The sequence below is a fragment of the Cloacibacterium sp. DMC96 genome, assembly GCF_056313765.1.
Map to the genome: position 1 here is coordinate 1,630,560 of NZ_JBQUZQ010000001.1, position 57,671 is coordinate 1,688,230.

Sequence of the window (57,671 nt, forward strand, 5' to 3'; positions counted from 1 at the left end):
AATAAAATCAATCCTAAAGGTTTAGAAGAACTTTTTTCGATTTTAAAGGAAAAGGAAGGCCTAGAAATTCCTAAAATCCTTTCTACACATCCTATTACGAATGACAGAATCAATTTTGCCAAAAAATTAGTTCATCAAAACGAATACACTTCTATTCCGCATCAAGAATTAGAACAACTTTTTACTGAACTCAAAAAATGATCACAAAAGCCACCATAAAAGACATTCCTTTAATTCAAGATTTAGCGCAAAAATCTTGGCGAAGTCACTATCCGGGAATTATTTCTCATGAACAAATAGATTTTATGCTGGATTTAATGTATTCGGAAGAAGAAATCACCCGTCAATTTAATAATCCCAATTATCATTATTATCTTTTGGGTGATGCAGAAAATTTCTATGGAATTATGGGCTTCGAAAATCATTATGAACTCAACACTACTAAACTGCATAGAATCTACATTACCGAAGAAGGAAAAGGAAAAGGTCTCGGAAAAGAAGCCATTCAATTTCTAAAAAATCAAATTCAAGAAGTTGGCGACCAAAGAATTATCCTTGCCGTAAATAAGCAAAATCCATCTTATCATTTTTATCTTTCTCAAGGCTTCAAAGTCTATGAAGAAGGCGTTTTTGACATTGGAAATGGCTTCGTAATGGATGATTACTTGATGGAATGGAATGCATAAATTATTATATCTTTAACATGTCATAGACATTCTCTATTAATTTTTTCACTAACTTTGTGAAATATTTAGATGAAAAGACATTTTTCAATATTTCTCTTAACAATTTACCTCTTTAGTTTTACAGAGGTAAAAGAAGTATTGAAAATCCCTGCATTAATCGAACATTATCAGGAACATAAATCTGAAAATAAAAACATCAGTATTATTGGGTTTATCGCGCTTCATTATTTAAGTGGTAGCCAAAAAGACAGTGACTATGAAAAAGACATGAAACTGCCTTTTAAAGCCCATGAAATTTCTTCCGTTAGCTTTGCAATCCAAGATTTACCAAAATCTTTTGAGCTGAATTTAACTCAAACTAAAAAGTTTTTTGAAGAAAAAAACCAGAACTTTCATTACACTGAAAGTTTTATCAATCCACATTTACTTTCATTTTTTCAACCGCCAGAGCTGATTTAATTTATTGGTATAGAAAACTCATTACTATTTGGTTTTGAGACGTTTCACTCTATAAATTAAATTAAAATGCTTAACAAAATCATAGAATTTTCCATCAAGAATAAACTGATTATTGCTTTATTCACGCTTGGATTAATCATTTATGGAATATTTGAGGTAAGAAAATTACCTATCGATGCGGTACCCGATATTACAGACAATCAGGTACAGATTATTACCGTTTCCCCAAGTTTGGGAGCACCAGATGTAGAAAGATTCATCACTTTTCCACTAGAACAAGCCAATAATAACATTGCAGGAATTAAACAAATGCGTAGTTTTTCGCGTTTCGGGCTTTCTGTAATCACTATTGTTTTTAAAGATGAAGTAGATTTACATTGGGCACGTCAACAAGTTGCAGAAAGGCTTCAGCAAGTTTCTAAAGACATTCCTACCAGTTTGGGAACGCCTTCTATGGCTCCAATTTCTACAGGTTTAGGAGAAATTTATCAATATGTTGTTCGCCCGAAAAAAGGTTATGAACACCGTTACAATGCGATGCAACTCAGAACCATTCAAGATTGGATTGTTCGTAGACAATTATTGGGAACAGAAGGAGTTGCAGATGTAGCGAGTTTTGGTGGAGATTTAAAGCAATATGAAGTTGCCGTAAATCCATCTCAACTGAAATCTATGGGTGTAACCATGACCGAAGTTTTTGATGCATTACAAAAAAACAATCAAAATACTGGTGGCGCTTATATAGAAAAAGGTCCGAGTGTTCTTTTCATCAGAACAGAAGGATTAATGGGAAAAATTACAGATATTGAGAATACTGTAGTAAAAAATTTAGAAGACGGAACTCCAATTTTGATTAAAAATATTGGAACCGTACAATACGGAAAAGCCATCAGATACGGCGCAATGACTTACAACGGAGAAGAAGAAGTTGCAGGAGCTGTGGTGATGATGATGAAAGGAGAAAACTCAAACGAAGTCATTAAAAAAGTAAAAACAAGAATAGAAGAAATCCAAAAAACATTACCAGAAGGCGTAAAAATCGATGCATTCTTAGACCGAACCAAAATGGTAAATAATGCGATCGGAACAGTTGAGAAAAACCTTTTAGAAGGTGCACTAATTGTAGTTTTCGTATTGGTATTATTCCTCGGAAATCTGCGTGCTGGATTTTTGGTCGCTTCTGTCATTCCGCTCTCCATGCTTTTTGCCATCATTATGATGAATATTTTTGGAGTTTCAGGGAATTTAATGAGTCTAGGCGCATTAGATTTCGGATTAATTGTAGATGGTGCCGTCATTATTGTAGAAGCAGTTTTGCATAGATTACAACACTTGAAAATCTATCAAAATCAAAGCATTTCTCAAACCATGATGGATGACGAAGTCTATACTTCTTCCAGCAAAATGATGAATTCGGCGGTGTTTGGACAAATCATTATCCTTATCGTTTACTTACCAATTCTCACTTTAGAAGGCGTAGAAGGCAAAATGTTTATTCCGATGGCGCAAACCGTAATTTTTGCATTATTGGGAGCATTTATTCTTTCTTTGACCTATATCCCAATGATGAGCTCTCTTGTTTTGTCTAAAAAAATTGACAATAAGAAGACCATTTCGGATAAAATGATTGAAAAAATTGAGAAAAACTACGATAAATCATTAGAAAGAGTTTTAAAAATTCCTAATTTAATATTCTTCGGAATTGTTGGTGTATTTTTCTTTGCAGTCTTTATAATGACCAGATTAGGCGGAGAATTTATTCCTAGTCTTCCTGAAGGAGATTTTGCAGTAGACACCAGAGTTTTACCAGGCAGTAATCTGAAAACTTCTACAGATGCTGTTCAAAAGTCATCACAGATTTTAATGAAAAAATTCCCGGAAATTGAAAAAATTGTAGGGAAAACAGGAAGCTCCGAAATCCCAACCGATCCTATGCCAATTGACGCGAGTGACATGATGATTATCTTAAAACCTCGTGCTGAATGGACTTCTGCAAAAACTTATGATGAACTTTCAGAAAAAATGTCCGCCGAATTGAAGAAAAATATGATTGGCGTGACTTACTCTTTCCAATATCCTGTTGCAATGAGATTTAACGAATTAATGACAGGAGCAAGACAAGACGTAGTTTGTAAAATTTTTGGAGAAAATCTTGACACCTTAAAAGTTTATGCTGAAAAATTAGGTCAGATTTCTAAAAAAATTGAAGGCGCACAAAACATTTATGTAGAGCCCGTTTCAGGAATGCCACAGATTGTAATTACTTACAAACGTGAAGCCATGTCACAGTTTGGGCTAAACGTAAGTGATGTAAATAATATCGTGAATACTGCTTTTGCAGGACAAGCTACAGGCTCTGTATTCGAAGGAGAAAAGAAATTTGATTTGGTGGTTCGTTTAGACGGAACCCAAAGAAAAAATGTAGATGATGTAAACAACTTACTCATTTCTACTCCTTCTGGAATTGAAATTCCACTCAGTACAGTTGCCAATGTAGAATTAAAAGAAAGTATTAACCAAATTCAGCGTGAAAATGCTCAGCGAAGAATCATCGTTGGCTTCAATGTTAGAAACCGAGATATACAGTCTACGGTAGAAGATTTACAACAAAATGTAGAAAAACAATTGAAACTTCCTGCTGGTTATTCCATAAAATATGGTGGTACTTTTGAAAATCTTCAACAAGCAAAATCACGTTTAGCAATAGCCGTTCCGGTGAGTTTGTTATTAATTTTATTGATGCTGTATTTTGCGTTTAATTCCGTAAAATACGGATTGCTCATCTTCTCTGCCATTCCGCTTTCTGCGATTGGAGGAATCCTCTCACTCTGGTTAAGAGATATGAATTTTAGTATTTCTGCTGGAGTAGGTTTCATCGCATTATTTGGGGTTGCGGTTTTAAATGGTATCGTTCTTATTTCGGAATTTAACCGCCAAAAAACAATACAACCAGATTTAAAAACTGCAGTAATCATAGGTGGTAGAACGAGATTAAGACCCGTTTTAATGACTGCATTTGTTGCATCTTTAGGATTTTTGCCAATGGCAATTTCTACAGGTGAAGGTGCAGAAGTGCAGAGACCTCTCGCTACAGTTGTAATTGGTGGTTTATTATTAGCCACTTACCTTACTCTTTATCTATTACCTGTAATGTACATTTGGTTCGAAAAACACTTCCAAGATACACGTAGAAATTTACATGAAATGAGTGATGACGAAGATGGTTATCAGTTATAATGAAAGATGAAAGATGAAGGATGAAAATTAATAAATTTAGATGATCCTTTGCGTTCTTAAACTATTCTATAACATATTAAAAAAAATCTTCGCGCTCTTTGCGTTAAAATTAATTTAAAATGAAAGATAAATTTTTAAAAATATTCACTTTTCTAATTTTTGGAATGGGATTTTCACAAACTCCTATTTCACTAGAAAGTGCTATCAATAAAGCCCTGAACAATAACTTAGCCATCAAAGACGGAACATTAAAGGTACAATACCAAGAAAAAATGCAACGTTCTGCTACCGTTATTGACCCATTGATGATTTCAGGAGAAATCGGGCAAATGAATTCAGCTTATGTTGACAATAAATTTTCGGTTTCTCAAACGATTAGATTGCCAAAATTTTACAACAGTCAGAAGAAAGTTTTAGCAGAAGAATATAAAAATTCTACGCTACAATTGGATGTTCATAAGTGGCTAATAAAAAAAGAAATTTCTTTGATTTACAACGAGTTAAAATATCTAGACGAGAAGAAAAAACTGCTCAAAAAAGCAGACAGCATCTTTTCTCAGTACTACAAAAGAGCAGAACTCAGACTGAAAAAAGGAGAAAGCAATCTTCTAGAAAAAGCGACTGCCGAAAACTTGAGAAGTCAAGCAGAATTACAACTCAATGCACTCGAAAAAGACAGAGAAATTGCTTTGCAGAAATTTAATTTCCTCATCAATGATGGAACTTTTTATCAAAATGATAAAGAAAAATACACTGTTTTAGATATTAACAATCTTGGCGAAAATTTCTCAGGAAATCCACTTATTTTAAAACAGTTAGAGCAAGAAAAAAACATTCAAAACGCTAAACTTTTGGCTGAAAAATCTAAGCTTACTCCTAGTTTTAACATTGGATACAACAATATGTCAATGTACGGAACTGGTGCAGATGATAAATTCTATGAGCGTTCGGCAAGATTTCACTCTGGAATGGTCGGAATAGGTTTACCTGTTTTTAATTCAGCTCAGAAATCAGTGATTGAAGCTCAGAAAATCAACCAACAAATCGCTGAAAATAATTATCAGCTGGGTTCATTAAAACTGAAAAATCAATACACACAGAACTTTAATCTTTATCAAAAACTAACGAACGAGATTTCTTACTATCAAAAAACAGGTTTGGCAAACAGCGAAAGCATCTTAAAAACCGCCAATAACCAATATTATAACGGAGAAATCAATTATTTAGAATGGACTCTTTTAGTGAATCAAGCATTTGAAATTGAAAACAAATACACGGATCGATTAAAAGAACTCAATGACATTATTATAGAAATAAACGCGCTGAAAAGCGAAAATTAATTAAAAGATGAAAAAATTTACCGCAACACATAGAATTATACATTGGGTTATCGCAATTTCAATGTTAGTATTATTAGCCACTGGATTTTTAAGAATGTATTGGATGGGCAGAAAAACCATTTCTGCTGCTATCAATAACGAACTTACCGCTAAAGGTTTAGCATTACCAGAAGAAAGCGTTCGTGCTATTGCAAAATCCATTATCAATCCAATGTTTGAGTGGCACGTTAACTTTGCTTATGTACTCGTTTTTGCTTTTGTTTTAAGGATAATTTATATGCTGGTAAAAGGCATTAAATTCCCTAATCCTTTTTCTAAAACGGCTTCTGGAAAAGAAAAATTCCAAGGAACTATTTATTTTATTTTCTACTTTTTAGTGGCGGTAGAAGCTGCAACAGGTATGATGCTAAAATTTGAATTAGCAGGAGAAGATATTTTAGAAAAAGCCGAAGAAATTCACAAACTAGCCATTTATTGGATGCCAGGATTCATCGTCCTTCATTTTGTAGGAATTACCATTGCCGAATTGACCAACAAAAAAAGAATTGTTTCTAAAATGATTGGAGGAGAATAATCCTTAATCAAATGAAAATTTTAATTTTTTTAAGCAAAAAATGAATCAAAAATGAAAAAAATAATTTCAATTATAACGATAACGCTTCTACTCTTTTCTTGTGGCAAAAAAGAAGAAACTGCCAAAGAAGAATTTGAAGTAGTAGCCGCTGAAAACCAAATTACACTAAACGCTAACCAAATCAAAAATGCAGGTATAGAAACAGGAAATTTAGGATACGAAGATATTTCAGCAAAAATTATATTAAATGGAACGATAGATGTTCCGCCACAGAATTTAGCAAGCGTTTCTGCACCAAGTGGTGGCTATGTGCGTTTTATTCGTCATATGCCAGGAATGCATGTAGACAAAGGCGAAACTTTGGCTGTTTTAGAAGATCCACAGATTGTTCAGTTGCAGCAAGATTATCTTTTGGCAAAATCTAATTTAGGTTACGCACAAAAAGATTATGCTAGACAAAGTGAATTAAATCAAAGCAAAGCCGCATCAGATAAAGCGATGCAACTCGCCCAAACTGAAGCTCAAAATCAAAATATTTTGATGAGAGGAATGGCCGAAAAACTGAGAGCTCTTGGAATAAATCCAAATAACTTGAACGCTGGAAATATCAAAAGAAGTGTAGCCGTTACATCACCAGTTTCTGGTTATATTTCTAGTGTAAATGTGAAAATGGGACAATATGTTTCGCCTACAGAAAGACTTTTTGATGTAGTAAATACGGGAGATATTCATCTTGCACTGAAGGTTTTTGAAAAAGATTTAAATAAAATTGCTTTGAACCAAAGAGTTTTTGCCTATACCAATCAAAATCCTGATAAAAAATACGCCGCTAATGTTATTTTAATCGGTAGAGATTTTCAGCCAGACAAATCTGTGATTATTCATTGTCATTTTATAGAATATGATAAGAGTTTAATTCCTGGAACTTACATGAATGCAGAAGTAGAAACCCAAACTGAAACAGGCAATACTGTTCCAGATGATGCAGTAGTTACTTGGGAAGGCAAACAATATATTTTTGAAGAAATTCAACCAAAAACCTATAAAATGTTTCCTGTAACCATAGGAAATTCGGAAAATGGTAGAACAGAAATTTTGAACCTTGACGAAAAGGCTAAAAACAAGAAATTTGTAACGAAAGGAGCATATTATCTATTGATGGGACTTAAAAATGTAGAAGAATAAATATTTTCTAAAACATTTTTATAATAATTACACAATTTACAACGTTACAATTAAAAATTTAAATAAATGAGAACTAAAAAGGTAATATTCAGTATATTACTACTCTTCAGCCTATTCGTTTTTTCACAAGAAAAATTTAGCAAGTTTCAACAAATTAAAGACGCTGCTCAACAGGAAAACAAAAGTATTCTACTCAAATTTTCGGGCTCAGACTGGTGCATTCCATGTATTAAGCTGCAAAAAAAAGTGATTGATGACCCTGTTTTCCAAGAGTATATTTCTAAAAAACTAGTCTATGTAGAAGCAGATTTCCCTAGAAAAAAAGGGAAATTAAGTGCCGACATCATAACAAGAAACAAAGAATTAGCAGACATTTACAATAAACAAGGCGTTTTTCCTAAAATGGTCTTATTGAATGCTAATGGCAAAATTCTAAAAACTTGGGAAGGTTTTGATAATGCGACTGTAAATACGATGATTCAAGAAATTAATCAATCTACTGGTAAATAATATGCAAAAAAAACTGACCCAACTTTTGATGGGAAATCGGTTTGAAATTACTGTAGAAGCCAAAACAGATGCAGAAGCAGATTTTTTTCTAAAAAAAGCGGTAGAAGAAATTTCTAGAATAGAAGCATTACTCTCTACTTATCAATCTACCAGCGAAACCAATCTCATCAATGAAAATGCAGGAATAAAACCTGTAAAAGTGAGTGATGAAACTTTTTCGATTATCGCAAGGTCTAAGAAAATTTCTGAAATTACTCAGGGAGCTTTTGATATTACTTACGGCTCTATTGATAAACGTTTTTGGAATTTTGATACCGAAATGACTTCGCTTCCAGATGAAGATTTGGCTCAAAAAAGCATCGCTTTAATTGATTACAGAAATATAGAACTCAATGCAGAGCACAAAACCGTTTTCCTGAAAAACAAGGGAATGAGAATTGGTTTTGGAGGCATTGGAAAAGGCTATGCTGCAGAAAAAGCCAAAAATCTACTAAAAAGTCTTGGCGTAAAAGCAGGAATCATCAATGCTTCAGGAGATTTATCTTGTTGGGGAATCCCCGAAAACGGAAAATATTGGACCATAGGAATTGCGCATCCTGATTTTTCAGGAATGCCATTTTCTACGCTTGAAGTAACAGATTTAGCCATCGCAACATCTGGAAATTATGAAAAATTCGTGATGATTGATGGCAAAAAATATTCGCATACCATAGACCCAAAAACAGGATTTCCTATTCATGGAATTAAAAGCGTAACAGTAATTAGTCCAAACGCAGAAATTTCTGATGCTTTCGCAACACCTATTTCGATTATGGGCATAAAAGCTGGACTTTCTTTGATTAATCAAATGAAAGATATAGAATGCATCATCATAGATGATGATAACAATATTTATTACTCAGAAAACATCAAAATCATATAAAAATGAACTCTATTAAAGTATTTTTTGCACTATTCTTCGTCTCGATAATGGTGCAAAACTGCGTTTCTGTAAAAGAATACGAAAAAAACTATGTGAACGATAGTGAAATGCAACTTTCTACCAAAAAATCTGCAAAAACAGAAAATAATTTTCTTTTATACAGAGAAGCAGCTTCTGGTGCAGATGGTGGAAAAAACGGTGGCGGTTGCGGTTGCAACTAAGTAAATTACGAATCTATACAATCATTAACGATGAAAAAAAGCATAGTATCCGTACTTTTACTAGCCATCACTTTTGGTTTCTTTGGAAAATCAAAAGCACAAGAAAAAGACTCACTTTACGAAGCGAGAAAACTGAAAATTGACGAAATTAACTTTGTATCAGGATATTACACTCAAGAAGGTGAACACTCTTCCATTGGTGGAGGAAAAGGTGATGAAGCTTTGACCAATATTTCTAATTCTATACAGGTAAGATTACTTAAAAACAGTCAAAAATATGAACATAGACTAGACGTTGCTGTAGCAGTAGACCATCACACTTCTGCTTCTACCAAATTAATTAATAATGTTCCAGATGGTTCCCCTACCAATATATATTCTGGAAAAATAAGTGCCAAAACTGCTGCTTCTAGTGGAACTAGCGGAGTTACTGGTGCTTCTTCTAAATTTGTAGGTTGGAGAATTTATCCTTCTATTAATTATTTTGCTAAAAATTTAGAACGAAATACTACTTATGGAATTGGAGCATACTTTTCCCGAGAATTTGACTATCAATCCATTGGTGGTGAACTTTCTTTTGTAAAAGCGTCTCAAGATAATAATGCTGAGTTCAGTGTAAAAGCAATGGCATTTTTTGACCAAAGACTAGAAATTTTACCAGTAGAACTTAGACCTGTTAATACAGGAGTAAACAACAAAAAAGCTGACGATGACGAAGACGAACATGAAGGAGGCGATGATAATTACAAACTTTGGAATAAAAATTCTTATAGTGTAAATTTTGCCTATTCTCAAATTATCAATCCAAGATTACAAGTTTCATTGTTGGCAGATTTTGCATTTCAAGATGGTTTACTTTCTATTCCTTATAACAGAGTTTATTTTACCAATAATACGGTTTCCAGCGAAAAATTGCCTATGCAAAGAATGAAAATTCCATTAGGAATGAGACTCAATTATTTCTTGGGCGAAACATTTATTTTCAGAACCTATTATCGTTATTTCTTTGATGATTGGGGAATCAAAGCACATACTGCACAATTAGAAATCCCGATAAAAGTTTCGCCATTTGTTTCATTAAGTCCTTTTTACAGATATCATCATCAGACCAGCAATGATTATTTTAAACCTTACGGACAACACAATCCTGGCGAAAAATATTATTCTTCAGACTATGATTTATCTAGTTTTAATAGCCAAAATATTGGGTTAAATCTTCATTATTTACCTTTAGAATCTAAGATTTTTAAAAGTGTAGATTTCAGATATAGTTTTTATAAAAGAAGTGAAGGTTTATCAGCACATAATCTTACATTTGCTATAACCTTTAAATAACCATCACAAAATGAACTTAAAAAACATCCAAACCGAAGTAGACGCTTCTTTTCTGTACGGTTTATTAGCAGAGAAAGAAGAAGACCAAAACGTAAAAGAGATTTTTTCACAAATGTCTGCCATCGAAAAATCTCAAGCAGTAGCATTTTTACAGAAAGTAGGACTGACTGAAAAAGACATGCCGAAACCTTCTACAAGAGCAAAAATTCTTAAAAAAATTGGAGGAATTCTAGGATATGATTATGTTTTAGGGGTTTTAATGGATACCGAAAAATCACTATCAAGCTCTATTGGAAAAGCCAGAGTTAATACAAAAACTCAAGCATCTATTTCGGATACCGCACACGTGAAAATTTTAGAAAATATTCTTCAAAATAATCCTAAAATCGGCGGAAATGCACTTTCTCGTTTTGAAAAAAGACATCGTTCTGTTGGCGGAAACGCACTTAGAGCAGCTGTTTTAGGAGGAAATGACGGTTTAATTTCCAACTTTTCATTAATTATGGGAGTTGCAGGAGCAAGTAGCGGACAAAAAGAAGTACTGCTCGCAGGTTTAGCTGGGCTTTTAGCAGGTTCATTGTCTATGGCATTAGGAGAATGGATTTCGGTACAGAGTTCCAAAGAATTATACGAAAACCAGATGTCTTTGGAAATGGATGAATTAGAAGTAAACCCTGAAGGAGAATTAAAAGAAATAGAATTGATTTACAGAGCGAAAGGAATTCCAGCGGAACAAGCAGCACAAATGGCAACAGAACTCATGAATGACAAAGATTCTGCACATCAATTTTTGGTAAAAGAAGAATTAGGAATCAACTCCGAAGAACTGAAAGGTTCTGCCATGGAAGCCGCAATTTCTTCATTCGTATTATTTGCAATTGGAGCAATTTTACCACTTTTCCCGTTTTTCTTTTTAGGAGGAACTCCAGCAATTATTGCGAGTGCTATCTCGAGTTCGGTTGGTTTATTTTTAATAGGTTCTGCCATTACTCTTTTCACAGGAAAAAGCATTTGGTATTCAGGTTTCAGACAAGTTATTTTCGGATTATTAGCAGCAGCAATCACTTTCGGAATCGGTAAATTAATTGGCGTTTCTGTGATAGGATAATCATAAAATTAATGGCTAAAGTGAAATTGAATTGTTTTATTTTTAATGAAATTTAACTTTAGCCTAATTTTTATATCTAAAATATTGAGTTGAAAAAATTTATTTCCATATTATTCATTTCTGTTTATCTATTTTCTTTTCAAGAGTTTAGACAAGTTTTCAAATTGCCTACTTTGGTAGAGCATATTGTAAAACACAGAATAGAAAATGGTGAATTCTCATTGGTTAATTTTCTTAACCATCACTATTTCAGTGGAAATGTTATGGATAATGATTATGCTCAAGATCAGAAACTTCCTTTCAAACAAATAGATTTCACTCAATTTTCTACCATCGTTTTTGTAGTAGAATCACTTAATGTTTTAAAAATCGAAACTCCTAAGCACTTATTTACAGAAAATAAGAACTTTTTCATTTATAAAAACGACTTCATTTCTGAGTTTCATTACTCTATTTTTCAACCTCCAGAAATTTTATTGTAATTCTTTGATTTACATCAACTTTATCTTTTTTCTAATGAAAAAAGATAAATCTTACATTCTTATTACATTAAAATTAAAAAAAAATGAAAACAAAAATATGGTCTTTAACGACTAGAATCTCGCACTGGCTTTTAGCCATAGGATTCACCGTAGCCTATATCACTGGCGAAAACGAATGGCAAATGAATTACCACTATGCTTTTGGAGCATTAGTTGGAGGCATTTTATTTTTCAGAATTCTTTACGGAATTATTGGACCAAAATATTCTAATTTTGAAGATTTCCCAATGGGAATTTCTAAACAAATAGATTTCATTAAAAATTATTTCTCTAAAAATCAAACGTATGTAGGTCATAATCCTTTAGCATCTTTAGTGATGTTTTCTATGATGTTTTTAGGAATTTTCACAGCATTTACAGGTTATTTATGGGCTACAGAATCTGCACATTTTTTAGGATTTACTTTTACTGAAGAAATGGTAGAAGAAGGCCACGAAATTGGTGCAAAACTATTCTTAATTCTTGTATTTGCACATTTAGCAGGAATATTTGCGGACACTATTTTTCACAGAAAAACAGGAACTTTGGGTTCTATCTTCACAGGATACAAAAACGTACAAGCAGATGCTTCAAAAACAAATGCTTTTCATAAAATCTTCTCTATAATTTGGTTAGGCGTACCGATGATTTTATTCTACCTTGCTTTCGGTTTACCTGTAAATGAAAGAGGTAATGAAAGAGAAAATGAGGAAGAAGATGAATGGGAATCGCTGCTCTACCCTGACAAAAATTCTGAAAAATCACCAATGAATCTCATTGTGAAATTGACTAAAAACAGAAGCAATGTAGATGGAACCAGTTTGGCTTCTAGCAGTAGACAAACTGAGACTAATACTACTGTGAATACAGAAAGTAATTCTATCCAGAGTTATGCACAAAACTCACAATATTACACCGAAAACAGTAATGATGAGCGTGAATATTATGAACATGAAGAACATTCTAAACATCATCACGTAAAAAGAGAACATCATGATTATGATGAAGATGATGATTAATTTTAAAAAATAATAGAAAATACCGATGAAAATTTCATCGGTATTTTTATTAAGTTTTGGTTAAAAAATTAAGAGATTTTACCCCATTTATTTTTGCCTTTGTACTGCTTAACGTAGTAATTTCTAAGATTTTGATGCTCTGGAAGTTGTAGATTTCCGTCTATTTTTAGTAAGTGTTCTACAGTTTCTTTTGCTGCTTTTATGATATTACCATCATTTACCAAATCAAGGCGTTTAAAATCTACCATTCCGCTTTGTTGAGTTCCCAGAATATCTCCAGGACCGCGCAATTGCATGTCGACTTCAGAAATTTTAAAACCGTCATTGGTTTCGCACATGGTTTTGATGCGTTTTCTGGATTCTGCGGAAAGTTTATCGCCCGTCATCAGAATACAATAGCTTTGTTCTGCTCCTCTTCCTACTCTACCACGAAGCTGGTGCAACTGTGAAAGTCCAAATCTTTCGGCACTTTCTATGACCATTACTGAAGCATTTGGAACATTTACGCCTACTTCTATTACGGTAGTTGCGACCATAATATCTGCTTTTCCTTTGGCAAAATAATTCATGGCTGCATCTTTTTCATCGGGTTTCATTTTCCCGTGAAGCATGGTGGTATTATAATCTGGAAGCGGAAAAATTTCTGAAATATGCTCAAAACCTTCCATTAAATTTTTATAATCCAGCGTTTCAGATTCTTCAATTAATGGATATAAAAAATACACTTGTCTGCCTTTGGCAATTTCTTCTTTGGCAAAACCATAAACAGAATTTCTATCTTTTTCTCTTCGGTGAGCTGTGATAATGGGTTTTCTACCAACAGGCATTTCATCAATTACCGAAACATCCAAATCGGAGTAATAACTCATCGCTAGAGTTCTGGGAATCGGAGTTGCCGTCATTACCAAAATATGAGGTGCAATTTTATTTTTAGCCCAAAGTTTTGCACGTTGTGCTACTCCAAATCTATGTTGCTCGTCAATGATGGCCAATCCTAAATTTTTGAACCGAACAATATCTTCTAAAACCGCGTGAGTTCCTACTAAAATCGAAAGTTCACCGTTTAATAATTCTTCGTGAATGATTTTTCTTTCGGCAGTTTTGGTAGAACCTGTGAGTAATCTTACTTTGACATCCGTTTCCTTCAATAAATCTGCAATCGAATTAAAATGTTGAGTTGCTAAAATTTCTGTAGGCGCCATCATACAACTTTGGAAACCATTATCCATCGCCAAAAGCATCGCCAAAAGTGCTACCATCGTTTTACCAGAACCTACATCTCCTTGCAATAATCGGTTCATTTGGATAGGCTTTTTCAAATCATTTCTGATTTCTTTCAGCACTCTTTTTTGAGCATTGGTCAATTCAAAAGGAAGGAAATTTTCGTAAAAATTATTGAAATTTTCGCCTACTATCGGAAAAGGATTCCCAATCGTAAAACTTTTGTTGTAATTTTTTTTGAGACCGTAACCCAACTGAAAAAAGAACGCTTCTTCAAATTTCAATCTTCTGTCAGCATGTTTGGCAAAATCTGCATTTTGTGGAAAATGGATGTTAAGATACGCTTGTTGACGACTCATGAGTTTCAGAGATTTCATGAGGGAAACTGGCAAATTTTCTTCGATTAACTGAGGAATCTGCGAAATGATGTTGGCTTGAACCGTTTGAAAAAATTTCTGGTTTAGTCCACGTTTCGTCAATTTTTCTGAACTTGGATAAATAGGTCTGAGTCTTTCTTCTGCCGATTTTTTATCTTCTAATTCAATTTCTGGATGCGGCATAGAAAAACTGTGGTTAAACTCCTGAACTCTCCCAAAAATATAGATTTCTCGGTTTACGGGAATCTGTTCTTTCATCCAATTAGAATACTGAAACCAAACTAAATCCAGTGTTCCTGTTCCGTCTGTAAACTTCCCCGAAAGTCGTTTTTTCCCTTTAGCATAAGTAATTTCCTGCAATTCTGTGATTCTGCCTTTCAGTTGAATTTCTAAATTATCTTCCTTGATGTCTGCAATTTTATAGACTTTCGATTTATCCAAATATCTTATCGGAAAAAAATGCAGAAAATCTTCCACCGTTCTAATATCTAAGACATTAGCAATCAACTTGGCACGTTCTGTACCAATTCCTTTTAAAAATTCTATGGAAGTGTCTAATGTCAATGGTGAATTTGCTTCGCAGTGAACTGTGAGTTTTACGATGTGAAATTAAGGAAATTTGTTCAAAACTAAAAAAGAAAGACCTTCAATAATGAAAGTCTTTTTTATTATGTTTTGGCTAAAGCCAAATTGATTTTTATGATTTCTAAAACGGACTAAAGTCCGTTCCTATTGATAAAAATATTGATAAATCCTGTAGATTGCTTCATTATTTCATTCATCGCAAATATTTTTCAAAAATCATAACTCGAATCACTCTTTAATCTTAGATTTAAACTTCTTCTGGTAGTTTTCCCATTGTTCACGGGTTTTGATGTTTTTATATTCGTCTTTAGAAAATAGTGTGATATAAGGTTCTAATTCTTTGGCAGAGAAAAATCCCATCAAATTGGTAATCGGTTGAGCATTTTCGTCTAAAAATACCAAAGCTGGATAGCCACTCACATTCATAAACTTCGCGAACTGGTGCATTGCATTTTTGCTTTTTGCCTTGGTAGCAAAATCAGGATTGGTAAAAACTCTATCGTAAAAATTAACCGTCTGATTGCCTTCTGCGTTGAATTTTACAGCGTAAAAATTCCCATTGATGTATTTCGAAATAATAGGATGTGAATAGGTTTGTTTATCCATCAATTTACACGGTCCACACCAATCTGCATAAAAATCGATGAGAATCTTTTTTGGATTGGTTTTTTGAGCAGTTAACGCTTGTTCCATCGTCATCCAATTCACTTGTGAAAAGGAAAAACTGAACACCCAAAGAAATAACATCGATAAAGTAGTTTTCATACAGTAGTTTTTATGTGGTTAATGAACCTCTTGCATTAATTTTTTCACAAAAGGAGATATCAAAATCAGTACCAAACCAGCTATTAAAGCATAGATTCCTAAATCTTTATATCCTTCTGTGTAAGTAATCAGTTTTTCATAGTTGGTTGCACCTTCCTTTGCTGAAGCCATGTTTGCGCCAATAATTCCTGCAACATATTGTCCGTAAGCTGAAGCCAAAAACCACATTCCCATCATCATTCCTTGTAACTTTTCAGTAGAAAGTTTCGTCATAATAGACAAACCAATTGGCGATAAGCATAATTCGCCAAAAGTAATGACCAATAAAGCAATTGTGAAAATATTCAGAGAAGTTATCCCTTGAAGATTCGCGAAAAATTTAGTCGCAAAAAGCACATAATATCCTAATCCTAAAAAGATAAATCCTAAACCGAATTTGATTAAAGTATTCGGTTCCAATTTTCTTTCACTTAGCCAAATCCATAATAAACCAATAATTGGAGCTAAGAAAATAATGAAAAATGCTCCTCCAGAATTGTTAACTCCATTCGGGTCTAATCCTAGTAAGTCTTTGTTTAGATTATTCGCAGCAAAAATGCTCAAAGAACCGCCACTTTGTTCATAAATCCCCCAGAAAAGTATAGAGAAAATAATGAAAACCAAAGCTGCCCACAATTTTTTTCTTTCGGCAGGTGTAACCTTTGTCATTTCATAGAATAGATAAATGAGCGTCAATGGACCTACTATATACATAAACAAATCTGTGTATTCAGTTATAGAAACCATCGTCATAATTATTGGTACAAAAACCAAAGAAAGGACATAAACTCCATATTCTTTCCATTTTGCCATAGGTGAAAAAGTTCCGTCGGTATTTAATGTTTGAGGCTGTAAACCAATTGGTCCTAATCTTCTTTGAGTAAAGATAAAATTTACCAAACTTACTACCATAACAATAGCTGCCAAACTGAAAGCTACGTTCCATCTTTTATCTTCTGGAATAAAACTAGAAAACATTTCACCTTTACCAATAGCGATACAGAAATAACCACCTAATAAAGCGCCTAAGTTGATTCCTGCATAAAACAATGAGAAACCTGCATCTGTTCTAGAATCTCCCGCTTTGTAGAGTTTCCCTACCATAGTAGAAATATTGGGTTTAAAAAAACCTGTTCCAATTACCGTAAAAGCAATTCCTAAAAAGAAAAACTGATGTGGATCTATAGATAAAATAATACTCCCAACAATCATCAGTAAACCTCCCCAAAATAAAGATTTTCTAAAACCAAGGATTTTATCTGCAAAAAGTCCGCCTACGAAAGTAAAAGCATATACGAAAGCTTGAGTAGCTCCGTATTGTAAATTGGCTTGTTCGTCTCCGAAATTGAGTTGAGAAATCATGAATAACACAAGCATTCCGCGCATTCCGTAGAAGCAGAAACGTTCCCACATTTCAGAGAAAAAGAGTGACCAAATCTGGCGAGGATATTTGCCTTTAAAATCTTGAATTTGTTCGAGAGTTAATTCCATTGTAAAAATTTATGTAACGAAAATAAAAAAAACCTCTGACATTGCAGAGGTTTTAGTGAGTTTTATGATAATTTTAATTTACGCCGTGCATTTTCTTTTCTAACCATCTACTCATCACAAATAGAACTGCTGCTGCAACTCCACACATTACGATGAATACTAAGAAGAAATCAAATAAATTAGCAATTTGGAAACCTAAGAAAGAAGTAGTAGCAGCGCCTTCTCCAGCTTCTCCACCTCCAGGAATTAATGCTGAAAGTGTTCCTGCAAATTTATTCGCTGCTGCGTTTGCTAGGAACCAAGTTCCCATCAATAGTGATGAAAATCTAGCGGGTGAAAGTTTAGAAACCATTGATAATCCAATTGGTGACAAACAAAGCTCTCCCATCGTGTGAATCACGTAAAGACCGATTAACCAGAACATAGATACTTTATCCATTGCTCCTAAACCATAAACTGCAAATGCAATTACCACATAACCAAGAGCTACTAAAGATAAACCAATCGCCATTTTTTTAGGAGAAGTAGGTTCTAATCCTCTGTTTCCTAATCTTAACCAAAGTGAAGAAAATAATGGTGCTAAAAGGATAATTGCTAAAGGATTTACTGATTGGAAATAAGAAGCTGGCATTTCCCAACCGAATAAAGTTCTATCTGTTTGTCTGTCTGCAAAAATAGTAAGCGAAGCTCCTGCCTGTTCGAATGCTCCCCAGAAGAAAATTACGAAAAATGCCAGAATGAAGATCACCATAATTCTGTCTCTTTCGTCTTTTGTGAGGGATTTATCTGTTAAAATAATGAGTGGCATTGCAATCATCGCTCCGTAAATTAAATATCCAATAATATCTAATTCGCTATTGAACATCGTTTTGAAATTCATTAAGAAGAAAATCAAAGCGGTAGAAGCGATTACAATTCCTATTTGTTTTACACCAAATTTCTGTGTAGGCAAACCAATGGGATTATTGTCTGCATCAACTAAAAGTTTATTTTTTTGAGCTACGAAAGTGATTAAACCGATAATCATCCCGATTCCAGCTGCTAAAAAGCCCCATTTAAAATCTATTTTTTCGGCTAAAGTTCCGCAGATTAATGGTGAGAAGAACGCTCCTAAGTTAATTCCCATGTAGAAAATGGTAAATGCAGCATCTACTCTTCTGTCTCCTTTTGGATACAACTGACCTACCATTGTAGAAATATTTGGTTTGAAAAAACCGTTTCCAATGATGAGTAAAGTAAGACCTACCCACATTAATGAAATAGCAGCACCACCTGAAGCCGAAGCACTAAAAAACATCGCAAACTGACCAAGAGCCATTAATATACCTCCAATTTCTATACTTCTTCTGTTTCCTAAAAATCTATCAGAAAGATAACCTCCCAAAAGTGGTGTTAAGTATACCAAACCTGTATAACTTCCGTAGATATTAGAAGCATCAGAATCTGGCATAAGAAGCATTTTCGTCATGTATAAGATAAAAATTGCTCTCATACCGTAGTAAGAGAAACGTTCCCACATTTCAGTCATGAATAAAAGGTATAGTCCTTTAGGATGTCCTTTTTGTTGTGCTGTATCCATATTTTTATTGTTAATTTTTTGTTAAGACTAGCAAATATAGTTTTTTTTTGGTTTAGTCAATAAAAAAGTCAGCACTAAAAGTACTGACTTATATCTTCTTAATTAATGACCTTGGTCTTTCATAATTTTATTCAAACGCTTTAGCATAGCTGCTCCTAGTAAAGTCGCAAAAATGAGTAACGCAAAATTCACCAAGAAATAATTCATCTTATTGTCATAGCTGTACCAAGTACTTGCCAAAATTCCTGAGAGCTTATTCCCTACAGAATTCGCCAAAAAGAAACCACCCATCATTAATGCGGTGATTCTCGCTGGCGAAAGTTTTGACACGAAAGAAAGTCCCATCGGTGATAAACATAATTCCCCTACCGTAATAACTCCATAACTTGCAACTAACCACCACGGTGAAACTTTTACGGCTCCATTGTCACCCGCATAAACTGCAAGAACCATCACCAAACAAGAAAGTGCTGAGATAAATAATCCCAAAACAATTTTTGTTGGCGTTAAAGGTTCTTTTCCTTTTCTTCTGAGCATGGCCCAGAAACCTACAATTACTGGCGTTAACGCAATTACCCAAAACGGATTAATGGATTGGAATAATTCTGTATTGTATAAGAACACTTTTTGGGAAGGATTTTGCTCTAATTGTGCTTTTTGTTCAGGTTTAATATTTCTGAAATAGATATCTTTTCCTTGAGTTTTTAAGGTTTTTCCTTCTTCATCTTTTTGGGTTTGATATTGGTCATCATACACAGAAACTTCCTTATCTTTGAAATCTTTTCCGTCAACCATATAAATATCTTCCAAAGGTTTTTCTACACTTGAAGGAACACTTCTATCGGTATAATAGTTTGCCCAACGAGTTAAAGCTGTTCCGTTTTGCTTGAAAACTGCCCAGAAAAACATCGAAATTAAAAAGATGGATAACAATGCTCCAATCGCAGGTTTTTCTTTCTGATTCGCTTTGAAATAAAGAGAAACATAAAAATAAATAACAGGAATACAGGCAAAAATAAACGCATCTGTACTGTCACTTCCGAAAATTTCTCCTGGTAAGAACCAACCGATTGCTCCAGCAATAATTGCAGGTAAGAATACTTTAACCAAAATTTCAGAAAGTTTGGTATCTCCTTCTTGTACTGGCTTCATTTCTGCTGCTTGTCTGTAATGTTTCATTCCTACGGTAAAAACCACTAAACCTACCAACATCCCGATTCCTGCAGTGATAAATGCTTCTCCCCAACCGAATTTATTACGCATAAACGCAGCAATAATGTTACAAATGAAAGCACCGATGTTAATTCCCATGTAGAAAATGTTATAACCAGAATCTTTATTGGCTTTGTATTTTTCGTCTGAATAAAGATTTCCTAAAAGTGTAGAAATAGTAGGCTTAAAGAAACCATTCCCCACAATAATTAATCCTAAAGAAGTATAAAAAAGTGGTAAATCTTTGAAAACGCCCATCCCAATGTAACCTGCAGCCATCAAAATACCACCCAAATAAATAGATTTCACGTATCCTAGAACTCTATCTGCCAAGAAACCACCGATAAATGGAGTAAGATAAGTAAGAGCAATATAAGTCCCGAAGATATCATCTGCCATTTTATCAGGAAGACCTAATCCTCCTCTCATTCCTTCTGGCTCAATAAGATATAATACAAAAATTCCTAAAATTAAATAGTAGCCGAATCTTTCCCACATTTCTGTGAAGAACAAATACGGTAAACCTTTTGGATGTTTATTGTTCATAAAAATTTATTTTTCCCAAAAATAAGTTTTTATATTGAATGCAAAAAATAAGTTGAGATTAAAAACCGCTTTCTCTGAAAATAAAAAAAGCGGACTAAAGCCCGCTTAATATTGAGTTTCTGACTATTTTACAAATTCTCTAAAATAAAATCAGTCATTTTTTTATACAATTGAGGTCTGGTTTGTCCGCCGTAAATTCCGTGATTTTTATCTGGATATGCCATAAATTCAAACTGTTTATTGTTTTGAATTAATGCTTCAGAAAATTCCATAGAATTCTGGAAATGTACGTTGTCATCAGCTGTTCCGTGAATCAAAAGGAATTTGCCTTTTAGTAATTTCGCAAAAGTTGTAGGTGAATTTTGGTCGTAACCTTCAGGATTTTCTTGTGGAGTTTGTAAAAATCTTTCGGTGTAAATGCTGTCATAATATCTCCAATTGGTAACTGGTGCTACCGCAATTCCTGCTTTGAAAACATCTGCACCTTTTGTCATGGCTAAGCTTGCCATATAACCACCATAACTCCATCCGAAAATACCAATTCTAGACTTGTCAATATAAGATTGATTTCCTAACCATTTTGCAGCAGCAATTTGGTCTTCTATTTCGTATTTTCCTAGATTTTTATAGGTTACTTTTTTGTATTTTGTTCCTCTATAACCTGTTCCACGACCATCTACACAAACTACGATATATCCTTTCTGCACCAAATGATTGAACCAAAGTCCGTTTCCACCATCCCAAGAATTAGAAACTTGCTGAGAACCCGGTCCTGAATATTGGAACATGAAAAGTGGATATTTTTTATTTGGGTCAAAATCCTTCGGTTTCATGATGTAAGCATTCATTTGGTCTCCTGCTTCATTCGGAATCATCATAAATTCTTTGGTTACCAAATTATCTGCATTTAATTTGCTTAAAAGCGCATCATTATTTTGCAATTCTTTCACAAATTTCCCGTTTCCATCTTTTAAAGTATAAGTGAATGGTTTTTTAGCAGTAGAATTAGTCTCAATAAAATATTGGAAATTTTTAGAAAAATCTGCTCTGTTATTTCCTTCCGCTTGAGAAAGCAATACAGATTTCCCTGATGAAATATTAAATTTAGAAACTACTTTATTGATGCTTCCTTTCTCGGTTGTTTGTAAGAAAACTTCTTTCGTTTTTGGGTTAAAACCATAATAATCAGTGATTTCCCAGTTTCCTTTCGTTACTTGTTTGTTCAGTTTTCCTTTCGCATCATACCAATACAAATGTCTGAAACCACTTCTCTCCGAAGCCCATAAAAATGAATTGTCTTCTAAAAATTCTAACGTAAGATTATCGGTGTCAATCCAAGCTTGGTCTGTTTCGGTTAATAATTTAGAAACGGTTCCAGAAGCAGTATTAATTTTTAAAATTTCTACTTTATTCTGATGTCTGTTGGAAGTTGCAATCGCTACCTCATCATTTTTAGCCGTACTAAAAACTTGTGGAATGTAATAATTCTCGAAACCTGCCAAATCTAAATGGATGGTTTTACCAGAATTGACTTGATATAAATGTGCAGAAACATCTGAGTTTTTCTCTCCAGCTTTTGGATATTTAAAACGGTAATCTGTAGGATAAAGCGATTTATTATACATCTGCATGTTCATCTCTGGAACTTGCGATTCATCAAATCTTACAAAAATGATGGCGTCACTTCCTTTGTTCCATTGATAGAAATCTGCATGCCCGAATTCTTCTTCATACACCCAATCTCCCAATCCATTAATCACTGAATTTTTCTTACCATCATTGGTAATTTGAGTGATTTTTCCAGATTCTAAATCTTGATAAAATAAATTATTGTCTGAAATAAAAGCTACTAATTTTCCATTAGGTGAAAATTTAGGCTCTTGAACAAAATTTCCGTTGTTCAGACTGATTATTTTTCCTGAAGTAAGGTCTTTAACATCAAATTTCCCTAAAAATGAATGTCTATAAATAGGCTCAGATTCTTTTTGCAAAAGAATTTTTGATTCATCATCAGAAAAAATATAACTCTCAAAACTTCCGTCTACAATATTGCCCACTTTTTCAGTGGTTTTGTAAGAATATTTTGCAATACCGCCTCTTTCGATTACGGCATAGTTTTCTCCATTTTTAAGAGAAGCGATTCCCGCAATGTTTTTGCCACGGTAGTAACCCGAATAGATTTTTTCTAGAGTAATTTCTTGAGCAAAACCAAAATGCATCATTCCCAAGAAACCTAATGTTAAAAACAATTTCTTCATTCCTTAATTTTTAAATTTTTCTAAATGTTATTATTCAGAAAAAGCTCCATAATATGCCGCTCCATATAATGCTGTTTTGCTATTTAGGTTTAAATAAATAGGAATTCCAGCTAAAAGCGGTTCCATTTCGTCACATTTTAAGAAGCTTTCTTCTATTTTATCTTTGTTGATAAAGTTATAAATTCTTGGCGGAATACCACCTGCTAAAATTAACCCTCCCGTTGCTTTATAATTCAGCACCATATTATTGGCTCTTCTCGCCATAAAATCAACCAGCATTTCCATTGCCAAAACGCAAGTGGTACATAATCCAGACATTGCAGTTTCACTGATTACGGCAGACTTATCTTTAGCTTCTGCTAATTTCTGGGTAAGCCAAGCCTGTTCTTCGTAGCCTTTTACATCTCTCAAAAATTCGTAGATTTTGTAAATAGCTGGTCCAGAAACCAATCTTTCCCAAACGATAATTTCGCCATAGGTTTTTTGCAAAAATTTCACCAATTCAAATTCTACATCTGTTCTCGGCGCAAACTCACTGTGACCACCTTCAGAAGGCATTGGTCTTAAATATTTTCCGTCCCAGAAAAGACAAGCTTCACCTAAACCTGTTCCTGGAGCCAAAATAGCAATATGACCACCAATAGAAGGATTTCCGTTTCTCATGGTCACCATAAATTCATCATCCATCTCTGTCATTCCAAAAGCCGTGGCTTCTAAATCATTAATTAGATAGACTTTATCTATTTGTAGGTCTCTACTGAGTTCTGTTACATCTATTTTAAATTTTATATTGGTGGTGTGACAAGTTCCGTTTACTACAGGACCTGCAGCACCAATAGAAATTCTGTCTGGCTTCTCAAAATTATTTTTTTTGATAAAATCAAGAATAATTTCGGTCAAAGAATTATGATGATTCGTGGTATAGGTTTCTTCTAACTGAAGAACCATTTTGCCATTTTGCGAAACAAATTGTGCAATATTAGTTTTGGTTCCACCTACATCTGCTGCTAGAATTGAAAGGTTATTGTTTGCTGGATTTTCGATTTGTGGTAAATAAAGCGGAAATTTCATAGTGTGAAAATTTTAAATAATGTGTTGTTTAATTTTAATAAAATTGCTTTGAAAAAAATTCCCCTAAAAGTACGGCTTTTCAGCAATTTAAACCTCATAGAAAACGCGCTAAAAACATGATTTTAGTCTTGTTATTTCGTGAAAATCTGCAACCTCACCTTCCAAAATTGCAGACGAATGAAAGCTCTTCGCATGAGTGAAATTTTTAATCTCAACAAGGTTAGAAGAACGCAAACCTCCACCGCATAAAATGTCTATTCTTCCCGCTGAAATTTCCACTAATTTTTGGAGCATTTCTTTGCCTTCTTCTACATTAAATTTTCCACCAGAAGTCAAAACGGTAGAAAAACCAGAATTGATAAGCATTTCTAATGATTTTTCTAGATTTTCTGTTCTATCAAAAGCACGATGAAAAGTACAAGGTTTTCCTTTTGCAAACTGGATAAGTTCCTTGCATTGCTCTTCGTTTACCTCATCATTTTGGTCTAAAATTCCAAAAACAAAACCATCTGCTCCAGCGTTATAAAAATTTTGCAATTGGTGTTTCATCAAACTAAAACCTTCATCTGAATAGAAAAAATTTCCACCTCTCGGACGAATCATCACGTAAATAGGTACATCTATTTCCTTTTTTAAATTTTTGAAATCTTCTAAATCAGGAGTGATTCCGCCCAAATGAAAATCTGCACAGAACTCTATTCTATCTGCACCAGCTTTCGTAGCGATAACAGCAGATTCTTTATTAAAACAAGCTATTTCTAACATTTTACAATTTGTTTACAATTCGGTGAATTCCATCTTTTAATAACTGAGTTTTAAAATTGATTAATAATCCCAATTTTAAACCTGTAAATTTCAAATAAGTATTGGTTTGCGCAAAATGAATAGGATGTAATTCTAATACTGATTTCACTTCTACAATCACTTTTTCTTCAACTAAAATATCAATTCTATAAGCATTGTCTATTTCAATTTCTTTATAATTAAGAGCAAGTGCGTATTGTTGCTTTACCTTTAAACCTAATTTTTGAAGTTCATACACAAGTGCAGTTTCATAAGCACTTTCTAATAGTCCAACTCCGAGGTTTTTGTGCACTTCTAATGCTGCGCCAATTATTTTATAGGAAATTTCATTTTCTGTCATTGGTATTATTAGTTTTTTATTTTTTAAACGCAAAGTCTTACGAAATTTATTTAAATGTTAAGTGAGCAAAGTTCTTATCAACAAGTTGATTTCATTAAGCTCCTGCATAGATTCTCATCTTAAATATAAAAAAATATTTTCAAGCTCTTTCAATTCGCTTGCGAATAAAACTTTGCTTGCTTAAAAAGTTTTAGATGTTAAAAAAACCTTTGCGTTTAATCAATTTTAAATTAAACTTTTGGCATCAATTAAAACATTACTTTCTTGAGTGTGAACAGCGTAATTGAACCCTTTTTGCAAACAAAACGCTCCCGTTTCACCAAATTTATTGATGGCAATAAAACCAATCTGAGTATCTTTCACATTTCGGTTTTGATTCACAAAATTCTTATAAATTCTCTTCACTGCTTCTTCACACGCTTGTTGAGGAGATTTTCCTTGTCGCATTAATTCTACCACCAAATGCGAACCGCAAGTTCTAATCACTTCTTCACCATGACCAGTTGCTGTAGCAGCGCCCACTTCATTATCTACAAAAAGTCCGGCTCCAATTATTGGAGAATCTCCAACTCTGCCATGCATTTTAAACGCCATTCCAGAAGTAGTACACGCTCCAGAAAGATTTCCGTGTTCGTCTAATGCTATCATACCAATCGTATCATGGTTTTCTATATTTACGACTGGTTTATATTCTGATGTTTTGAGCCAATCTTTCCATTCTTTTTCGGATTCTGGTGTGAGTAAATTTATTTTTTCAAAACCTTGAGAAATCGCAAATTGCAATGCTCCATCGCCAACTAACATGACGTGAGGCGTTTTTTCCATCACAGCTCTGGCTACAGAAATTGGATTTTTGATATGTTCTAAAGACGCCACCGAACCAATATTCGCTTTTTCATCCATAATACAAGCGTCTAGCGTAACTCTACCGTCTCTGTCTGGTCTTCCTCCGTAACCTACACTTCTTTCATTCGGGTCGTCTTCAACCAATCTCACGCCCTTTTCTACAGCATCCAAAGCTTTTCCTCCTTGAGAAAGAACTTTCCACGCTTCTTCATTGGCTTTCAAACCGAAATTCCAAGTAGATAAAACGACAGGTTTTCTGATTTTTTTAGGTGAAATTTCAGGAAGATTTTCAGATTTTTTAAATGAATAAAAAACACTTCCTATAGAAGCTAAAGCAGATATTTTTAAAAATTTTCTTCTTGTTGACATCTTATTTATAAGGATTTTCTTTTGGTTGATTAATGGATTCTTTGTTGTAATTCACTTTCATTTTATCTAAAATTTCGGAATTTTTTTCAAATCTTTTTTTGAAATCATTGAAATCATTATTCGTTCCCCACAAAACTTCAGAAAGCGCCATCATTCTTGGGAAAATCATGTATTCTACTTGCTTGAAATCTAAAATATATTCGCTCCAAAGATTGGCTTGAGCTCCCAAAATATATTTTTGTTCATTATCTTGTAATTTTTCAGGAATTGGGTTAAAAGAATAGACTTTTTCCGCCGAAGTATAGCCGCCAATTGCAAGAGGTTCTGTTGCTGGATTATTTTGATAATGATCAAAATAACAAAATTCTCCGGGAGACATCACCACGAAATGTTTTTGTTGAGCCGCTGCAATTCCACCTTCGGTTCCACGCCAAGACATCACCGCTGCATTGGGAGCCAATCCACCTTCTAAAATCTCGTCCCAACCGATGATTTTCTTTCCATGAGCATTGACAAATTTTTCAATTTTCTGAATGAAATAACTTTGTAATTCATGTTCATCTTTTAAGCCTTTTTCTTTGATTAAATTTTGACAATGAACACATTTTTTCCAATTTTCTTTTGGACATTCATCTCCACCAATGTGAATATATTCTGATGGAAAAAGGGGCATTACTTCTGCCAAAACATTTTCTAAAAAAGTGAAAGTTTCAGGTTTTGGACAAAAAACATCTTCGAAAACGCCCCATTTTTTCTCTACCTCAATTTGTTTCCCAGTACAACCCAATTCTGGATAAGAAGCGATTGCTGCAACAGCATGTCCTGGCATTTCTATTTCTGGAACCACCGTAATATGTCTTTCTGCCGCATATTTTACCACTTCTTTTATTTGTTCTTGCGTGTAAAATCCGCCGTATCTTTTATCATCAAATGTATTATCGCTGTATTTCCCAACCATAGAACCGTTTCTCCATGCTCCAATTTCTGTGAGTTTTGGATATTTTTTTATTTCAATTCTCCAACCTTGATCGTCTGTAAGATGCCAATGAAAAGTGTTGAATTTATACATCGCGAGATAATCAATGTATTTTTTCACTTCATCTACTGTGAAGAAATGTCTGGCTACATCAAGGTGCATTCCTCGCCATTGAAATTTTGGAGAATCTGTGATTTCCATACAAGGAATTTCGCCTTTAGTTTCATAGAAATTAAACAGTTGAAATAATGTATTGATGGCGTAAAATCTTCCTTTATTTGTATTTGATTGAATTTGTATTTGATTAGGCATAATAATTACCGCATAAAAATCTTTTGCCCAAACTCCATCTTCTAAATTAGGTGGCAAAACAGAAAAAATAATTTGACTTTTTTTGCTTGGATTCTTTTTGAAAACAATATTGGTTTGGTTAAAAATTTTAAACGCAAAGTCTATATTTTCCTCCTCATTTTTTGAAAAGTCTGACTGATATTTAATGCTTTTCGGAATTTTAAAATTCCCTTCTATCAAATCTACATTCTGCGGATAAGGAATGAGCGGTAATTTTTCTTGTGCAAAAAATTTCGGAGTGCATAAAGCGACTGAAAAAAGAATCAAAAAACTTTTTAGAAAATTCATGGCGATTTTTATTATTTTTAAAAAATTAAAAATACTGTTTTATGTCTAAACTTTCTAAAGTTTCGTTCATTTTGTTTGTTTTGAGTTTTTCACTTGTATTGGCGCAGAAAAATTTTGCTCAATATGTGAATCCTTTTATCGGAACTGGCGGTCATGGTCATACTTTTCCGGGAGCTACGGTTCCTTTTGGGATGGTTCAACTTTCGCCCGATACAAGAATTGATGGAAGTTGGGACGGTTGTAGTGGTTATCATTATTCAGATTCTGTGATTTACGGATTTTCGCACACTCATCTTAACGGAACTGGCGTTTCTGATTATGGCGATATTCTGTTGATGCCAACTATGGGAACACCAAGTTTAGACAACAAAGATTATTCTTCAAAATTTTCTCACCAAAACGAAAAAGCAAGTGCAGGTTACTACGAAGTTTTATTGGATAAATTCAATATTAAAGCAAGATTGACGACTACAACAAGAGTGGGTTATCACGAATATACTTTCAATAATTCTGGACTTGCGAATATCATTTTAGATTTAAATCACCGAGATGAATTGTTGGAAGGCGAAGTAAAAGTCATTGACGAAAAAACGATAGAAGTTTACCGAAGAAGCAAAGCTTGGGCAGAAAATCAATACATTTTTGCCAAAATTAAATTTTCTAAACCGTTAGGCGTTTCTGCATTTGATGTGGACAATGTGAACAGAGCAAATAGTAGTTTTAGTGGAAAAAAATTGAAACTTGCTTTCTCCAATCAAGTCAAAAAAGGCGAAAAAATCTTGGTAAAAGTTTCTCTTTCCTTGACAGGTTTTGAAGGTGCAAAAAAAAATATGCAAGCCGAAGGAAAATCTTGGGATTTTGAAAAAATCAAAAAAAATGCAGAACATTCTTGGAACAAAGAACTCTCCAAAATTGAAATCACTTCTTCTGATAAAGATAAACTTTCTGTTTTTTACACCGCATTGTATCACGTTTTCACCCAACCGAATATTGCAAACGATGTAGACGGAAAATACCGAGGAAGAGATAACCAAATTCACACAACCAATCATGATTATTACACGGTTTTTTCGCTTTGGGATACTTTCAGAACGTATCATCCTTTGATGACTTTGATTGATAAAAAACGAACCGCAGATTTCATCAATACCTTTATTTTACAATATGAACAAGGAAAAAGATTGCCGATTTGGGAACTTGCAAGCAATGAAACGTATTGCATGATTGGTTACCACAGCGTTTCTGTAATTGCAGATGCCATGATGAATGGTGTAAAGGGTTTTGATTACGGAAAAGCATTTGAAGCCGCAAAAAATTCAGCCAATAATTTTGATGATTACGGCATGAAAACTTATCGTGAAAATGGTATGTTAACCATTGATGACGAACACGAAAGTGTTTCTAAAACCGTAGAATATGCTTATGACGATTGGTGCATCGCACAAATGGCGCAATTTTTAGGAAAAACCGAAGATTATAAAACCTTCATGAAACGCTCTCAAAGTTGGAAAAATTTATTTGATTTTGATAAAAAATTCATTCGTCCAAAGAAAAATGGTGGTTGGTTCGAACCTTTTGATGCAAAAGAAATCAACAATAATTTCACTGAGGGAAATGCTTGGCATTACACGTTTTTTGTTCCTCAAGATGTTTATGGAATGATTGAGTTTTATGGCGGCAAAGAAGCATTTGAAAAAAAACTCGACCAAATGTTTTCCGAGGAGTCTAAAACTACTGGCAGAGAACAAGTTGACGTAACAGGTTTAATCGGGCAATATGCACAAGGAAACGAACCGAGTCATCATGTTGCATATCTCTATAATTTTGTTGGAAAACCAGAAAAAACCAAAGAAAAAGTGCATTATATTTTAGAAAATTTCTACAAAAATGCTCCAGATGGTTTAATTGGTAATGAAGATTGTGGACAAATGAGCGCTTGGTACGTTCTCAGTTCGATGGGTTTGTATAAAGTGACGCCGGGTTCTACCAATTGGCAAACAGTAACGCCTTTTTTCAAAAAAGTGAAAATCAATTTAGAAAATGGCAAATCTGAATTTTTTAATAATCAAAATGATATCATCAATTGGCTTTCTAAAACTCCAGTTCCAGAACCTAGAAAACTCAAAGAAATTGTTATCGTTCCTGTGATTCATTCAGAGAAAAGATTTTTTGAAAAACAACAAAATATCAGCATTGAATCTTATCAAAAAAATAAAATCTACTATGCTATCAACGGAAGCGATTTTAAAGAATACAAAGAAGAATTAACACTTACCGAAACTTCTACCATTACAACTTTTGCAGAAAATAGCAAAGGTGAAAAAAGTGGAATCGTAACCGCAAAATTCTACAAAAAACCGAACAACTACTCCATCGAAATTAATTCTAAAGCCAATCCACAATATTTTGCAGGTGGAAACGAAGGTTTAATTGACGGAATTTCTGGTGATGCCAATTGGCGAAAAGGTGATTGGCATGGTTACCAATCGCAAGATTTTGAAGCGATTATTGATTTAAAGGAATCTAAAGAAATTTCTACAATTTCTGCCGACTTTTTACAAGATACCAGAGCTTGGATTCTAATGCCTACCAAAGTAGAATTCTATATTTCTGAGGATAATGTAAATTTCAAAAAATTAGGAGAAGTAGCGAATCCAATTGATGCGCAAGATTACAACGTGCAGACCAAAAATTTAGAATTACATTTTGCCAAAACCAAAGCTAAATATGTAAAAATTATTGCCAGAAATTTCGGAAAATTACCAAGTTGGCATCAAGGTTTTCCTTTTGATGGAGAAGCCTTTATTTTCATAGACGAAATCACCATTCTATAAAAATCTGGGGCGCTTCCAAAGGAAGCGCCCCAGACGTAAAAATATTAATATATGGATTAATTATTATACATAATTTTGTAATATTCATCAGCCATTCTATCAGAATTGAACTGCTCTTTTACATCATCCATTGCATTTTTCACTACTTGTCTCCATTCATCTGGTCTTTCGTAGTACATTGGTAAGATTTGGTTTTCTAAGATGTCATACAATTGGTTCATATCATAATTGTCTACATCGAAAACGCTCATATTTGAATAATCTGCTTGTGGAACTACAAAAGAGTTCACCCCATTTTTTGCAAATTCTGGAATCCAACCATCATCTGTAGAAAGGTTTACAGAAGCGTTCATAGAAGCCGTCATACCAGAAGTACCAGAAGCTTCTCTAGGAACTCTTGGGTTGTTTAACCAAACATCAGAACCTTGTTTTAGAGATTTACTTAATGACAATTCATAACCTGTAAGAACCGCCATATTTTTATGATTTTTACTTTCTTCAACTAAGTTATTGAAAGTAGAAATCGCTGCATAATCTACTGGATAAGGTTTTCCTGCAAAGATAATTTGCACTGGATATTTTTTGTTTTCCAATAATTTTCTGAATCTTTCTTTGTCTTGTAACAATAAATCTGCTCTTTTATATCCTGCAAATCTTCTTGCCCAAACCATGGTGAATACTTTAGAATCAAACAATTTACCACATTGGTCTGCTACAATTCTGAAAGTTCTCTTTTTAAGATATTTTTTTCTGAAATCGAATTCTTCGTCTTCTCTTTCTTCTCTAGCGTTATAAAGCGGTTTATCTGCCCAATATTTGAAATCTTGTGCATTGGTAATGGCTTTAATTTCGCAAATTCCTGGATATTTACCCCACATTTCGTTAGAAACTACACCATGCAACTGAGAAACTCCATTCGCAATTCTTGCCATTCTCAAAGCACACAATGAGTGATTAAATTGGTCGTTATCTTGTCCTTCTAGTTTCTTTACTTCTTCTAAACTTAATCCAGAGAAATAAGACATTTGGTGACAAAGGTGTACATTGTGTTTTTCGTTTCCTGCTTCTTCTGGAGTGTGAGTGGTGAAAACCAATCTTTCTTTTACTTTTTCTAAATCTCCACCGAATTTTTTTAACAAATAGAATGCTGCTGGTAAACCGTGCGCTTCGTTTAAGTGATAAACTTCTCTTTCTAGGTTTAACTCGTCTAATAATTTAGCTCCTCCTTTTCCTAGAAGGATGTATTGTGCCAATTTTGTAGATTCATTCGCATCGTATAATCTGTGGCAGATGGTTTTAGAAACGTGGTCATTTTCTGGCACATCTGTAGAAAGTAAAAAGATAGGTGCAGTTTTAAACGTTTCTGGGTTCAGGTACATTACTTTTACCCAAACTGGTGCATCGTGAATGTCAATTTGGAATTTAATTCCTGTATCTTCCAAGAAGCTGTACATTTTCTTAGTCCAAACTGGATTAAGTGTTTGATCGTGGTTTCTAGCTTGGTCATAATAACCAAATTTCCACAAAATACCGATTCCGATGGTGTCTTGTTTCAGATTATAAACACTTCTCATGTGAGAACCTGCCAAAAATCCTAAACCTCCACTGTATATTTTCAATGCTTGATCAATGGCAAATTCCATCGAAAAATACGCAACTTTCTTGCTGTAATTCGGGTTGATGCTATAAGGCATCTGATAATTTCTAAAATCCATTTTTCTCGTTTCTTTAAAATCAGGTGCAAAGGTATTATTTTTTTAGAAAACTGAAGCGGAATGTATGTTAAGAATAGAAACTTTGATAAAAATCATAAATTCTTTTATAAAATCAACAATCTTGCATGATGTAAATCATCTCAAAATCGATGTCTCAAAACACAGTTTTTAATAATTTTACCAACTGAAAATCATGCTTGTAAAAATTATGGAAAGAACAATGACTAAACCCCTAGCCCAAACTTTAGAAGACTTAAAAAATGTCTCGGCAGACTTTAATACCGTTGTAGAAAACCTATTCGAATTCCGTTTCGAAGACTACAACCAAGTTTTCAAAATCAACGAACTAGATATTCCTGCCAAAACGTATAAAAGATTCCCTGTTTTTAACAATGAAAATGCAGTAGCAATTCTCATGTTATGGGGCGCTGAAAATAAAACAGCGATTCATGACCACAAAAACTACGAGGGAAAAATAAAAGTCCTCAAAGGTGAATTAACCGAAGTGTATTACAAAGAAACCAAAGATTTTATAGAATATGAAGGCGCTGGTGTAGCGATAGAAGGCATTTCTTTCGCCGAAGAAATGGGCGGAATTCACAGTATTGTGAACAACAAACCTACACTATCGGTAAGTTTACATATTTACAAAACCAACCAACTGAACCTAAGTGGAGTTAGAATTTTCGACTTAGAACATAAGAAATGGGCGGTTCTTAATGAGAAAGCACCATCATGCACTTGGAATTTACCAGAAGAAGCTTTTGAAAAAATTTATCAACTATAAAAACAAAACACAAAACCATATAAACTCAAACTATCTTTCCAAAAATCCACAAGTCTACCATTTGTGGATTTTTTATGTTTTAAAGCCTCATTGCATCGAAAAATTTGACCAAAAAACCACTTTTGTTCGAATCATGTTCGAATCAAGCTCGAATCAGCTTCGGAAAACGGGTACTTTTTCCGAACAAAACTCGAATTAAACTCGACTTTGATTGCCATAAAACTCGGAAAAGACGCTGACTTTTAAAATAAAATTTTTCCGTAAATTTGCACCCAATTTATTATGGAAAATTTCACTACAAAAACCGCTGCTTTTCACACGCTGGGTTGCAAACTGAACTTTGCAGAAACCTCTACTATTGCCAGACAATTGACTGGTGCAGGTTACCAAAAAGTAAGTTTTGACGATGCTGCGAATGTTTATATCATCAATACCTGTTCTGTAACTGATAATGCAGACAAGGAATGTAAACTTCATGTAAAACGTGCGATGAAAGCCAATCCTGATGGTTTGGTGGTGATTGTAGGTTGTTATGCTCAGTTAAAACCCGAAGAAATTTCTGCCATTGAAGGCGTAGATTTGGTTTTGGGCGCCAAAGAAAAATTCAACATTCTGAGTTATCTGGAAGATTTAGAAAAAACGGAACATCACGCTCAAGTTCACTCTTGCGAAATAGAAGAAACCGACTTTTTCATCGGAAGTTATTCTATTGGCGATAGAACCAGAGCTTTTTTGAAAGTTCAAGACGGTTGCGATTATAAATGTACCTATTGCACGATTCCTTTAGCTAGAGGAATTTCTAGAAGTGACACCGTAGAAAACGTAGTGAAAAATGCCAAAGAAATTGCCGAAAAAGACATCAAAGAAATTGTTTTAACGGGTGTAAACATTGGCGATTACGGAAAAGGCGAATTTGGCAATAAAAAACACGAACATACTTTCCTAGATTTGGTGAAAGAACTCAATAAAGTAGAAGGAATTGAAAGAATTAGAATTTCTTCCATAGAACCGAATTTACTGAAAGACGAAACCATAGATTTGGTGGCTGAAAGCAAGAGTTTTGTACCGCATTTCCATATTCCGTTGCAAAGTGGAAGCGATGATTTGCTCAAAAAAATGAAGCGAAGATACCTCACCAAATTGTACAGCGATAGAGTTTCTAAAATTAGAGAAGTAATGCCCGATGCTGCGATTGGCGTAGATGTAATTGTAGGATTTCCGGGAGAAACCGAAGAGAAATTTTTAGATACCTATAATTTCATCAATCAACTGCCGATTACGTATTTACACGTTTTCACATATTCTGAAAGAGAAAATACCGAAGCCGTAGAAATGGAAGGAATTGTGCCGATTTCTGAACGTAAAAAACGCAACAAAATGCTACGAATTCTTTCTGAGAAAAAGAAAATGGCATTTTACCAAACACAATTAGGGAAAACCTTGCCTGTACTTTGGGAACACGAAGAAAAAGACGGAAAAATGTTTGGCTTCACCGAAAATTATGTGCGTGTACAGAAACCTTTTGACGCAAGTTCTATCAACCAAATAGAAATGGTAAAATTGGATAAAATTCAACCAGACGGAACCGTTTCTATCTCTCCTATTTTTGAGGAGTTTTTGGCGAAGGTTTAGAAAATTTTCATTTCCTCTTATCCTAAAGGATGTGAAAATTCTAAATATAAATTACAAAATCGTTACAATGATGTGGCGATTTTTTTTTGTGTGTAATTGCAAATAATAAAATTATCCGTACACTTTGTCATTGACTGCGTCTAATCTTTGATTTCCGAAGGAAACCTAACGAAGTGGTTCGACAAAGTCAATCTAAATTTAACGCAACCATATGTAGAGATTCTTTCAGAATGACAAATGTTGTGGTAAATGATAAAGTAATGTTCTTAGTGTGGTTCCCCCTCTTTCAGAGGGGTGGCATTCCGAGAATAGGAATGACGGGGTGTTTAGAAATATTTTGATGATTTTTAGCATTTCATGTTTTTCCGTAATATAGTGTGGAGTTTATTTTTTAATTTAGTTGAATAAATAAAACTTATAAATTAGAGAATTGTATATATTTGTGTGTTAGCGTTAATGCTTTGTAACAGCATCTTAAAAAACTGAAAGTGAAAAAAAACAATTATTTTTACTACGATAAAAAATATAAAAATATATCCGAAAAGATAGTTAATCTTAATATTCGATTTAAGCAATGTATCTTTTTATTTATTTCAAATATTCTTTTTCTAAATAAAAAACTAAGCTTTATTGACCAATATTATAAATATACAGATAAAAAACAACCAAAACTGTATAATAACTTATATATAGAAGATTCTAAACATCATAGTGATTTAAATTTTAAAAAAATAAATCTTTCATTCATAAGTTTCTTCGAAGTAATTGAAATTGATAAATTTGATGATTTTAAAGCTAAATTAATTTCAAAATTTTCCTCAAAACACTCTAGTTTTTCAAATGATATTAGATATAAAGAAGATTTGATAAAAAAACTTTCTGACATAAAAATTAGTTTAGAGACTTTTTCTAGTGGAAAATTAATATCTATAAATTATAAAAAAAGTAATTCTAAAAAAACAGATCTTATAGATCGTTTGGATATTGATTTTATAAAAACATATGAGTCATATTTTATTTTGCATTTTAAAATTAAGCCTAGTTCAAAATTTCATGACATAATAACGCAAATTAAAAATCATAATGATACTACTTTAATTGTTAGACATTACAATTCACTTAAAAATATAATAAAATATAGAGTATTTAATAGCCACGGTACATTTGTTGAAAGCTTAACTAAAAGAAATATTGATAATTTAATATATGATTTGAAATATCAAGTTAATCAAAATTTCACGAAACACTTGAATGGTATATTCTATCCTTTAAGAAATGATTTTGAGTTACCTAGCATTGAACATTATGAAATTGAAGAATTTAAAAAAGTCAAAGAGGATAAACAATTACATTCCTTAATAAACTTTGTAGAAATAAAACAATTCACAAGTGAGGATGAGTTATTAGATATATATTTAGAAAATTGTTCAAACAAAATTTATATCATTAAAGAAAAGGGGCATGGAAAAATAGAACAAAAGCCCAACAGTAAAGACCATATAGACTATGACTGTTTAGAAAGTGCTTTTTTAATTGAAAGTTTATCTTTTTCATGTGTATTTAATGCTATATTAAATCTTGAATTCAAAAAACTTAATTTAATCAAAAGAAGCATGTATGATTTTTTCGAAAACTCAAACAAATGGAATATTTTCAAGTATTTATTTATTTTTCATAATAACAATAAATATATCTCCTTAAAGAAACAGATTACCAAACTAAACTTAACGACTAAAAGATTTAAAAATGAATTTAACAGCAGAACCATAATATTTTTCTCTAGCTATTCAGACATAACAAAATATAATTATTCTAAAGAAAATAGAATAAAAGAAGATATTAACTTACTTAACTATTTTACTAAAGACTTTGCTGAACGAATCAAAATGCTAAATGAAAAAACTAATGATATTAATGATGTCTTTAAAAATATCGAAGAACTAAATAGCTATAGAACAAATTATATATTACAATTAGTTTCACTTTTTTTAGCCGTACTTGCGTTCATTTTTGCATTTGATAAAGTTAAAGACTTGTTCCTTAAAATTTTTAACTAGCACTACCTTGCTCTCCAAAGTCTCCGACTTCGGAGTATTAATCTAAAACATAAAATCTCTTCCATTGTTTAGATTCTTTCAGAATGACAAACTACGTGTAAAAAATTGTGTTTTCAAACTTTTAACCTTCCCCAAAAAATCCCATCAAAGAGCTAAAACCAGCTTATGAAAATTTTGAAATTTCTACCTCTTTTAGTGTTACTCCCGTTTTTGAGTTGTAGCAGTAGTGAAGATGAACCTACGCCAACTCCCACAGAAACCATGTATTTCCCTAATAATACAGACAACAATTGGGAAACCAAATCTATCGCCAGTCTCGGTTGGAACCAAAGCGCAGTGCAACCGCTTAAAGATTTTTTAGCAGAAAAACATTCTAAATCTTTTATGATTCTCGTAAACGGTAGAATTGTAATGGAAGAATATTTCAACGGACACAATGCTACTGCAACTTGGCCATGGAACAGCGCTGGAAAAACACTGGTTTCTACCACTACAGGAATTGCTCAACAAGAAGGTTTACTGAACATCAACAATAAAGTTTCTCAATATTTAGGAAACGGCTGGACAAGCGAACCTCTGGAAAAAGAAAACCTCATCACGCCGAGACATTTACTTACTATGACTTCGGGCTTAAATGACGAAAGCAATTGGGTGATAAAATCTAACCTCACGTATTTGGCAGATGCAGGAACGAGATGGTCTTACAGCAATGTTTTTCAGAAATTAATAGATATAGTGGTCGCTTCGAGCAACCAAACTTTTGAGAATTATTTTAATGCTAAACTGAAAAATAAAATCGGGATGGATGGTTTCTGGAATTTCGGGACTATTTTCACCATTTATCATAGTAATACCAGAAGTATGGCGAGATTTGGACTGCTTTTCCTGAACAAAGGAAAATGGAAAAACGAACAAATCATCAATGAAACTTATCTGAACGAAGCCATTTCTACTTCTCAAAATATTAATCCTTCTTACGGTTATCTTTGGTGGCTCAATGGAAAATCCAAATATATGATTCCAGGTTCGCAAACGGTTTATCCTACTGCTTTAGTTCCTAATGCTCCTGCAGATATGTATGCAGCAATGGGCGCCGAAGATCAAAGAATTTATGTAATTCCGAGTAAAAATATGGTGGTCATCAGAATGGGTGATGCTTCGGATCCGCAGAATCCTAATTTCGCATTGTCTGGTTTTGATGCCGCACTTTGGGATAAAATTAATGCGGTGGTAAAATAGATTCTAGATTTGAGATACTAGATACTAGATTTTAGATTTTAGATAAAAAAATTCAAAATTTGTTTTCTTTGAATAGAGGAAAATAAATTTTGAATTTTTAGTTTATGCAACCTTTTGAGATGCTCAAATCTCATGTCTTGTATCTAGTATCTCACATCTAGAAACTAATGCTCAAACCAAATATCTTGGTATTTCACACCTGCTTCGATTGGTAATTGCAACCAGTTATTCTGAGGAACAATTGGGCAACTGTAATCGGTAGCGTTATAAGCACAAAACGGATGATACGCTTTATTGAAATCAATAATCAATTCATCATTTTGAGGAATTCTTAAGTCCAAATATCTTCCACCACCATAAGTATCTTTTCCGTTGGTTTCATCTTTGAAAGGCAAGAATAAATAATCCTGATATTCTGGGTCATCTAACAAAGCTAAACTTTGATAAACCGTTAACACTTGTTCTACTCCATTCAGTGTGAAATATGCTTTCCCGAATTCTCTGTATTTTTTGGTTCTTCCAGACGAAGTAGGAATTTCAAAAGGAACCGCGTTCTCGGTTTTTACCAATTTCGCTTTTACACGATAGTTTAAATCAATAAGAAAAAAGGGATGAGACTTGAATTTCTTGAAATTAGAGCCACGCAAAGGTGTTTCTTCCTCTGTTTTGTATTCTCGATTGAGTTCTTTTTGGAAGGTTTCTATTTCTAGAATTTCTGCAGGAAATTGTTTTTTGTCGGTTTTATTTTTAAGACCTTGACCAAAGGCAAAACTTGAAACTAAAAGTAAAAGTAGGTAAATCTTCTTCATTTAAATTAATTTTATAGTATAAACATCGCTTTCATTTCTATCAATATCAGTCACCAGAAAACCTCCTTCTTGCGGAATTTCTTCTACAAAATCAAAGAGTTTGCAATCTTTAGGCAATCCAGAAAAAATTAAGGTAAACCAATATTCTTTCACAGGTGGAACTTCCGTCCAATAAGGAAACATCGAGATATTTTCCCAGAATAAAAGTTGGCTTCGGTGCCCCGTAAATTTATCCACCAAGAAAGTGGTGCGCCAAATTCTTACGAGATTTCCAATCAAATAATTATTCTGAAAACCACAGTGCACGATAACTTGCTTCTCTTCCTCGAATTTCGTGTCGAGTTGTGAGAGCAATTCTGGAGCAATATTGGGTTTGATAATGGTAGCCATTGATAAAAATTCAACGGCACAAGTTAAGAATTTTTAGAAAATAAATGGAGGTTATCTTCCTCAAAATTTCATTAACATTCTGCCACGTTCACGGCAACTGCTAAACCACCTTCAGAAGTTTCCTTGTACTTAGAATTCATGTCTAGCGCAGTTTCCCACATGGATTTAATGACATCATCCAGAGAAACTCTGGCTTTAGAAGGATCGCTTTCTAGCGCGATATGACAAGCGGTAATTGCTTTCATGGCGCCCATAGAATTTCTCTCAATACATGGAATCTGCACCAATCCACCAATTGGGTCGCAAGTAAGACCAAGGTGATGTTCCATCGCAATTTCTGCCGCCATCATTACTTGAGCTGGAGTTCCGCCCGAAATTTCTGTTAACGCAGCTGCAGCCATCGCTGAAGAAACGCCGATTTCTGCTTGGCAACCTCCCATTGCTGCAGAAATGGTTGCATTTTTCTTGAAAAGCGTACCGATTTCGCCCGCTACTAAAATAAATCTGATGATATCTTCTTCAGAATTGAATTCTGTAAAAGTCTGAGAATACATGAGTACCGCAGGAATTACTCCACTTGCTCCATTCGTAGGTGCTGTAATAATTCTACCAAAACTGGCATTTTCTTCGTTTACTGCTAAAGCAAAACACGAAATCCAACGGGTAATTTGATTGAAATCTTTAGGAGAATTTTTTACCGCAGCAAACCATTCGTTTATATTTTTGTAAATAACGTCTTCGCCTAATAATTTTCGATTAAAATCTGCAGCTCTTCTCGTTACATTAAGTCCACCCGGTAAAACGCCTTCTTTGTTAACGCCTTTGTAAATGCATTCTTTAATTTGTTGCCAAATGTAAAGTGCTTCACTTCTCGTTTCTTCTTTCGTTCTCCAAGCTTCTTCATTGATGTACACCAAATCAGAAAGTCTCTGTACTCCTAATTTTTCACAATATTTTGAAATATCTTCGCCTTTATGACAAGGGTAAGGTGTTCTGATACAGTGACTTTCTATAGAATTATCTTCTTGAGTCGCCACAAAACCGCCACCAACAGAATAGTAGTCTTTTTCTAAAATTTCGCCGTTGTTAAAAACCGCTTTGAAAATCATTCCATTGGGGTGAAAATCTAAAGATTTTTGCATATTGAGCACCAAATGTTTTCCATAAATAAAAGGAATTTCTTTTTTAGCTCCTAAAATCAATTTCCCCGAATTTTTGATTTCGGCTATTTTAACATTTATTTTATCGGTATCTATTTTTTTAAAATTTTCTCCGCTTAAACCCAGCATTCCGGCAATATCTGTTCCGTGACCAATTCCTGTTTTGGCAAGCGAGCCAAAAAACTCTACATACACTTCTGCCACCTCTGAAATCTGATGATTTCTTCTGATTTCGCTCAGAAACATTTCCGCTGCATTCCAAGGTCCCATCGTATGAGACGAAGACGGCCCAATTCCTACTTTTATGATTTCAAAAACCGAAATACTCTCCATATTGATTATTGATAAATGATTTTTACAAAGATAAAATTATTAGGCAAACCATAAAAAATTTTTCATCCTTAAAATTTTGAAAATACCCCTTCAAATTTTGTAACAGATAAGCCACTTATTCTCAATTAATTTGCTCTTGAAAAAACAACCTATTTCCTATGAATATCATTCCCGAAAATCTAAAAAAATACCAGAAATTCATTTCTTTGGTACTCAAATATAGAAACAGCGATATTTTATCGGCTGCTTCAGACAAAGCGCTTGATGAATTGGCAGAAGACCAAGAACTTTCTGAAGAGTCTAATCGTTACACTTCGCCAGAAGAATTGGTAGAAGACCTTAAAAATATGGGGCCGACTTATGTAAAAATCGGGCAAACTCTTTCTACAAGACCAGATCTATTGCCAGAACCTTATTTATTGGCATTGGCTTCTCTACAAGATGATGTAGAGGAAATTCCGTATTCTGAAATCCAAAAAATAGTGGAAGAAGAATTAGGAACGAAAATCTCCAAAGCTTTTTTGAGTTTTGAAACCCAACCTTTGGCTTCGGCAAGTATTGGGCAAGTTCACAAAGCAGTTTTGCGCTCTGGAAAAGAAGTCGCGGTGAAAATTCAAAGACCTGGAATTCGTAAAAATTTCATCGAAGATTTAGACACGCTGAAAGAATTATCAGACCTTGCTGTAAAACATTCTAAAACCGCCAAAAAATACGGAATAGACGATGTTCTAGACGAGATGAGACATATTCTCATTCACGAATTGGATTACAACAGAGAAGCTCAAAATCTGATTGCTCTGGGCAAAAATCTAGAAAAATTTGAGCATATTGTGATTCCTCAACCTGTTTTAGACTACTCTACTTCTAAAATTCTGACTATGGATTTCGTGGACGGTCAAAAAATCACTTATGTTCATGGAATTCAAAAAACGGAAACCGATTTTTCGGTGCTCATTGATGAATTGGTAGAAGCTTATCTTCAACAAATTATTTTTGATGGTTTTGCACATGCAGATCCGCATCCTGGAAATGTACACCTGACCAAAGACCGAAAAATTGCCTTAATGGATTTAGGAATGGTGGCGAAATTCAGTCCTAATTTGCAGGAACAAATCTTGAAATTGCTCATCGCTATTAGCAAATACAATGGTGAAGAAGTTTCTAAAGTGCTTCTAGAAATCAGTCAAGATGATAGAAACGCGGATATTATTGGTTTCAAAAAAGAAATTAACCGAATTGTACTGGATTCTCAGAACAGAAATGCCGCGGAAATGCAAACGGGAAAAATGCTCATCAGAATGAATAAAATTGCCGCAGAAAAAGGAATCAGAATTGCGGTAGAACTGAACATTCTTGGGAAAATATTATTGAATTTAGACCAAATTGTAGCGGTTCTCGCTCCACAATATGATTTGGCTGAAAGTATGAAGCAGATTTTGGAGAAAATGATGGTCAAAAAAATGGCTCACGAAGCCAAACCTGAAAATTTCTTTGCTCAATTGATAGAAACCAAAAAATTAGCCGAAAATCTTCCGGAAAGACTCAATAAAATCACCGAAAACTTAGCTCAGAATCAGTTTGAGCTCAAAATAGATGCGATAGACGAAGAACGATTTACCGATGCCTTCCAAAAAGTAGCCAATAGAATTTCCATCGCACTTATTATTGCTGCATTAATCATTGGTTCGTCTCTATTGATGAGAGTTCCTAATTTTCAAATTTTTGGAATTTCGATAGCGATGTTTTTCTTCATCATTGCTTCGGTTTTCGGATTATGGCTCGCTTATAAAATGGTAATAAAAGACGAAGATTTTAAAAGAAAAAAATAATCACCAAAAAAACAAGTCGCAAAATAAAAAGTTTTCCGCTGTCATAAAAAATGACCGCGGTTTTTGTTTGTTATTAAATAATTAACAGGAATTTTAAGGATAAATCAAGAAATTTCAGTAAATTTGATAGAAGCTTAAATGTTTATTATGAAAGTTTTTTATCAAATAGTACAATCTTTAAAAAACTTCATCGTAGAGATAGGCGAAATGAGCTATTTCAGCATAAGATTTTTAAAAGAATTTTATAAAAAACCTTATGAATTTCAAGAATTTCTGAAACAATGTTACAGCATTGGTAACCGCTCACTTTTTCTAGTTTCTGTTACGGGATTTATCATCGGTTTGGTGTTCACTTTACAAACCCGTCCTACTTTAATGGAATTTGGAGCTGTTTCTTGGATGCCTTCCATGGTAAGCATTTCCATTATTAGAGAAATTGGGCCGATTATTACTGGGCTGATTTGTGCAGGAAAAATAGGCTCTGGAATAGGTGCAGAAATAGGTTCTATGCGCGTAACCGAACAAATAGACGCTATGGAAGTTTCGGGAACCAATCCTTTTAAATATTTGGTGGTGACTAGAATTCTTGCGACGACTGCTATGTTACCAATTTTGGTTTTTTACAGTGATTTCATCGCGATTTTCGGTTCTTATTTGGTAGAAAATCTGAAAGGTGATGTTTCTTTTTTACAATATTTTAATCAAGTTTTTGACAATATAGAATTTAGTGATTTGCTTCCTGCAACCATCAAGACTTTTTTCTTTGGTTTTGCCATAGGAATGGTAGGTTGTTTCAAAGGATACCAATGTAAATCAGGAACACGAGGTGTAGGAATTGCCGCCAATTCTGCGGTGGTTTACTCCTCTATGTTATTGTTTGTTATCGATTTTATCGCTGTATTGATTACCAATATTTTTATAGAATAAGATGAATCCTAATGCTGCACATGAACCGATTATCAAAATTGAAAATCTCTATAAAAAATATGGAGACAATGTAGTTTTGGACGGATTTAACCTTAATCTTTATCAAGGAGAAAATCTAGTGATAATGGGAAAATCTGGTTCTGGAAAATCGGTGATGATAAAATGCCTGATTGGTTTAGAAATTCCTGACAGTGGCAGTATAGAAATTATGAGCCAAAAATTAGAGCATCTTTCTCTGAAAGATTTAGATGAAATAAGAGCAGACATTGGATTTTTATTTCAGGGAAGTGCGCTTTATGATTCTATGACGGTGAGAGAAAATCTAGAATTTCCGCTCAGAAGACATATTTCTAAATTGGGAAATGTAAAAAATACTTTGCCTTTGGTAGAAGAAGCGCTACAAAATGTGGGACTCAAAAATGTAATTGATTTAATGCCGAATGAACTTTCTGGCGGTATGAAAAGAAGAGTTGCTCTTGCCAGAACGCTTATTCTGAAACCCAAAATCATCATTTATGATGAACCCACCACTGGTTTAGACCCGATTACTTCAAAAGAAATTATCTTGCTCATGAAATCAGTGCAAGAAAAATATAAAACCTCATCTATCATCATTACCCATGATGTAGACTGTGCTAGAGTTATTGCTAATAGAATGATTTTACTGATTGACGGAAAAAATTATGCAGAAGGAACATTTGCCGAACTTTCAACTTCACAAGACCCAAAAGTAAAAGCATTTTTTAAATAAGTTTTTTAAAAACATGGAAAAATCAGTTGCTCAAAAATTAAGACTCGGAATATTTGTTATCCTCGGAACCATCATTTTCATTATGGCTGTTTATTTTATTGGAAACAGACAACAATTTTTTGGTAAAACCGAAACCTTAAAAGCGCATTTCGAAAATGTAAATGGCTTGCAAGAAGGGAACAATGTCCGTTTTTCTGGAATTAATGTGGGCTATGTTAAGAAAATAGAAATCATCAACGATACGCTCATCAATGTAGAAATGAATATCGACAAAAGTGCGATGCAATTCATCAAAAAAAATGCAGTGGCAAGTATTGCTTCTGATGGTTTGGTAGGAAATATGATTGTCAATATCACACCAAATTCTGAAAAAGCGGCACTTGCAAAATCTGGAGACATTCTAAAAGCCGAAGAAAGACTCACCACAGAAGATTTGCTCAAAACCCTTAACAAAACCAATAACAATGCTGAACAAATAACGGCTAATATTCTAGAAGTTTCTGAAAAAATCAATAACGGAACAGGAACACTAAGTATGTTGCTGAATGACAAAACGCTAAGTCAAGATGTGAAATATGGAGTTTCTGACCTTAAAAACAGCATTGTCAACATTAAGAAAACCAGCTACGAAACGACTAAAACGATTAATGAAGTGAATAAAATTCTTGCAGGAATTAATGATAAAGAAAACATTGTTGCAGTGCTTAAAGATTCTGCTGTGGCTAATAAAATGCGAAGAGCTCTTACTCATCTCGATGAATCTTCTCAAAATATCAATCAAACCGTAGAAAATCTAAATGAAACCATCAGCAATGCTAAAAACGGAAAAGGCGCCATCAATTACCTTTCTAACGATGCCAATTTGGTTAAAAACATAGATTCTACAATGAATAATTTGAACCAGGCAAGTGTTTTACTGAACCAAAATCTGGAAGCGCTGAAGCATAATATTTTCTTCAGAGGTTATTTTAAAAAATTGGAAAAGGAGAAACAAAAAACTCAGAAAAACCAAAAATAATCACTCGCTGAAAACTTCTTCTAAAATTTTAGAAACTTCTTTGGCTTTAGTCACTGGAAAAAGGTGTGTTCCGCCTTTTATGACATAATTGGGCTTAGAATTTTTTACTGGAAAAACAATGTCTTTATCTGCTAAAATTTGGATAACGTTTTTATCTTCTTCATGTTTCCATTCTAAGATTTTATTGATGCTCCATTTCAGATAAGTAGCATTTTGAACCTTGAAATATTGCCAAAGTTTAGGATTATTGGGGTCAAATAATTTTCGGAAAAAGGCATAAGATTTTATGGTTTTTTCGGAGAAATAACTTTCGGGAAGTTTCGCAAAAATTCTAGAACTTTTTGCCAAATGAAAGGTGATAGACATTTCTTTATCAGACTTTATACTTCCCAGAATCACTACTTTTTCGGCAGGTTTCAGCTTATGAATTTCCTGTACCATAATTCCTCCAAAAGAATAACCCAATAGACAGAATTTTTCGCTCACATCTACTTTTTCAGCCATTCTATTGACATAGTTTTCAAAACTTTCATTGTAATTAGGAATTAACCAATCGATGTAGATAATTTCGGTAAATTTTTTAGGAAACTGAATGTATTCAAAAATACTTCCATCTGCTCCCAATCCACTGATGACATATAATTTCATGCGATTATTAGCTTAGTAATTCTGTATAAATTTACAGATTAAAAACAAAAAATCCTAAAGAAATTTTCTTTAGGATTCTCTAAAAACACAATTGAAAAAAACTATTTCGCTGTTAGTTTAACAACCAAATCTATATCGTCTTTTACTACTACATCTTGCATAGTAGATTTATAAGCTATGTCCCATTTTTGTCTGTCGATAGTAAATTTATCAGATTCTAAAGTTACTACACCGTTTTTAACTGAAATTTTAGCTGGGAAAGAAACTGCGTTTGTTTTTCCTTTAGCTGTAAGATTTCCTGTAACGATGCTTTTACCATTAGCTCCTTTTTTCACAGAAGTGATTTTGAAAGTAGCGGTAGGATATTTATCAACTTCGAAGAAGTCGCCATTTTTAAGGTGACCGTTTAATTTTTGTTGATATTCACCTTGTAAATCAGTAGCGTTAATAGAAGTCATATCTAATACAAAAGTACCACCAACTAGAGCGTTTTTCTTTAAAACTACAGTTCCGTTTTTCACGTTTACAGTTCCATCGTGAGAAGAAGCTTCAGTTTTAGCGATTTTATAACCCCACCAGTGAACGTCTGAAGAAACCACTTTTTTAGCTTGTCCAAAAGCTAGTCCTGATACTAGTACTAATGATAATGCAATTTTTTTAATCATAATCTTTATATTTTTTAATGAGACAAAAGTAGTCTTATTTCTGATACGAAGTCATTGATGTATGTTAAGAAATTTCAATTTCTATATTTAATTTCTTCTATCAATAAAAAACTTCGCTTGAATGGCTCAAGCGAAGTCTAACATAAAAACTTAAAAATTATGAAAATAGTTATAAAATTGAGGCTTTAAAGAAAGCCGTCTACATTTTATAAGTTATTATCTTTCATTTCATAAAGTTACAGTTTTTATCTGAAATATTCAAATAATAAACTTCTGAGTTTTATCACTAAAAAGCTCCCGAAAGTTAAAATAACATCTCGAGAGCTAAAAAATTAAATAATTGAGAAAACTGATTTATGTTGAAACTATAGTGTTATAGCGTAGATTTTACTTGCGGTTTAGATTTCTTGTTCAAAAATCTATTCATAATATAATTAATAGCAATCGGAGCTACATAAGCTAAAATCGCAGTGAATATTTTTGATCTTACGTTTTTCATAATTTTGTTTTTATATTTTGTGATTGGTGTTTTTTGTTGTTACAAAGATTCTACAAATTCATTGAAAATATTTTATAGAATTTCCATAAATATTTACAGAATTTCACAAAAAAACCGACTTTATAAAAAGTCGGTTTGTTATTTTATATGGTCTAAAGATTAACTTAACCCAGTAATGACACCATCTTTGTCTATATTCATTCCTTCTGCAGCTGGTGTACTTGGTAAACCAGGCATTCTCATCATATCTCCTAAAATTGGGATAATGAATCCTGCTCCTGCTGCAAATTCAAATTCACGAACCGTCACTTTAAATCCAGTTGGTCTTCCTATTTTTTTCTCATCATCCGATAAAGATTTTTGAGTTTTTGCCATACAAATCGGTAACTTATCCAGTCCAAGTTCATAAATGGATTTTAATTGGTTTTTAGCTTTCTGAGAAAATACAGCGCTGTCAGCACCATAAACTTCTTTGGCAATGGTTTCGATTTTGTGCTCCACAGAATCTTCTACACTATATAAAGGTTTAAAATTATTACCGCAATTAAAAGCACAACTCGCCACTTCTTCTGCAAGTGCTTTCATGCCTTCTCCTCCCATCGTAAATTCATCTGCGAGAATGGCTTTCACTCCTAATTTTTCGCATTCTGCTTTTACAAAATTGATTTCTTCTTCTGAATCTGTAGCAAAATGATTAATCGCTATAATTGGTTTTAATTGCCATTTAAAACCGTTTTCAATATGTTTTTTAAGGTTTTCAATGCCTTTTTCTACTGCTGCAAGATTTGGTTTTTCGTATTCGCCTTTTTTAGCACCACCATGATATCTTAAAGCTCTGATGGTAGCCACCAAAACATAAGCATCTGGTTTTAAATTTCCATAATATCCTTTGATGTGCATGAATTTTTCTGCTCCCAAATCTGCTCCGAAACCTGCTTCTGTTACCACAAAATCTGCTAAAGAAAGTCCCATTTTAGTAGCGATAATCGTATTGGTTCCTTGCGCAATATTCGCGAAAGGGCCACCATGAAGAATCGCAGGATTTCCTTCTAAAGTTTGTACTAAATTCGGACGAATGGCGTCTTTTAATAAAATCGCCATCGCTCCTTGAGCATTTAAATCTCTGGCGTAAATTGGTTTTTTATCAAAAGTATAGCCTACAAAAATATTTCCTAATCTGTTTTTTAAATCCTCGAAATCTTTAGAAAGACAAAGAATTGCCATCACTTCTGATGCTGGTGTAATATTGAAACCTTCTTCACGCGTAATTCCATTATTAGAACCGCCCAAACCTACTACTATATGACGAAGACTTCTATCATTCATATCCATTACACGTTTCCAAACGATGGTTCTAGGGTCTATATTGAGGCTTCTTTTTTTATCTTGAAGATTATTATCAATGAGTGCAGAAAGTAAATTATTGGCTTTTTCTACCGCCGAAAAATCTCCTGTAAAATGCAGATTAATATCTACCATAGGAATAACTTGTGCATAACCACCACCTGCTGCTCCACCTTTTATCCCGAAAACCGGACCTAAACTTGGCTCACGCAAAACTGCGATGGCTTTTTTACCGATTTTGTTCAATCCGTCACACAAACCTACAGAAACAGTGGTTTTACCTTCACCAGCTGGAGTTGGATTAATCGCTGAAACCAAAATCAGTTTAGATTTCTTAATATTTTCTTCGTTGATGTATTTTAAAGGGATTTTCGCTTTGTATTTCCCGTAATACTCTAAATCTTCTCGGTCTATACCGATTTTGTCTGCAATTTCTCTAATATGTTTAATTTCTGCCAATTGCGCTATTTCTAAGTCTGTAGGAAAGCTCATATTTTTTATTTTGTTTATTCTCAAAAATACAAGAATTTGACTAAACCATGAAAATTTTACGCTTGAGATTTATCAGCCACCAAAAAATGAGAATATTTTTTATGTTTTGAGAGATTTAACTAAATAATATCAATATAATCTAAATAAAAATGACAATCTATGAATACACTCCGAAAAACTTTTTTAGATTTTTCTAAAAAATTCCTCAAAAAATCACACAAAAGTGTAATTGAATCACAAAAAGGATACCCCTATTTTTGAACATCTAAAAAGTAAAAATATGAGAACTATAAAACTACGATTTAAAAAATTTCTCCATAGACTTTTAGAATATTATAGCGTGAAGGAGACGTGAGATAAAGCATCTTTTGTGAGTAGTTTTTTATAAAAAATTATTCCTAATTTAGTGAAAAATTCATTTTATGAAAACTCTAAATTATCTTACAGTCGTACTACTAAGTCTCTTATTCGTTTCTTGCTCTTCTTCATCTTATCTAGTAAAATTAAATAATGGAAGAAAAATAGACACAAGACTCGTAGGTAAATCAGTAGGAAGTGAAACAGACCAGCAATATGCAGACACAAAAAAATCATGGATAATGGAAAAAAATGCTGACGGAACTTTTATACTGACTTTCACTGTTATTCAAAATGGTCAGACTAGTAAATGGAAAGAAACAGGAAACTGGTGGGTTGAAAAAAACATTTACCATGAGTTTCATGACGAATCAGGACTAACCGATCAATATTATTATACTGTACTAAATGAAAAACAAATAAAATATAAATCTAAGTCTGTAGGTGTTGAAATGAATACTGATACTTATGAATTTATAGACACAAAAATTACTGATTAAAAAAAACTCCACTCTTTCGAGTGGAGTTTCTATTTTTATGCTTGTTCTGTTGGTTGTTCTCCTTCTGGTTTTGGAGCGTCTCCTTCAGTTTTAGGCTTTTGTTCTGGTCTTGGAGGTCTTGGTAAAAGCACTTTTCTAGAAAGTCTCATTTTCTTACGATCATCATAACCCATAAATTTCACTTCTACTTCATCACCTTCTGCATACGGAACTTTATCTAATCTCTTCCATTCGATTTCTGAGATGTGTAGTAAACCTTCGGTTCCTTTTGCAATCGCTACGAAAGCACCGAAATCCATTACTTTTACTACTTTACCTTTATAAACAGTACCTACAACTGGCACGAAAGTAATTTCATTAATTCTAGCAATTGCAGCATTGATTTTCTCACGGTCAGTTCCAGAGATTTCAATTCTACCAATTTCGCCCATTTCTTCAATAGAGATTACAGTATCTGTATCTTTCTGAAGCTGTTGGATAATTTTACCACCAGGTCCAATTACCGCACCGATGAAATCTTTAGAAATTTCTAAAATTTCCATTTTCGGAGCGTGAGGTTTCACATCTGCTCTTGGTTTATCGATGGTTTTAAGGATTTCTCCTAGAATATGTAATCTACCTTCTCTTGCTTGATTCAATGCGGTTTCCATAATATCCATGGTTAAACCTTGGATTTTGATATCCATTTGACAAGCGGTAATTCCGTCTGCAGAACCTGTTACTTTGAAGTCCATATCACCCAAGTGATCTTCGTCTCCTAAAATATCAGAAAGTACAGTGAATTTACCAGATTTCGGGTCAGTAATTAATCCCATTGCAATACCAGAAACTGGTTTTGTAATTTGTACACCAGCATCCATTAATGCAAGAGTTCCTGCACAAACTGTAGCCATAGAAGAAGAACCGTTAGATTCTAAAATATCTGAAACTACTCTGATGGTATAAGGATTTTCGTGAGGAATCATTCCTGCTAAAGCTCTTTGAGCTAAGTTTCCGTGACCAACTTCTCTTCTTGAAGTTCCTCTTAGAGGTCTTGCTTCACCTGTTGAAAATGGTGGGAAATTATAGTGTAGGAAGAATTTTTCGTCATAATTGATAGCAACAGAATCTACCATGTTGGCATCTTTTACTGAACCTAAAGTTACCGCTGTAAGAGATTGCGTTTCACCCCTGGTAAAGATTGCAGAACCGTGAGCTCCTGGTAAATAATCGATTTCTGACCAAATCGGACGAATCGTTTTAGGATCTCTACCATCTAATCTGATTCCTTCGTTTAGAATCATTTGACGCATTGCTTCTTTTTCTACATCGTGGTAGTAAATTTTAGCAAATGGTTCTACGTCTGCTCTTTCTTCTTCTGAATATTGAGAAAGGAATTCTTCTAAAACTGCAGCAAATTTTTCGTGTCTTTCTTCTTTTGCAGAAGGAGTTTTTGCTACGTTGTAAACTTTATCATAACATTCTGCCCAAACTTTTTCACGAATTTCTTCGTTGTGTGTTTCGTGGCTGTATTCTCTTTTGGTTTGAGATGCAGGAATTCTCGCTGCTAATCTTTCTTGTGCTTCAATTTGAACTTTAATTTCTTCGTGAGCGTATTTAATCGCTTCTAGCATTTCTGCTTCAGAAATTTCTTTCATTTCACCTTCTACCATTACGATAGAATCTTTGGTAGCACCTACCATAATATCTAAATCTGCTTTTTTAAGATTTTCGATACTTGGGTTGATAGAAAGTTGCCCATCAATTCTTACTACTCTTACTTCAGACATTGGCCCGTTAAAAGGAATATCTGTAATCGCAATAGCAGCTGAAGCGGCTAAACCAGCTAAAGCTTCTGGCATTACTTCTTTGTCGTAAGAAATTAGGGAAATCATTACCTGAACTTCTGCGTGGAAATCTTCTGGGAAAAGCGGACGAAGTACTCTGTCTACTAATCTCATGGTAAGAACCTCATCATCAGAAGGTTTGGTTTCTCTTCTAAAGAAATTTCCTGGGATTTTACCACCTGCGTAGAATTTTTCTCTGTAATCTACTGTAAGAGGCAAGAAATCTACCCCTGGATTTGCGTCTTTGTTGGCTACAACTGTTGCAAGGAGCATCGTTCCGCCACATTTTACTACTACAGAACCATTAGCTTGTTTTGCTAATCTTCCTGTTTCAATGGAGACTTCTCTCCCGTCTTTCAATTGAAATTTTTCAATAATTGCTTCTGGAGCATTCATAAAATTTACTGTCTTGTGCAATCCGTATTGATTGCGTTATTTATTTAAACTTTTTAAATTTTCGATGGCAAAGATACGGAATTTTGTTTGATTAGGTTTTAAAAGGTTTTGAAATATTGAGTTCATTGCCATATACATTGAAATAGAAAATTTCATTAAAATTAGTTAGATTTTTAGAATTTCAAGAATTGTTTATATCATTATTATAAATAATTTTTTGAGGAAAATAATACTATACATTTGCCATAATATTAACACTAAAAACAAAACATTATGGGAATTTTATGGACATTAATTATTGGAGCTATAGCAGGATGGCTTGGAGCACAAATTTTTAAAGGTGGAAGCCTTGGCTTAGTGGGAAACATAATTGTAGGTATCATTGGAGGTGCAATTGGCTATTGGCTTTTAGGAACTGTATTAGGGACTGCATTCATTGGTCAGATTCTTACAGGAGCAGTAGGTTCAATAGTTTTACTTGCTATTATCAATTTATTTACTAGAGGTAGAGCGTAAATTTACTCTAATTAACAAAAAAAGCAACTCAAAATTGAGTTGCTTTTTTTGTTTTTCTTGTATCTGATTATTTTCTGATTCCTAGTTCAGCAATAATTGCTCTATAACGAGAAATTTCAGTTTTCTTAAGATAATCTAACAATCTTTTTCTTTTACCTACTAATTTAACTAGAGATTTCTCAGTAGCATAATCTTTGTGGTTTTTCTTTAAGTGACCAGACAAATGGTTAATTCTAAATGTGAATAAAGCGATTTGTCCTTCTGCAGAACCTGTGTTTGCAGCGTTTCCTCCGTGTTTAGCGAAGATTTCTGATTTTTTTTCTGATGTTAAGTACATGCCAATATTATTTAATGATTATTATGTAACGAGGTGCAAAAGTACAACTTTATTTTTAAACCGAGAAATTTATTCTTAGATTCTAAAGACATTCTCGTAATAATGTTAACAAATTCTTAAATTTTATAAATAACTTACTGAAATTCTGCGTAAATTTGCCTCATCTTTTTGATATGAAAAAAATTCTATTCTGTGGTTTAGCGGCAAGTCTTATCATCATAAGTTGCAAAAATTTAGGAAGCACCTTGGTGAAGCTTAACCATTCTATTAAGCTAAAACACGTAGATAGAATTGTCTATTTCGACCCAGAAGTTTATCCTAATTTCGAAGAAATAAAAGAACCCACCCACAATGTGATTTACAGTGCCGTTTCTGATGAATTGAAAAATTACGGCAACTATAAAATCATGCACATCAATAATGCTAATATTAAATATGACAGCGTAGATGTGAATATGATTAAAGAATCTTGCCTAAATAACGGTGCTGAAATAGCCATCGTTCCGAAAGTAAAATATTTTAAAGTTGGTCTTGGGAAATACGTTTTTTCTAATCAAGTCATCATCAGCATGAAAATGTACAATAATGACGGACAATTGGTGATAGAAAACTCTTATGACACTTATAAAGGAAGCGGCAGATTACTCGGCAGTGCAGAAAATTCTATAAAAATAGGCACTGCAAATGTCATCAAAAATATGATTACTGAACTAAGAAGCAGGAATATGACTACTCCTGCTTCTGAATAATTTTCTATTTATAGAATTTTATAAAATCTTTGCCAATTCCGCACACAACCATTCTAGCAATTCTCTATCTTCGTCTGTAAAAGGGTCTTTTTTGTGAGAATCTATATCTATTTGACCAATATTTACACCATCTTTAATAATAGGAACTACAATTTCTGCTTTGGTTTCTAGCGAACAAGCCAAATAATTATCTTGTTCCCAAACATCTGGCACTACAAAAGTTTCGTTTGACACAGCAACTTGTCCACAAATTCCCTTTCCAAAAGGAATTACAGTATGATCTGTAGCTGCACCAACATAAGGTCCTAAAACCAATTCTTCTTTATCGCCGTTTTTAAAATAAAAACCAGTCCAATTAAAATAATCAAACTCTTGGTCTAGAAGATGACAGATTTTTTCTAATTTTTCGGTGGTATTGTGACTTGGGCTTTCAATAATAGATGAAAGTCTTTTTTTAATTTCCATAATTTTTAAATTTTTAATATTCTTCGAATGTAATATCTTCTTTGTAACCGAACATTCCTCTTTCTTTAATCATTGCTGCTACTCCATCTGGCAATTGCTCTTCCCAGCCTGATTCACTATTCGAAATTTTCTGCAAAATTTCTCTAGAATAAATTTCAGAATGCTCTGGATTATAATCCTTAATATCTACAATTCTTCTGTTATGTTTAAAATATTTATACAATTCTTTAAGATTGTCATTCACTTTTAAGTTTTCTGATGTGAGCAATTCGTGTGTTTTAGGATCTTTATAAGGATACAGATATACTCTCATATCTTTTTTGAAGAACTTACCGAATGCTTCTAAGATTCCACCAGAAAGATGTTTGTAATAGTCTTCATCAAAAACCATCAATAAATTATTTACACCCATCGCAATTCCGGTATACCTTACATTATAAGAAGTGAAATAATCTACTAATCTATAATATTCTGAGAAATTAGAAATCATCACGGTATAACCCAATTTCGCCAAAACATCTACTCTATCTAAGAAATCTCTTTCGTCTAAATTTCCGGAAGCTTTGAGATTAGAAACGGTAATTTCGAAAAGAATAACCGTATCTTCTGGTTTTCCTTCTGTTTCATTGAGGAACATTTTTAGACCGTTTTCGAACATATCTACATTCACCAAAGTTACGGGTCTGAAACTTCCTCTTACCGCAAAAACATCTTTTCTATACAATAAATCTGCTGGAAGCATGTTTTTCCCTTCAGAATTGAAGATTACCGCTTCCGTCATAGAATTTTTAATCAACTGAAGACTCATCAATCGATTATCTACATAAGGAAAAGCAGGTCCTTGAAAATCAATCATGTCTATTTCAATTTTATCCACCGAAATATCATCATACAAACTTTTGATTAATCTTCTAGGATTGTCATACAAATGAAAAGCTCCATAAACCAAGTTTACCCCAAGATTTCCCAGCGTTTCTTGCTGAAGCGTAGCATCATTTTCTTTAAATTTTACATGCAATACAATTTCGCTGTACTCTTGACCAGGTTGCGCCTGAAACATAATTCCTACCCAACCGTGACCTAAAAAGGTTTTTTGATAATTAATGGTAGTTACTGTATTTGCAAAAGAGAAAAATTTACGATGAGCATTTTCTTCGTTATCTAAACGCTCTTGGATAAGACCTACTTCATGACGAAGCATTTTTTTCAGTCTATTTTGGGTTACATATCTATTTTTATCTTCTTTACCATAAATAGCATCACTGTAATCCTTATCATAAGCAGACATTGCTTTTGCAATCGTTTGAGAAGCAGCTCCCGCTCTAAAGAAATGACGAACCGTCTCTTGTCCCGCACCAATTTCTGCAAAAGTACCATATATATTAGGGTCTAAATTGATGGCTAAAGCCTTTTGCTTGGGAGTAAGATATTGCTTAATTACAGACATGAATAAAATTTTGCGTAAATTTACCAAAATCTCACAAAAACCCAAAAATGAAGTTGAAATTTCTAGGAACTGGCACTTCACAAGGCATTCCCGTGATTGGATCTACTCATCCTGTTTGTTTATCTACTAATCCTAAAGACAAAAGACTAAGGTCATCTGTCATGATTACGGATGATGAAGGGAAAAAGATTCTCATTGATTGTGGTCCAGATTTTCGTCAACAAATGCTCACCAACCAAGAAAGCAATGTAGACGCCTTATTAATTACACATGAACATAATGACCATGTTATAGGATTGGATGATTTACGCCCTATTATTTTCCAAAAAAGAAAAGATATTTCTATTTATTGTTTGCCAAGAGTAGGAAAAGAGATTCAAAATAGGTTTCCGTATGCTTTTACAGAAGACAAATATCCTGGCGCTCCGAGTTTTGAAATCACAGAAATAGGAAATGAACCATTTATTATAGAGAACACAGAAATCACTCCTATTCAAGTTATACATTATAAACTTCCGATTTTAGGTTACAAGTTCAAAAACCTCGCTTATATTACAGATGCCAGTTTCATTTCTGAAGAAGAGCAAGAAAAATTGAAAAATTTAGACATTCTTATTATTAACTGTTTAAGAAAAGATGAACCGCATGTTGCACATTATATATTACCCGAAATTCTAGAATTGGTAGAAAAACTACAACCCAAAACTACATACCTTACTCATATCAGTAATAGATTTGGCTTCCATCACGAGATAGAAGCGATGACGCCAGAGAATGTTCATCCTGCATATGATGGACTAGAAATAGAGTTTTAAGAAAATATTTTCTTAAAATTTTCTTTTTTTACATTAAAATTATTTTATATTTGCACCACCAATTTTTAATGCCCAGTTGGCGGAATTGGTAGACGCGCTAGACTCAAACTCTAGTATCGAAAGATGTGCCGGTTCGATTCCGGCACTGGGTACAAAAAGAGAACTCTTTAACAGAGTTCTCTTTTTTTTTGGCAATAATTCATTATTTATTGGTAATTTTCAAATAATCCTTAAGGGTCCTTTAGTTTCTTTATAAATTTAACATTCATCAATCCTTAATAGCATGACAACAATCAGTTTTAGAGCTAATTTTATTATGAATTTCATAAGAATATCAGCCAATTGACAAATATCATGTAAATATTTTAGAAAATTTTAGGAATTATTTAAAATATAAGCATATCTTTGTATTGTTAAAATTCAATAATTCATAATAAAATTTTAAAAAAATAAAAATATGAAAAATTTAGCTAAAACAATTAATCGCGTTTTTATCTTACTTTCCCTTTTAGCAGTAGCTGTATTTTATGCACAAAGCGTTACTGGAAAATCTTTTAAAGTTGCGGTAAACGGAACTTCTCCAATGCACGATTGGACAATGACTTCTACATCTGCAGTATTCACTGGTACTGTAAATGGTAATGCTATTACTAATGTAAAATTTGTAATGGCTAGTAAAAACCTAAAAAGTGAAAAAGGTAAAATGATGGACAACAAAGCTTACAAAGCTTTAAAAGCAGATGCTAATCCTAACATTACTTTCACTGCTGCTTCTTTACCTGTAGGAAAAAGCAACGTAGCTGGTAAATTAACAATCGCAGGTGTTACTAGAAACGTTAACATTACTGTAAACGTAGAAAAAAATGGTAATTCTTATAAAATTACTGGGTCTGAAAGCT

51 protein-coding genes and 1 tRNA gene (2 of these 52 cut by a window edge) are annotated in these 57,671 nt (G+C 33.5%); 29 read left to right on the forward strand and 23 right to left on the reverse strand.

The window, feature by feature from the left end; genetic code table 11:
• The 14 genes from ACT53I_RS07285 to ACT53I_RS07350 all read left to right on the forward strand — a co-directional run.
• Nucleotides 1-201: the end of a M48 family metallopeptidase gene (locus ACT53I_RS07285; RefSeq protein ID WP_476079077.1), read on the forward strand. The gene continues 864 nt to the left of window position 1, outside the view; 201 of the gene's 1,065 nt are visible here — the last part of the coding sequence; its start codon lies beyond the left edge, outside the window; its stop codon occupies nt 199-201.
• Complete coding sequence (locus tag ACT53I_RS07290; RefSeq protein WP_476079078.1) at nt 198-686, forward strand: GNAT family N-acetyltransferase; 489 nt, start codon at nt 198-200, stop codon at nt 684-686. Before ACT53I_RS07285 ends, ACT53I_RS07290 begins: the two co-directional genes overlap by 4 nt.
• Before the next feature lie 69 nt (nt 687-755).
• Nucleotides 756-1,145 (forward strand): hypothetical protein, encoded by a 390-nt coding sequence (locus ACT53I_RS07295; RefSeq protein ID WP_476079079.1) that lies wholly within the window; start codon nt 756-758, stop codon nt 1,143-1,145.
• 66 nt (nt 1,146-1,211) lie between these two features.
• Nucleotides 1,212-4,382: an efflux RND transporter permease subunit gene (locus ACT53I_RS07300; protein ID WP_476079080.1), complete on the forward strand. Its 3,171-nt coding sequence runs from the start codon at nt 1,212-1,214 to the stop codon at nt 4,380-4,382.
• A gap of 119 nt (nt 4,383-4,501) precedes the next feature.
• Complete coding sequence (locus ACT53I_RS07305) at nt 4,502-5,722, forward strand: TolC family protein (protein WP_476079081.1); 1,221 nt, start codon at nt 4,502-4,504, stop codon at nt 5,720-5,722.
• 7 nt (nt 5,723-5,729) lie between these two features.
• On the forward strand, nt 5,730-6,296 hold the full coding sequence (locus ACT53I_RS07310) for a cytochrome b/b6 domain-containing protein (protein ID WP_476079082.1): 567 nt from the start codon (nt 5,730-5,732) through the stop codon (nt 6,294-6,296).
• A 51-nt stretch (nt 6,297-6,347) separates the two neighbouring features.
• Entirely contained in the window at nt 6,348-7,481 is a 1,134-nt protein-coding gene (locus ACT53I_RS07315) for an efflux RND transporter periplasmic adaptor subunit (RefSeq protein WP_476079083.1), read from the forward strand.
• A 66-nt stretch (nt 7,482-7,547) separates the two neighbouring features.
• On the forward strand, nt 7,548-7,991 hold the full coding sequence (locus ACT53I_RS07320; RefSeq protein ID WP_476079084.1) for a thioredoxin family protein: 444 nt from the start codon (nt 7,548-7,550) through the stop codon (nt 7,989-7,991).
• 1 nt (nt 7,992) lies between these two features.
• Entirely contained in the window at nt 7,993-8,913 is a 921-nt protein-coding gene (locus ACT53I_RS07325; RefSeq protein ID WP_476079085.1) for an FAD:protein FMN transferase, read from the forward strand.
• Between the two features lie 2 nt (nt 8,914-8,915).
• Nucleotides 8,916-9,134 carry a DUF4266 domain-containing protein gene (locus tag ACT53I_RS07330; protein ID WP_104793350.1) on the forward strand — a complete coding sequence of 73 codons (219 nt, stop codon included), beginning with the start codon at nt 8,916-8,918 and terminating at the stop codon, nt 9,132-9,134.
• A 30-nt stretch (nt 9,135-9,164) separates the two neighbouring features.
• The gene (locus ACT53I_RS07335; protein WP_476079086.1) at nt 9,165-10,469 is read left to right on the forward strand and encodes a DUF3570 domain-containing protein; all 1,305 of its coding nucleotides are present in this window, start codon (nt 9,165-9,167) and stop codon (nt 10,467-10,469) included.
• Nucleotides 10,470-10,479: 10 nt separating this feature from the next.
• The gene (locus tag ACT53I_RS07340; protein ID WP_476079087.1) at nt 10,480-11,577 is read left to right on the forward strand and encodes a VIT1/CCC1 transporter family protein; all 1,098 of its coding nucleotides are present in this window, start codon (nt 10,480-10,482) and stop codon (nt 11,575-11,577) included.
• 89 nt (nt 11,578-11,666) lie between these two features.
• Nucleotides 11,667-12,059 carry a hypothetical protein gene (locus ACT53I_RS07345; RefSeq protein ID WP_476079088.1) on the forward strand — a complete coding sequence of 131 codons (393 nt, stop codon included), beginning with the start codon at nt 11,667-11,669 and terminating at the stop codon, nt 12,057-12,059.
• Nucleotides 12,060-12,142: 83 nt separating this feature from the next.
• Nucleotides 12,143-13,117 carry a cytochrome b/b6 domain-containing protein gene (locus tag ACT53I_RS07350; RefSeq protein WP_476079090.1) on the forward strand — a complete coding sequence of 325 codons (975 nt, stop codon included), beginning with the start codon at nt 12,143-12,145 and terminating at the stop codon, nt 13,115-13,117.
• 68 nt (nt 13,118-13,185) lie between these two features.
• Here the strand turns inward: ACT53I_RS07350 and recG are convergent, their stop codons facing one another.
• The 11 genes from recG to ACT53I_RS07405 all read right to left on the reverse strand — a co-directional run bounded on the left by recG (nt 13,186) and on the right by ACT53I_RS07405 (nt 28,235).
• Nucleotides 13,186-15,279: an ATP-dependent DNA helicase RecG gene (recG, locus tag ACT53I_RS07355; protein ID WP_476079091.1), complete on the reverse strand. Its 2,094-nt coding sequence runs from the start codon at nt 15,277-15,279 to the stop codon at nt 13,186-13,188.
• Between the two features lie 249 nt (nt 15,280-15,528).
• The gene (locus ACT53I_RS07360; RefSeq protein WP_476079092.1) at nt 15,529-16,065 is read right to left on the reverse strand and encodes a thioredoxin family protein; all 537 of its coding nucleotides are present in this window, start codon (nt 16,063-16,065) and stop codon (nt 15,529-15,531) included.
• Between the two features lie 18 nt (nt 16,066-16,083).
• Complete coding sequence (locus ACT53I_RS07365; protein WP_476079093.1) at nt 16,084-17,595, reverse strand: peptide MFS transporter; 1,512 nt, start codon at nt 17,593-17,595, stop codon at nt 16,084-16,086.
• Nucleotides 17,596-17,668: 73 nt separating this feature from the next.
• A complete protein-coding gene (locus ACT53I_RS07370; protein ID WP_476079094.1) occupies nt 17,669-19,174 on the reverse strand; it encodes a peptide MFS transporter in 1,506 nt (501 codons plus the stop codon).
• Between the two features lie 102 nt (nt 19,175-19,276).
• Nucleotides 19,277-20,932 carry a peptide MFS transporter gene (locus ACT53I_RS07375; RefSeq protein ID WP_476079095.1) on the reverse strand — a complete coding sequence of 552 codons (1,656 nt, stop codon included), beginning with the start codon at nt 20,930-20,932 and terminating at the stop codon, nt 19,277-19,279.
• 128 nt (nt 20,933-21,060) lie between these two features.
• Nucleotides 21,061-23,190 (reverse strand): S9 family peptidase, encoded by a 2,130-nt coding sequence (locus ACT53I_RS07380; RefSeq protein WP_476079096.1) that lies wholly within the window; start codon nt 23,188-23,190, stop codon nt 21,061-21,063.
• Nucleotides 23,191-23,220: 30 nt separating this feature from the next.
• Nucleotides 23,221-24,261, reverse strand: a complete 1,041-nt coding sequence (gene glk, locus ACT53I_RS07385; protein WP_069797102.1) for a glucokinase — start codon at nt 24,259-24,261, stop codon at nt 23,221-23,223.
• A gap of 108 nt (nt 24,262-24,369) precedes the next feature.
• On the reverse strand, nt 24,370-25,026 hold the full coding sequence (locus ACT53I_RS07390; protein WP_476079099.1) for a copper homeostasis protein CutC: 657 nt from the start codon (nt 25,024-25,026) through the stop codon (nt 24,370-24,372).
• A gap of 1 nt (nt 25,027) precedes the next feature.
• Entirely contained in the window at nt 25,028-25,405 is a 378-nt protein-coding gene (locus ACT53I_RS07395; RefSeq protein WP_213196562.1) for a GxxExxY protein, read from the reverse strand.
• A 225-nt stretch (nt 25,406-25,630) separates the two neighbouring features.
• Nucleotides 25,631-26,620, reverse strand: coding sequence for an isoaspartyl peptidase/L-asparaginase family protein (locus ACT53I_RS07400; RefSeq protein ID WP_476079102.1), 990 nt, complete (start codon nt 26,618-26,620; stop codon nt 25,631-25,633).
• Nucleotide 26,621: 1 nt separating this feature from the next.
• A complete protein-coding gene (locus ACT53I_RS07405) occupies nt 26,622-28,235 on the reverse strand; it encodes a beta-N-acetylhexosaminidase (RefSeq protein ID WP_476079105.1) in 1,614 nt (537 codons plus the stop codon).
• Nucleotides 28,236-28,276: 41 nt separating this feature from the next.
• On the opposite strand from ACT53I_RS07405, the gene ACT53I_RS07410 reads away from it, so the two are divergent.
• On the forward strand, nt 28,277-31,069 hold the full coding sequence (locus tag ACT53I_RS07410) for a GH92 family glycosyl hydrolase (RefSeq protein WP_476079107.1): 2,793 nt from the start codon (nt 28,277-28,279) through the stop codon (nt 31,067-31,069).
• Between the two features lie 56 nt (nt 31,070-31,125).
• On the opposite strand, the gene glgP is transcribed toward ACT53I_RS07410, so the two are convergent.
• A complete protein-coding gene (glgP, locus tag ACT53I_RS07415) occupies nt 31,126-32,784 on the reverse strand; it encodes an alpha-glucan family phosphorylase (RefSeq protein WP_476079109.1) in 1,659 nt (552 codons plus the stop codon).
• A gap of 220 nt (nt 32,785-33,004) precedes the next feature.
• Between glgP and ACT53I_RS07420 the strand changes: the two genes are divergently transcribed.
• From ACT53I_RS07420 to ACT53I_RS07435, 4 genes are all read left to right on the forward strand, one after another.
• Nucleotides 33,005-33,571 carry a cysteine dioxygenase gene (locus tag ACT53I_RS07420; protein ID WP_476079111.1) on the forward strand — a complete coding sequence of 189 codons (567 nt, stop codon included), beginning with the start codon at nt 33,005-33,007 and terminating at the stop codon, nt 33,569-33,571.
• Nucleotides 33,572-33,853: 282 nt separating this feature from the next.
• Nucleotides 33,854-35,203 carry a tRNA (N(6)-L-threonylcarbamoyladenosine(37)-C(2))-methylthiotransferase MtaB gene (mtaB, locus tag ACT53I_RS07425; RefSeq protein ID WP_476079114.1) on the forward strand — a complete coding sequence of 450 codons (1,350 nt, stop codon included), beginning with the start codon at nt 33,854-33,856 and terminating at the stop codon, nt 35,201-35,203.
• 488 nt (nt 35,204-35,691) lie between these two features.
• Nucleotides 35,692-37,260, forward strand: a complete 1,569-nt coding sequence (locus ACT53I_RS07430) for a hypothetical protein (protein WP_476079116.1) — start codon at nt 35,692-35,694, stop codon at nt 37,258-37,260.
• Nucleotides 37,261-37,425: 165 nt separating this feature from the next.
• Entirely contained in the window at nt 37,426-38,499 is a 1,074-nt protein-coding gene (locus tag ACT53I_RS07435; protein ID WP_476079119.1) for a serine hydrolase domain-containing protein, read from the forward strand.
• 164 nt (nt 38,500-38,663) lie between these two features.
• Here ACT53I_RS07435 and ACT53I_RS07440 read toward each other — a convergent pair whose 3' ends face one another.
• From ACT53I_RS07440 to ACT53I_RS07450, 3 genes are all read right to left on the reverse strand, one after another.
• Complete coding sequence (locus tag ACT53I_RS07440; RefSeq protein WP_476079121.1) at nt 38,664-39,308, reverse strand: DUF1684 domain-containing protein; 645 nt, start codon at nt 39,306-39,308, stop codon at nt 38,664-38,666.
• Nucleotides 39,309-39,698, reverse strand: coding sequence for a hypothetical protein (locus ACT53I_RS07445; protein ID WP_069797112.1), 390 nt, complete (start codon nt 39,696-39,698; stop codon nt 39,309-39,311).
• A 71-nt stretch (nt 39,699-39,769) separates the two neighbouring features.
• Nucleotides 39,770-41,191, reverse strand: coding sequence for an L-serine ammonia-lyase (locus tag ACT53I_RS07450; RefSeq protein WP_476079126.1), 1,422 nt, complete (start codon nt 41,189-41,191; stop codon nt 39,770-39,772).
• A 158-nt stretch (nt 41,192-41,349) separates the two neighbouring features.
• Here ACT53I_RS07450 and ACT53I_RS07455 point away from each other — a divergent pair, with 158 nt between their 5' ends.
• The 4 genes from ACT53I_RS07455 to ACT53I_RS07470 all read left to right on the forward strand — a co-directional run bounded on the left by ACT53I_RS07455 (nt 41,350) and on the right by ACT53I_RS07470 (nt 45,716).
• Complete coding sequence (locus tag ACT53I_RS07455; protein ID WP_476079128.1) at nt 41,350-43,020, forward strand: ABC1 kinase family protein; 1,671 nt, start codon at nt 41,350-41,352, stop codon at nt 43,018-43,020.
• A gap of 147 nt (nt 43,021-43,167) precedes the next feature.
• A complete protein-coding gene (locus tag ACT53I_RS07460; protein WP_069797115.1) occupies nt 43,168-43,947 on the forward strand; it encodes an MlaE family ABC transporter permease in 780 nt (259 codons plus the stop codon).
• A gap of 1 nt (nt 43,948) precedes the next feature.
• Nucleotides 43,949-44,698, forward strand: a complete 750-nt coding sequence (locus ACT53I_RS07465) for an ABC transporter ATP-binding protein (RefSeq protein ID WP_476079131.1) — start codon at nt 43,949-43,951, stop codon at nt 44,696-44,698.
• A 13-nt stretch (nt 44,699-44,711) separates the two neighbouring features.
• Nucleotides 44,712-45,716 (forward strand): MlaD family protein, encoded by a 1,005-nt coding sequence (locus ACT53I_RS07470; RefSeq protein WP_476079134.1) that lies wholly within the window; start codon nt 44,712-44,714, stop codon nt 45,714-45,716.
• Here the strand turns inward: ACT53I_RS07470 and ACT53I_RS07475 are convergent, their stop codons facing one another.
• The 4 genes from ACT53I_RS07475 to ACT53I_RS07490 all read right to left on the reverse strand — a co-directional run bounded on the left by ACT53I_RS07475 (nt 45,717) and on the right by ACT53I_RS07490 (nt 49,364).
• Nucleotides 45,717-46,364, reverse strand: coding sequence for an alpha/beta hydrolase (locus ACT53I_RS07475; RefSeq protein WP_476079137.1), 648 nt, complete (start codon nt 46,362-46,364; stop codon nt 45,717-45,719).
• 101 nt (nt 46,365-46,465) lie between these two features.
• Nucleotides 46,466-47,026 (reverse strand): YceI family protein, encoded by a 561-nt coding sequence (locus ACT53I_RS07480; protein WP_069797214.1) that lies wholly within the window; start codon nt 47,024-47,026, stop codon nt 46,466-46,468.
• Between the two features lie 376 nt (nt 47,027-47,402).
• The gene (locus tag ACT53I_RS07485) at nt 47,403-47,528 is read right to left on the reverse strand and encodes a hypothetical protein (RefSeq protein ID WP_409618820.1); all 126 of its coding nucleotides are present in this window, start codon (nt 47,526-47,528) and stop codon (nt 47,403-47,405) included.
• Between the two features lie 159 nt (nt 47,529-47,687).
• On the reverse strand, nt 47,688-49,364 hold the full coding sequence (locus tag ACT53I_RS07490; RefSeq protein WP_476079141.1) for a formate--tetrahydrofolate ligase: 1,677 nt from the start codon (nt 49,362-49,364) through the stop codon (nt 47,688-47,690).
• 422 nt (nt 49,365-49,786) lie between these two features.
• Here ACT53I_RS07490 and ACT53I_RS07495 point away from each other — a divergent pair, with 422 nt between their 5' ends.
• Complete coding sequence (locus tag ACT53I_RS07495; protein WP_476079143.1) at nt 49,787-50,221, forward strand: hypothetical protein; 435 nt, start codon at nt 49,787-49,789, stop codon at nt 50,219-50,221.
• 35 nt (nt 50,222-50,256) lie between these two features.
• On the opposite strand, the gene ACT53I_RS07500 is transcribed toward ACT53I_RS07495, so the two are convergent.
• A complete protein-coding gene (locus ACT53I_RS07500; RefSeq protein ID WP_371489219.1) occupies nt 50,257-52,443 on the reverse strand; it encodes a polyribonucleotide nucleotidyltransferase in 2,187 nt (728 codons plus the stop codon).
• Between the two features lie 273 nt (nt 52,444-52,716).
• Between ACT53I_RS07500 and ACT53I_RS07505 the strand changes: the two genes are divergently transcribed.
• The gene (locus ACT53I_RS07505; RefSeq protein ID WP_476079145.1) at nt 52,717-52,959 is read left to right on the forward strand and encodes a GlsB/YeaQ/YmgE family stress response membrane protein; all 243 of its coding nucleotides are present in this window, start codon (nt 52,717-52,719) and stop codon (nt 52,957-52,959) included.
• A 67-nt stretch (nt 52,960-53,026) separates the two neighbouring features.
• Here the strand turns inward: ACT53I_RS07505 and rpsO are convergent, their stop codons facing one another.
• Nucleotides 53,027-53,296: a 30S ribosomal protein S15 gene (rpsO, locus tag ACT53I_RS07510; protein ID WP_069797122.1), complete on the reverse strand. Its 270-nt coding sequence runs from the start codon at nt 53,294-53,296 to the stop codon at nt 53,027-53,029.
• Between the two features lie 173 nt (nt 53,297-53,469).
• On the opposite strand from rpsO, the gene ACT53I_RS07515 reads away from it, so the two are divergent.
• On the forward strand, nt 53,470-54,045 hold the full coding sequence (locus ACT53I_RS07515; protein WP_476079150.1) for a pyruvate decarboxylase: 576 nt from the start codon (nt 53,470-53,472) through the stop codon (nt 54,043-54,045).
• Between the two features lie 18 nt (nt 54,046-54,063).
• On the opposite strand, the gene ACT53I_RS07520 is transcribed toward ACT53I_RS07515, so the two are convergent.
• Both ACT53I_RS07520 and ACT53I_RS07525 read right to left on the reverse strand, forming a co-directional pair.
• Nucleotides 54,064-54,510, reverse strand: a complete 447-nt coding sequence (locus ACT53I_RS07520; protein ID WP_461378234.1) for a GAF domain-containing protein — start codon at nt 54,508-54,510, stop codon at nt 54,064-54,066.
• 13 nt (nt 54,511-54,523) lie between these two features.
• On the reverse strand, nt 54,524-55,957 hold the full coding sequence (locus tag ACT53I_RS07525) for a TonB-dependent receptor (RefSeq protein ID WP_461378235.1): 1,434 nt from the start codon (nt 55,955-55,957) through the stop codon (nt 54,524-54,526).
• Between the two features lie 47 nt (nt 55,958-56,004).
• On the opposite strand from ACT53I_RS07525, the gene ACT53I_RS07530 reads away from it, so the two are divergent.
• The 3 genes from ACT53I_RS07530 to ACT53I_RS07540 all read left to right on the forward strand — a co-directional run.
• Nucleotides 56,005-56,772, forward strand: coding sequence for an MBL fold metallo-hydrolase (locus tag ACT53I_RS07530; RefSeq protein WP_476079155.1), 768 nt, complete (start codon nt 56,005-56,007; stop codon nt 56,770-56,772).
• 70 nt (nt 56,773-56,842) lie between these two features.
• A tRNA-Leu gene (locus ACT53I_RS07535) sits at nt 56,843-56,924 on the forward strand.
• 305 nt (nt 56,925-57,229) lie between these two features.
• On the forward strand, nt 57,230-57,671 hold the 5' portion of the coding sequence (locus ACT53I_RS07540) for a YceI family protein (protein ID WP_476079157.1). It continues 95 nt past the right edge of the window; only the first 442 of its 537 coding nucleotides appear in the window; it begins with the start codon at nt 57,230-57,232; its stop codon lies off the right edge, out of view.

Excerpts from the sequence above, each read along its gene's own strand:
- ACT53I_RS07290 (WP_476079078.1), top strand. The coding sequence starts at position 198 with ATGATCACAAAAGCCACCATAAAAGACATTCCTTTAATTCAAGATTTA.
- ACT53I_RS07295 (WP_476079079.1), top strand. The coding sequence starts at position 756 with ATGAAAAGACATTTTTCAATATTTCTCTTAACAATTTACCTCTTTAGT.
- ACT53I_RS07300 (WP_476079080.1), top strand. The coding sequence starts at position 1,212 with ATGCTTAACAAAATCATAGAATTTTCCATCAAGAATAAACTGATTATT.
- ACT53I_RS07305 (WP_476079081.1), top strand. The coding sequence starts at position 4,502 with ATGAAAGATAAATTTTTAAAAATATTCACTTTTCTAATTTTTGGAATG.
- ACT53I_RS07310 (WP_476079082.1), top strand. The coding sequence starts at position 5,730 with ATGAAAAAATTTACCGCAACACATAGAATTATACATTGGGTTATCGCA.
- ACT53I_RS07315 (WP_476079083.1), top strand. The coding sequence starts at position 6,348 with ATGAAAAAAATAATTTCAATTATAACGATAACGCTTCTACTCTTTTCT.
- ACT53I_RS07320 (WP_476079084.1), top strand. The coding sequence starts at position 7,548 with ATGAGAACTAAAAAGGTAATATTCAGTATATTACTACTCTTCAGCCTA.
- ACT53I_RS07325 (WP_476079085.1), top strand. The coding sequence starts at position 7,993 with ATGCAAAAAAAACTGACCCAACTTTTGATGGGAAATCGGTTTGAAATT.
- ACT53I_RS07330 (WP_104793350.1), top strand. The coding sequence starts at position 8,916 with ATGAACTCTATTAAAGTATTTTTTGCACTATTCTTCGTCTCGATAATG.
- ACT53I_RS07335 (WP_476079086.1), top strand. The coding sequence starts at position 9,165 with ATGAAAAAAAGCATAGTATCCGTACTTTTACTAGCCATCACTTTTGGT.
- ACT53I_RS07340 (WP_476079087.1), top strand. The coding sequence starts at position 10,480 with ATGAACTTAAAAAACATCCAAACCGAAGTAGACGCTTCTTTTCTGTAC.
- ACT53I_RS07350 (WP_476079090.1), top strand. The coding sequence starts at position 12,143 with ATGAAAACAAAAATATGGTCTTTAACGACTAGAATCTCGCACTGGCTT.
- ACT53I_RS07360 (WP_476079092.1), bottom strand. The coding sequence starts at position 16,065 with ATGAAAACTACTTTATCGATGTTATTTCTTTGGGTGTTCAGTTTTTCC.
- ACT53I_RS07365 (WP_476079093.1), bottom strand. The coding sequence starts at position 17,595 with ATGGAATTAACTCTCGAACAAATTCAAGATTTTAAAGGCAAATATCCT.
- ACT53I_RS07370 (WP_476079094.1), bottom strand. The coding sequence starts at position 19,174 with ATGGATACAGCACAACAAAAAGGACATCCTAAAGGACTATACCTTTTA.
- ACT53I_RS07375 (WP_476079095.1), bottom strand. The coding sequence starts at position 20,932 with ATGAACAATAAACATCCAAAAGGTTTACCGTATTTGTTCTTCACAGAA.
- ACT53I_RS07380 (WP_476079096.1), bottom strand. The coding sequence starts at position 23,190 with ATGAAGAAATTGTTTTTAACATTAGGTTTCTTGGGAATGATGCATTTT.
- glk (WP_069797102.1), bottom strand. The coding sequence starts at position 24,261 with ATGAAATTTCCGCTTTATTTACCACAAATCGAAAATCCAGCAAACAAT.
- ACT53I_RS07390 (WP_476079099.1), bottom strand. The coding sequence starts at position 25,026 with ATGTTAGAAATAGCTTGTTTTAATAAAGAATCTGCTGTTATCGCTACG.
- ACT53I_RS07395 (WP_213196562.1), bottom strand. The coding sequence starts at position 25,405 with ATGACAGAAAATGAAATTTCCTATAAAATAATTGGCGCAGCATTAGAA.
- ACT53I_RS07400 (WP_476079102.1), bottom strand. The coding sequence starts at position 26,620 with ATGTCAACAAGAAGAAAATTTTTAAAAATATCTGCTTTAGCTTCTATA.
- ACT53I_RS07405 (WP_476079105.1), bottom strand. The coding sequence starts at position 28,235 with ATGAATTTTCTAAAAAGTTTTTTGATTCTTTTTTCAGTCGCTTTATGC.
- ACT53I_RS07410 (WP_476079107.1), top strand. The coding sequence starts at position 28,277 with ATGTCTAAACTTTCTAAAGTTTCGTTCATTTTGTTTGTTTTGAGTTTT.
- glgP (WP_476079109.1), bottom strand. The coding sequence starts at position 32,784 with ATGGATTTTAGAAATTATCAGATGCCTTATAGCATCAACCCGAATTAC.
- ACT53I_RS07420 (WP_476079111.1), top strand. The coding sequence starts at position 33,005 with ATGACTAAACCCCTAGCCCAAACTTTAGAAGACTTAAAAAATGTCTCG.
- mtaB (WP_476079114.1), top strand. The coding sequence starts at position 33,854 with ATGGAAAATTTCACTACAAAAACCGCTGCTTTTCACACGCTGGGTTGC.
- ACT53I_RS07435 (WP_476079119.1), top strand. The coding sequence starts at position 37,426 with ATGAAAATTTTGAAATTTCTACCTCTTTTAGTGTTACTCCCGTTTTTG.
- ACT53I_RS07440 (WP_476079121.1), bottom strand. The coding sequence starts at position 39,308 with ATGAAGAAGATTTACCTACTTTTACTTTTAGTTTCAAGTTTTGCCTTT.
- ACT53I_RS07445 (WP_069797112.1), bottom strand. The coding sequence starts at position 39,698 with ATGGCTACCATTATCAAACCCAATATTGCTCCAGAATTGCTCTCACAA.
- ACT53I_RS07450 (WP_476079126.1), bottom strand. The coding sequence starts at position 41,191 with ATGGAGAGTATTTCGGTTTTTGAAATCATAAAAGTAGGAATTGGGCCG.
- ACT53I_RS07455 (WP_476079128.1), top strand. The coding sequence starts at position 41,350 with ATGAATATCATTCCCGAAAATCTAAAAAAATACCAGAAATTCATTTCT.
- ACT53I_RS07460 (WP_069797115.1), top strand. The coding sequence starts at position 43,168 with ATGAAAGTTTTTTATCAAATAGTACAATCTTTAAAAAACTTCATCGTA.
- ACT53I_RS07465 (WP_476079131.1), top strand. The coding sequence starts at position 43,949 with ATGAATCCTAATGCTGCACATGAACCGATTATCAAAATTGAAAATCTC.
- ACT53I_RS07470 (WP_476079134.1), top strand. The coding sequence starts at position 44,712 with ATGGAAAAATCAGTTGCTCAAAAATTAAGACTCGGAATATTTGTTATC.
- ACT53I_RS07475 (WP_476079137.1), bottom strand. The coding sequence starts at position 46,364 with ATGAAATTATATGTCATCAGTGGATTGGGAGCAGATGGAAGTATTTTT.
- ACT53I_RS07485 (WP_409618820.1), bottom strand. The coding sequence starts at position 47,528 with ATGAAAAACGTAAGATCAAAAATATTCACTGCGATTTTAGCTTATGTA.
- ACT53I_RS07490 (WP_476079141.1), bottom strand. The coding sequence starts at position 49,364 with ATGAGCTTTCCTACAGACTTAGAAATAGCGCAATTGGCAGAAATTAAA.
- ACT53I_RS07495 (WP_476079143.1), top strand. The coding sequence starts at position 49,787 with ATGAAAACTCTAAATTATCTTACAGTCGTACTACTAAGTCTCTTATTC.
- ACT53I_RS07500 (WP_371489219.1), bottom strand. The coding sequence starts at position 52,443 with ATGAATGCTCCAGAAGCAATTATTGAAAAATTTCAATTGAAAGACGGG.
- ACT53I_RS07505 (WP_476079145.1), top strand. The coding sequence starts at position 52,717 with ATGGGAATTTTATGGACATTAATTATTGGAGCTATAGCAGGATGGCTT.
- rpsO (WP_069797122.1), bottom strand. The coding sequence starts at position 53,296 with ATGTACTTAACATCAGAAAAAAAATCAGAAATCTTCGCTAAACACGGA.
- ACT53I_RS07515 (WP_476079150.1), top strand. The coding sequence starts at position 53,470 with ATGAAAAAAATTCTATTCTGTGGTTTAGCGGCAAGTCTTATCATCATA.
- ACT53I_RS07520 (WP_461378234.1), bottom strand. The coding sequence starts at position 54,510 with ATGGAAATTAAAAAAAGACTTTCATCTATTATTGAAAGCCCAAGTCAC.
- ACT53I_RS07525 (WP_461378235.1), bottom strand. The coding sequence starts at position 55,957 with ATGTCTGTAATTAAGCAATATCTTACTCCCAAGCAAAAGGCTTTAGCC.
- ACT53I_RS07530 (WP_476079155.1), top strand. The coding sequence starts at position 56,005 with ATGAAGTTGAAATTTCTAGGAACTGGCACTTCACAAGGCATTCCCGTG.